Here is a 57,671-nt window from a genome sequence, read left to right as displayed (position 1 = left end):
GGTGGCCCAGAAGTCGCTGGTTTTTCCTGCGGGAGGTGAGGGGCTGCCGATGTTCTCGCTGGTGCGGCCACGGGAGACGCCGCCGTTGAAATCGAGGCTCGGGAAGAGCTGGCTGCGGGCAATCCCACGTGCCGCGTGGGCTTCGGTGATTCTTTCGAAGGCAATGGCGAGATCCCGGTTGGACTCGCGGGCGGTGGATATGAGCCGGTTGAGGGTCGGATCATTGAAGCGGGTCCACCATTCTTCAAGTGAAGATGAGCCGGAATTCAGGTCAGAGGTGAGCGATTGATGCCAAGCGTCCGGGGTGATCGTGGCCGGTGAGGTGTAATCGGTCCCAACGACCATGCAGCCGGGGATCAGAATGCTCATGGGGATGGCTAAAAACCGATGGATGCGCGATTTCAACGAAAGTGACGAGGTGCTGGGATCAGATTTTGTCATTGGGCGCCTGCAGGAACTTAGGATTGAGGTCGCCGGATGTCGAACCTTCTATCAAGGGTGGCGGGTGGAGCGCTTGACATGAGGGGATTGCGGACAAAGAAAGAGTCCATGAAAAGTATTCTTTCTGGATTGGCCGTGACGAGTGGCCTGGTGATGAGCGTGGCCGCCCAAGTGCCCCAGGCGTATGAAATTCCCCCGGTGCTTTCGGCATCGCAGATTCTTTCTGCTGATGAAATGCAAGGCCCGCACTTCCGGGTGCGGGATTCCGCTCCGAGTGATGGCTACATGACCCATTTCACGATCGACTCCGACTTTGGTGTTTTCGAGTGCGCAGGTGAGCGGCAGGTGGACCAGCGGATTCAGGAGATTGCTGCGATTGCGAAGCTCACTCAGGTCAGCCGGAGCGATCTTTTTGCTGAAGGGGTGAAACGTTCGGTGGAGGCACCCATCGATGCCGTGAAGAACATCGTGGAGGATCCGAAGGAATCGGTGAAACAGCTGCCGAAGACGGTCGGGCACTTTTTCAGCAAGGTCGGAAACTCGATCAGCAGCACGGCCAAGAAGGTCGGCAAAAAGAGTGAAGAATCGGACGGCGAGATGAGCAGTGAGGAGTGGGCTGCTGCGGGTCGTGGTGCGGGAAATGCGGCAAAAAGCGTGGCGGGCTATGACAAGGCGAAGCTTGATACCGCCCGTCAGCTTGGAGTGGATCCCTACTCCGACAACGAGCGTCTCCAGGAGGAGATGGACAAGGTGACCTGGGCCTTTTTTGCGGGAGGGCTGCCTTTGCGGATCGGCGCTTCGGTGGCATCCGGTGGTGCATCGATGGCTCTAACTGCGACGAAAACCGTGGGACTGCCGACGGAAATTTATGATGTGACTCCGAGCGAGCTGGCGCTGAGGGATCGCGATATGATGATTGCGATGGGGGTGCCGGCACCTACGATTGACACCGTGTTCATGAATCCGGCGCTGACGATTTCGCTTCGCCATGGAATTCTCACCACTTTGAACCAGATGCCTGGTGGACCGGGGCGTGTCGATGTGGTGACTGCGGTCGCGGCACTTGAAAAGCACGGTCAAGCCGACTTCTTTCTCACGGCGCTGAAACAGCTTGCGGCGCGTCACGCGACGGCGCCTTACCTTGAAGTGAAGCTTCTGGGTCGATTGCCAGGCGGTCTAACGGCCGACGAATATCTGGAGATCGCTGCGCCGGTTGACTATGTTTCCTGGACTCAGCAAGTGGCGGAGTTCGCCCGGCGCGATGACCTTACAGGTGCGAGAAAGCGGCTCTTGATCACCGGGAAGATGAGCGAAGCGGCGGCAGCGGGATTTGCCGACGCCAACTGGCAGGTGGTCTACACCAAGTGATAGGCAATCAGAAGGACACGCGGGCACCCGCGCCGATGATCATGCGGATGGCGCTGTCGTCGACGAAACCCTGGCCGGCGAGAAGTTGGGCGTTGAGTGAAACTTCACCGTGCTTTTGGAATTTGTAGCGGTAGAACGCTTCGATCACGCCCTGCCAGTTCTTATTGGCTTCGCCCCGTCCGATGCCGGCACCCAGGCCAATGTGATTGCGGGGGCAGATGTCGGTGATGGCACCGCTGACGAGAAGGAAACTTGCATCAGTCGCGCTACCGGAAGCCCAGGCGAGTCGGGTAAAGCCGGTGATCTCGTTCTCGCTGTCTGGCGGAGTGAGCGAGTATTCGTAGGTGATGCTCGTCCCCTGACCGCTGCCAAGAACGTTGTTAGGATCATCGGTTTCCACCGCGTCCGAGTGCCAGACTGCCATTTGCAAGCGCTGCAGTCCCTCGCTTTTCGGCCTGAATTCGTATCCAACTTGGGCGACCGTGAAGAGATCGCTCGAGTTGAAGGTGAAGTCCACCTGCTCGCTGCTGGCCGTTCCCTGGACCGTCGTCACACCGAATGCGAAGTCCCAAGCGTTCTCCGGATCCCAAGCAATGGTGAGTCCGGCACCGAGACGGGGGAAGGCGGCCGCGGGATGGGCGGAGAAAGCACGGTTTTGGAATGTCTCCTTTGCGCCTCCAACGCCTTGGCCATCAAACTGGGAATCGATGACCATTTGTCCGTAGCGGATCTCAATATTTTTGGAGGGGATCAGCTGGCTGAAATAGAAATCGGGGACCTCAAAACCGGCGTCGTTAAAGCCATCGACCACCCCCCAGGCAGCTCCGATTTCGCTACCCAGTGCCGAGGGGGCGGTGGGACCAATGGCGCTCCGGTAGCGGACGCGGGCATGGAAGGAGAGGGTTTCGTCGACGACGGGCAGGAGGATCGGTTTGCTGAGACGCAGGGTGAAATCGGTGCCGAGCGCGGTATCACCCCCATCGCTGCCAAAGGCCGTCATTCCCAGAACGTCGAGGCTCCCGCCGAGAGAGAGGCGGATGCGGTCCGCTAGCGAGTACTTGTCGGCATCGAGGGGGCTGTCCTCTTCGATCTCCGAGAGATTCTCTGCCTGCAAGCTCGCTGCGGTGAGCAGAACGATGAGAGCGGTGTGTTGGTGGAACGACATCAGGATAAGGGCATCCTATCGGGAATGCATGCGATAGGCAACGCTCGGAAGCGAAGGATGCGAGGAGTCTTCCTTACGGATCTTTCGAAGCAGAGAGATGATATTGCGCAAATCGTGCGAATTGCTGCGTGGATCCGACAGCAGGCTTCAAATCGAAAGCCATAAGAGGTTTTCTAGCAGGCGTGAGGGTGCTTCTTTTTGCAGCGGCTAGCCAGATCCTGCTGAGTTCGGGATTGGTGGCCTCGGATGGGGATTGGTGGAAGGGAATTCCGTGGGACTCAGGGGTGCTCGTCGATGATGCAGAGGGCAGATGGGTCCAGTCGCTCCAGGTTGGCGGCTACGCGCACTTTCAGTCGGCGTTTGTGGATGGAAGTTCGGGCGGCCGCGATTTCTGGTATGGACGTGATGCGGATTGGCGGCGGGTCCGTGCGACGGTCAAGGGACGGGCGCTGGGTGCGGTGGATTTCCTCGCCCATCTGAACATGGTGGAGGATGAGGGCCGGATTGGCGGCGGAGTGGAGGTGGACTACTTCTCGATCTTCCAAGCCTGGACCGAGCTCGATTTGTTGAAGCTGGTGGATCTGCCCGGCGTGGAATCCATGTCGGTGGCTTACGGAAAGAGAAAGCTGATCGAGTTGAACGAGGAGGTGGATACCTCGATCAACGCGATTCTAACAGTCGAGCGTTCCGCTCTGGCCAATCAAGTGGCACCGTTTCGTGCCGGAACGGGCATCACCGGGGCGTGGATCAAGGGTGGACGTGCCAAGGATCAGTTTTCGCTGGGGCTCTTCACCACCGACACGTCCGCGGAATTTGGCAACTGGGACGATGGCACGGTGCTGGTGAGCGGATGGCGACATGATTTCTCCGAATGCTGGGGAATGGATGAGGCGACGGTGGCCCTTGGAGCCGCTTGGCAGGATGTCGAGGGGCGGGAGGAACGGTATTCGGTCTGGGAATGGGTGGTGACGCCATGGATGCGTCTGGCCGACGACCGATGGGGCTTGAGGATGAGTGCAGCGCTGGGTAGCAACGAAGGGCCGGACTCCCTGTCCGGTGGAGCATTCTATGGCTTCGGAATCATGCCGTTTTGCTGGTTGATCGAGGGCCAGCTGCAAGGCGTGCTGCGTTACGAGATCATGGCTTCGGAGGCCCCGCGCGGGGTGGGCATGCCATCGCGTTATGCGCGGGAAGCAGGGCTGCCGGCGAACGAAGGCATTCCGCAACTGGCGCTCGGAGCCGGCGATTTTCATGAATCGCTCTATGCGGGTGTCGTGTGGACGATTATCCCCAAGCACATGACGATGCTCTTCGGCGCGGAGTGGGAGCGGATGAAATCCCGGGATCAGCGGATCTATGAGGGGCTAACCGCCTGGTTTTCGACGCGCCTGATTTTTTGAAAATCTTTCGTCAACGTTCTATCGGTAAGGATGGCCGAGAGCCGCGAGCAAGCGGTGCTGGGCGATGTTGTAATCGATCACGGAGTCGACTTCAGCCTGCTTCGCCTCGGCCAGGGTCTGGATGGAAGCGAGGGCTTCGATCGGCAGGCCTTGCGCTTCCTGAAGTCGGGCGGTGGTGAGCTCGTAGGACTTCTTCGCGTGACCAGCCGCCTGTCGTCCGATCGGGATGCGGGCGCGCTGGGCGTAGGTCTCGGCGCGGGCAGCGGCGACTTCGTTGGCGATGTTGTCGAGAGTGCGCGCCTCCTTGAGACGGGTGAGTTTCAGTTCGGCCTGTTGCTCCCGTGCTGCGGCGGCGTTGCCGAAGCCGAGGCCTTCGAGCTTCCAGTAGATCATCGCGGTGACTTCATCGCGGTCATCGCGGCGGCTCACGGAGCTTCCCTGACCGGCACCAAACTCGTAGTTCGAGTATCCGGCGGAAACGTTCGGCAGGAAGGGCTTGACCTTCTGCTCGGTGAGCCGGTTGCCAGCGGCGGCGACTTCGGCGAGCATCTGCGCGCTTTCTGGTCGGAACTTCAGCGCCGTGGCGACCATCCGGGCGACCGGTTCGTCAGGATCGACGAGCTCGGTCGCAGCGACGGACTTGTCGGTCGGGACCAGTGTTAGGGACGGCGGCAGATGAAGGATTCGTGCGAGTGCCGAGGAGCGGCGGATGAGGTTGGCTTCAGCGCGGGCGGTGTGTCCCTTGCGCAGCAGGTGGGTCGCCATCGCGCGTTCGGCATCGGCATCGAGCCCCTCACCGGCGGCGGCGAAGGCTTTGGTGGAATCGGCGAGCTGGCCGGCGGCACCCTCGAGCTCGCGGGCGAGCTGCAGGGAGGAGCGGGCGCGGACGAGTTCGTAGTAGGCGGCAGCCGCGTCGGCGAAGATCTGATGCTCCTGCGCCTGGGCGGCGGCCACGGCGGCGGCGCGGTCCTGACGAGCGGCGAGCGGCGAGAAGATCGCTCGGCTCAGCGGCAGATCGAGCGACAGCCCGGGGACGCCGGAAGCCGTGCCGAGACCACTGGAATCGCTCACCCGTTTGGTATTCACCGGCGTGCCGAGCGTGTCCTGGAGCAGCCCGTTCTGTTTGGCAAAGGAGGCACCGACAGCGAGGTCAGGGATCAGTGACAGCACCGCGCGGTCCGAGCGCGCGGCGGCGGCATTGGACTTCTCGATGGCGATGGCGAGATCGAGATTTCGACCGGCGGCGAGCTTGAGCGTGGTCTCTAGGTCGATCGGATAGGTGCCTTCGCTCGGCACGGGGGAGTGACCCTTTCCCGAGAACAGGGAGGCGGGCGCCTCCGGGTCGGTAGAGGTGGCGAAGTCGGTGCAGGAGGTCAGAGCTACGGTGAGTGCCGTAGTTGCAGTGAGGCAGATGAAACGCATGGGAGTGGTTGGGTTCGGTGTGGGTTTAGGCGGGCTGCGGGGCGGTCGGGCTTCGTTTCACGAGCGCAAAGACCGCGGGAACCAGGAACAGGGTCAGGACGGTGGAGACGATCATTCCGCCGATCACGGCGCGGGCGAGCGGGATCATCGCTTCGTTGCCCGGAAGCAGCTGGAAGGCGAAGGGCGCCATCGAGGCCACCAGGGTCAGTGAAGTCATCAGGATCGGACGGGCCCGCACCCGCGCGGCGGCGACGGCGGCGTCGACCGGTGACTTGCCGGAGTGGAGTTCCGAGTTGGCGAAGCCGACCAGCAGGATCGAGTTGTTGACCACCACGCCGATCAGCATCAGACAACCCATCAGCGATTGGATGTTGAGCGTGGTATTGGTGATGAACAGCGCGAGCACCGCACCGGCGAGTGCCAGCGGGACGGCCAGCAGGATGATCAGCGGATCGGTGATCGATTTGAACTGAGCCATCAGGATGAGGAACACCAGCACGGTCGCGATGATCAGACCGAGCCCGATTTCCTCCGAGCCTTCGCGCATCGTCAGCACCGGCCCCTGGAGGGAAACGGTGACGCCGTCGGGCAGCTCGATTTCGGCGAGCCGTTTTTCGACGTCCTTCACCACGGAGCCGAGGTCGCGGCCTTCGATGTTGACGTAGACGTTGTTCACGCGGCCGATATCGGCGTGGGCGATCTCGCCGGGAATCAGCACCCGCTTGAGCTCGGCGATGTGCGAGAGCGGGATCGTCGAGGGACCGCTTTCGGTTTCAATGCGCAGCGGCAGGTTGCGCAGTTCTTCGAGCGATTCAGCACGGTTGTCGCCGAGCTGCACGCCCATGAAGAAGTCCTTGCCGCTGGCCGGATCGATCCAGATGAGCTGCGTGTAGCCGGTGCTCGCGCCGTAGGCGGAAAGCACCGTCTTGGCGACATCGTCCTGGGAAAGCCCATAGCGCGCGGCCTTGAGTCGGTCGACCTTGATGTCGAGCTGTGGCAGGTCCTGCGCCTGGGCAAGCTGCACGTCGGCGGCGCCCGGCACGTCCTTGACGGCAGCGATGATCGTCTCGGCGGCCTGGCGTCCGATCTCAAGATCCTTCATCTTGATCTCAATGTCGATTGGAGCGGGCGAGCCTTCGTTGAGCGCGGCGTTGACGATGCCGCCGGTGACGAAAAGGAACTTCTCGTCGGGGAAGTCGGTCTTCCATTTGGCCCGCAGTTCCTCGACATAGGACATGGTGCCTCGCGAGCGACCTTCGCTTGTTAGATTGACGATGAGATAGGCGGTGTCGGGTCCGGCGTTCGAGCTGAGGATCGTCGAGAATCCCGCGCCTTTGCCAACCGGCAGGCCGATGTTGGCGATGATCGTCTCGATGTGCTTCTCGCCGATGGTTTCCTTGATGGAGCTCTCAAGACGTTTGACGACCTCCTCGGTGCGCTCGAGTTTCGAGCCCGGAATGGTCTTCAGTCGGACTTCGAAGGTGCCGGCATCGACATCGGGAAACAACTCACTGCCAAGCGTCGGCACCAGCAGGAAGCAGGCCGCTCCGGCCCCGACGATCGCGGCGACGCTGAGCAGGCCGCCACGGACGACCTTGCGCAGCAGTCTGGCGAAGCTGCCTTCGGGCACGGACTCGTCGAGCTCCTCACTCGATGGCACCGTGCCTTTCTCCTGCTTGCCGAGGAAGCGTGCGCAGAATGCCGGAGCCACCGTCATGGCAATGATATAGGATGCGGCGATGGTGATCACCGCGGCGAGCGAGAGAGGAATGAAGAGAAAGCGGATCATTCCTGTTAGGAAGATCGCGGGGACGAAGACGACCAGGGTAGTCAGCGTCCCGGCGAGCACCGGCAGCGAGACTTCCTCGGTGCCTTCGGTGGCGGCGGTGATCGCATCCTTACCCATGGCGCGGTGGCGGACGATGTTCTCCACGACCACGATCCCGGCATCGACGACGGTGCCGATCGCGAGAGCGAGACCGCCGAGGGTCATCACGTTGATCGTTTCCCCGGTGAAGTAGAAACCGAGGATGCCTGTTAGAAGCGCCAGCGGCAGCATGATCAGGATCGCGATGGCCGGGCGCAGACGGCGGAGGAAAAGGATGACCACACCGACGACCAGCAGCGCGCCGATGCCGACGGTGAGCTGGAGACCCGCGATGGCCTTGCGGATGTAGGCGGACTGGTCGCTGACGAGGTCGACCTGGACGGCTTCCGGAATCTCGCCGCGCTGCTTCATCGCAGGGATCTCCTTGGCGATGCCTTCACGCACGCGGTCGACGACTTGGATCGTATTCTCTCCCGGTTCGCGCAGAATCGGGACGTAGACGGATCGCACGCCATTGACGCGGACGATGTTGTACTGGAGCGCGGCGTCGGTGACGGTTTTTCCCAGGTCCTTGATCTGGATGAACTGGCCGTCGCGTTCGGCGACCACGACTTCATCGATGTCCTGCATGGTCTCCAGCGTATTGATCGGGTGGAGCTGGTAGTCGATCTGGCCGACCTGCATGGTGCCGCCGGCGAGCACGACGTTGGCATCGCGCAAGGCGTCGACCACATCGGTGAAGGCGAGGTTGTGGGCCTCGAGTTTCGCCGGGTCGATGTAGGTCATGACCTGCTTGAACTTTCCGCCGAATGGGTGGGGAATCTGGACGCCCTGAAGTCCGCCCATCTTGTTACGGACCGCATAGTAGCCGATCGTGTGCAGCTCCATTTCGTCGAGCCCTTCGCCGGAAATCGCGCCGAGCATGACGGGCAGGTTGGCCGGTTCACTGCGCAGCGTGAAGGGGAACTCGATGCCGGGCGGCAGGTGGAACATGTCGCTCAACTCGTAGTTGAAGATGTCGTTCATCGCCGTCGAGGGATCGGCCCCGGCGTTGAAGGTGACCTTGAGCATCGAGGCACCGGGAAGGGTGCGGGATTCAATTCGTTCGCGGTCGCCGGCGAGGGTCAGCGCGCGCTCCACACGCGAGGTTACGGAACCTTCCATCTCCTGGGTCGGGAGACCCGGATAGGAGAAGAAGCTCATGATGACGGGCTTCTTGAAATCGGGCAGGATGTCGGCGGGAATCCGCGGATAGACGGCCAGCCCGAGCAGGGCGAGGGCGAGCACGGCGGCGAGGACGGCGAAAGGATTTCGCAGGGCAAGACGGTTCATTCGAGTGCGTGGAAAGAAGGAAGGTTTCAGCGGGTTTCGACTTCGGCACCGTCGGCAAGACGTTCAATGCGGCCGGTGACGATGAGGTCGCCGCCCTTGAGTCCCTCGGTGACCTCGAGGGTGGAGCCTTCATCGAGACCGATGCTCACCGCTTGATGGCGGACGCGACCGTTCTCCACGAGGTAGACCATCGGACCATCGGCGGTGAGGCGCAGCGCGTCGGCGGGAATGACAGTGGCGTTCGCGCGTTCTTCGAGCGTGATCGTGGCTCGGCCAAAGAGGCCGGGCGGGATCTTGCCGTCGGCGTTCGGCAGGTCGAATTCGACCCTCATTCGCTGGGCCTTGCCATCGAGGGCGATGGCGGTGCGGGCGATGGTGGTTTCAAATTCACGACCGGGCAGCGCGTCGAAGGCAAGCGTCGCGGCGTCGCCGACATCGGCCCACACGGCATCGCGCTCGGGCAGGTGAAGGACCACGCGCAGCGTGTCGGTGCGGGCGATCCGGATCAGCGCGGAGCCATCGGCGCCCGCTTTGCCGGCGGCGGTGAAGAGGTCGCCGGGATCCAGCGAGCGCTCGGTGACGAGGCCGTCGAAGGGCGCCTTGATCGTCGCGTAATCGAGCATCGCCTGAGTCTCCGCGGTGCGGGCTTCGGCGGACTGGAGTTCGGCTTCGGCGGAATCCAGGTCGGCCTTGGCGGCTTCGAGCCTTTCGCGGACTTCGTCGCCGGCCTTCGAAGTGACGGTGCCGCTTTTCACCAGCGAGAAGACGCGATCGCTCTCGGCCTGGACGGCATTCAGTCGTGCCTGGACCGCATGGATATCGGTGGCGATCCGGCGGGCTTCGGCTTTCTGCGCGAGCAGACGTTGCTCGTAGTCCGGGACGGCGATGGTCGCGAGAGTCTGGCCTTTTTTCACACGATCCCCGATGTCGATGGAGACGCTGCGGACGTAGCCGGTGACCATCGAGCCGAGGTCGGCGACGTGCAGTGCTTCCGCGATGGCGGGCTGTGATGTCTGACGTGTTAGATCACGGGATTCGACAGGTGCGGTAGCGACGGGGCTAGCGGCGAGCGGGGTGGCGGCGAGAAGCCAGAGGGTGGATTTCATGAGCGTGTGAGTTTGGCGTCGAGCGAGAACGGGCCGGAGCCGGTGATGAGAAGAAAGAGGGAACCGAGGAGCATGGAGAGATCGGTGCGTGCCTCGTGGAGCATGCTGAGCAGGCCGTAGCGGGAAAGCGGGCGCAGCGAGAAGCCGCCGAATTCCTCGCCGATCAGGATCGGGAGTTTGGTGGTGTAGAGCGCGGTCAGCATGATCGCGATGAGCGGGATCGCGGCGAAGCGCGTGGCCAGTCCGAGCAGCAGCAGCGCGCCGCAGACGATCTCCATCGAGCCGACGAAAGGTCCGAGGATCTCCGGGGAAGGGATGCCGATCTTTTCAAAGCGACCGGCCCCGCGATCGTCGGCGTAGAGGAACTTCTGGATGCCTTCGGAGAGGAAGACGCCACCGACCATCACGCGGATGAGCAGCGTCGCCGCCGGGGCGTTTGAGCGCAGCGCGTTGCGGAAAGGCGAGGCTTTCGCTGCGGGTGTAGGGGCACTTTGACGGGGTGCTTCGTGATCGGTGGTGGGCATGGGTGGCGCGAGGTTCGAGCAGAGACTTGGTCTCGCCCGGACATTCCACCACCTCGGAAGTCTTAAGATTTATTCAGGAAGAAAAGTGAAAGAATCCTCCCGCCGCTCTCCTCACGCGACGGGCGGGAAAACGAAGCGGAACAGGCAGCCTTCGCCGGGGCTGCTCTCGAGTTCGATGCGACCGCCGATCCGTTCGACGGAGAGCTTGGCGATCGCCAGTCCGAGACCCGCGCCGCCTTCCGCTCGCGAGCGCGCCTGGTCGATCCGGTAGAATCGCTCGAAGACCTTGCTCTGATGCTCGGCGGCGATCCCCGGTCCCTGGTCCTTCACCTCGATGATCGCGTCGCCGTTTTCTTCAAGGCAGCGGACTTGGATCGTGCTGAGTTCCGGGCTGTAGCGGATCGCATTGTGAAGGATGTTCATCAGCGCATGGCGCAGCAGGATCTCGTCGGCGCTGACGCGAACATTGGGCCTGACTTCCAGTTCCATTCGCTGGTCTTTCTCCGTGGCGAGCACTTCCACGCTATCACAGACGGTGGCGGTGAGTTCGGAAAGGGAGATGGGCTTCAGGTCGACGGCGACGCGTCCGCTTTCCACCCGCGCGAACATCAGCATGGTATCGATCAGATCGTTGAGCCGTTGGGATTCCTCGAGCATGCTGCTGATCGTCTCGCGCTGCTTCTCAGGATCACCGGCTTCGCGCAGGGCGATCTCGCCGACGCTGCGCAAGGCTGTTAGAGGCGTGCGCAGTTCATGCGAAGCATCGGCCGTGAAGCGCTTGAGTGAATCGAAGGACGCCTCCAGGTTCTCCAGGGTCCGATTGAAAACGCTGGCGAGCTGGCCGAGCTCATCTTCAGGGTTCGGGTTCGGAAGGCGGCGGCTCAGCGAATCGGAAGTGATCAGCTGCGCCTGCTCGGTCATTGCTGTTAGAGGACGCAGCGTGCGCCCGGCCATCAGGTAGCCGCCGGCCGCGGCGAGCAGCACGGCGATGGGAAAGCCGAGGGCGAGGCCGATCATGATCTGGCGCAGCGTCTCATGCAGGCCGGACTGGTCACGGAAGACCCGCAAGGTGGTGCGCAGGCCGTCGATGTTCGCATTTCTCTGAAACACGCGCACCGGGATGCCCTCGGGCAGGACCAGGTTGTAGAAAGGCCGATCGGACTTCGGGCGCTTGCGGTAGGGCGGCTCGGAGATCGGAACTCCGTCGGCAGGCCAGTGGCTGAGCAGGCTCGTCTGCGCAGCCCAGACATCGAACCAGGTCTCGGCGTAGCCCGGGCTTTCCGGGCTGGCGGGACTTTCCTTCCGCCACTCCACCCGGTCCACGCCATCGGATTCGAGGTGGGCTTCGATCAGGCTCCAGTCGATCTTCATCTGGCGGTCCATCTCGAGCCGCAGCTGGCGCTCGATCAGCACGTAGACGATCGGGATCAGCCCGAGCATCACCACACTGGCCACGATCGAGAAGCTCGCGGTGAGCCGCAGCTTCAGCGAGCGGCGCCTCCACCAAGGGCTGGTGGAGGGGAGTTGGGGGTGAGCGTTGCTGCTAGGCATGTCGATGGCATTTCAGCGGGCGTTGTCGTTCGTGCTGCGGAGGACGAATCCCACACCGCGAACGGTTTGAACGAGTGGAGTATGACCTTCGGAGTCGATCTTTTTTCGGAGTCGGGCGAGATGGACATCGATGACATTGTCGAGCGGAGTTGACCGATTGGGTTCGCGCCAGACTTCGCGGGCCAGCATTTCTCGTGTCACGATCTGGCCGCTGAAGCGCATGAGGTAGGCGAGGAGATCGAACTCCTTGGGAGTGAGAATGACTTCGTCATTCGCGCGCCAAGCGCGACGTCCCTGAAGGTCGATCGCGAGGTCGGCGACATTCCGCTGCAGCACTTCTTCCCGCCCGCTTCGGCGCAGGAGTGCCCGTAGTCGAGCGAGAAGCTCTGCGAATGCGAAGGGCTTGACCAAATAGTCGTCGGCTCCGTTATCGAGGCCGAGGACTCGGTCGTCGATGTGGTCACGCGCGGTGAGCAGAAGAATCGGTGGTTTGGTGGCCTGGTCCTGAAGAGATTGAAGGATCGAAATTCCATCCTTTCCGGGTAGCATCCAGTCGAGCACCACAAGATCAAAGATTTCACTGCTGAGACGCTCGAACCCATCGTTTCCTGTAAGAGCGACGAAAGCCTCGTAGCCTTCCGCCTTCAAACCTGAGCGGATGGCCTGAGCGGTTTTGGCGTCGTCTTCGACGATCAGAATCTTCATGGAGGCGAGGTATACTTGCAGAAGTCGGGCAATCTGGCAGCAAAGGTGCTCTCCGAGCGCGCTTCATGATGATCGATGGGCGTTCGATGGGTGAGCTGATCCGAATTTTTTCACGATGTTCGGATTGCTTGATTGGCCTCGTGGATTTAGGCAAGTGACTGGGAATGAAGGGAGTTTCGAGTTTGTTATCGCCTCTGGGCTGTCTGATCGGAGGGGTTTTGAGCGCTCCGGGCAGTCTCCTGGCTGATGATGCCGGTGGATTGGAAGTGGATTGCAAGGATGTAGTGAGCTTGGCGATGCTGCACAAGGATGCCGAGGATCCTTGGATTCAGGAGTTCAAGCTTTCCGGTCGATTTCATTGGCAGGCCGCCTACCTGCAGGGGCGAGACGCGAACCATTACGAGTTCAGTGACGACTATACGGAAGTGCGCCGCTTCCGGCTCGGGGCGGGGTTGAAGTTCCTCAATTTCTTTTCCGCCAACGCGGGTGTGAATATGGTCGATGATGCGAGGAACAATCTCTTGCCTTGGCCCGGCGGGCGCAAACTCGGATGGGGCTACGAGGATTTCGATATCGCGGTGCTTTCATTTGACATCGGAAAGGCGTTTGGTGTCGAAGGGGTGGATGATCTGGCGATCAGCTACGGACGCCAGAAATTCAATTTCTCGCACGAGGGACACCGTTCGTCGAACAACCTGCCGACCGTGGAGAGATCGGCCGTATCCAACAAGGTGTATGGCGGTTATCGCCCCACAGGTTTGAGTATTGACGCGGCCAAGGGTGACTGGACGGCGACGCTTGGAATCTTCAGCACGGATGCTCGAACCCGGATTGGTGGGAATGTCGATTTTCTCGGAAGTTGGACGGAAGGAGTCGCCTACTACAGCAGCGTGAGCTACTCGGCGTGTAAGGAATGGGCATTCACCTGGGACGTTCTCTACAATGATGCCGATGTGCTGGGTGGAGAGGACAGCTTGTGGGGATACAAGTGGGCGACTTCGGTTTCTGGTGAGTATTCGGATGGTCGGTGGGGACTGATCGTGGATGGAATCTACGGCGACAACGGAGGTCCCTCAAGCGGGACGCTGCTTTCGAGGCGTCAGGGCGATTTCTGGGGTGTGGTCGTGATGCCTTACTACTGGATCGTCGAGGGCAGGCTACAGGGGGTGCTTCGTTATCAGTATCAGGGGTCGGAAAATGACCGGGGAAGCAGCGTGAACAGTCGATACATCAGAAGGGTCCATGGTCCGTCGGTGGATCTTTCAACGTATGTGGGGCGGGGCGATGCGATGCATTCCCTATATGCCGGGGTGACGACCCGGCTCTGTGGGAGCCATCTCAAAGTGCAATGTGGATTGGAATATGACTGGTTGAACATTCCAGGAGCTGGCGTCGACGGAGAGCTTTCGGCGTTCACCTACTGGTTCGGACTTCAGACGTTCTTTTAGGTCGGTTCGTTTTGTGACAAATGCGTCACAAAAGCTGCCTAGAGCGATCGGCTGGTTGTGACATCTTCGCCCCGTTCTCAGCCAATTCTTGGTGCGGAATCTTCACAAGACGCGAACAATGAACAAGTTGAACCGGGAATTTGATGGCTGGCGGATCTCTGGAATCCATTCAGGAAAGGTGACGAAATTGTTGATTTCGGCGATAGCGGCTCCGGCAGGCTTCGCGGGCACTCCCGCCCCTGAAATCCTTGAAGCGTCCGAGTCGGCATCGCTCTACGACAAGATTTGGGGGCTCGCGACACTTTACGAGAATGACGAGAATCCGGTCATTCAGAAGTTGGCTTTCACCGGGCGGTTTCAGTACGACTACGCGACCGTGCAGGGCGACGGTTCACTGGTTGGTGGCCCTTCGAAGGATTTGAGCTATGAGGATTTCAACACCCGGCGGTGGAGAATGGGACTGAAGGCGACGTTATTTGAAGACTTCACGCTTCATTCGGAAGCTGACTTCGATCCTGACATTGATCCGATGTATACCCGGTTGACCGATGCCTATGTGGGCTGGAGTCCGAACGAGGCCTTCGGATTGAAGGTGGGCAAGCAGGGGATGGGCTTCACGCTGGATGGCAAGACATCCTCAAAGGAGTTGCTCACGCTTGAGCGAAACGCGTTGTCGGGGAATCTTTGGTACACTTACGAATATCTCCCCGGGGTGAGCGTTGGAGGCAAGCAGGGGAACTGGCACTATCAGGTCGGTGGATACTCGCAGGGTGAAGCGGATAAGGAATTCGGCGAGTTCAATGCGGGTTCGACCTGGATGGCGTCGTTGGGATACGATCTCTCCGAGCAGCTCGGTTCCGAGAAAGCCATGTTGGCTTTGGACTACATGTATAACGAGACCACTCCCTCGCGGCCGGCGCTTTTCTCGAACCGCTCCTTTGGTCAAGTGATCTCACTCAACTTTGAATATGCGAAGGATTGCTACGGGCTTCGTACTGATCTGGCGCATGGTGATGGATTTCTTGGTCAACCTGATGTCTGGGGAGTGGTGGTCATGCCCTATTGGGACATCACGGACAAGCTGCAGGCAGTCTGTCGCTACACCTACATCGACGGTGACGGTCCGGACAGCGTGCGCTTCAATACCCAGTATGACAACGTTGCTCTGAATGGGGAGCGGGGGAATCAGTATCAGGAAGGCTATGTCGGACTGAACTACTATTTCTATGGGAACAAGCTGAAGATCCAGACGGGCCTCCAGTACATCGATATGCAGGATACCGCCAACAATGGTGGCGCCTTCAGAGGCTGGAACTGGACGACCGGGCTCCGCTTGAGTTGGTAAGCATCGGTCCGTTCCACCATCGAGAAGAATGCCGCCGAGTGACAACTTCGGCAACTATAAGGAGTCCGCTTGGTGACGTTGTCGTCACCAAGCCCTGTTGGTCAGACTAACCGCTTTATCCGTCCATCTAGCCCGTCTTGGACGTGGTCCCTGAATTCACACAAAAACAAACAACGCTAGGAAATCATGAATCGTCTCATTATCAGCATCCTCGCTGCCACCGCAGCTGTGGCAAGCGCCGCCGAATCACACATCGATGAAGCCCTTCCCACTTACGAGCCCGTCAGTGGTGTTTCCGGAAGCCTCTCATCGGTTGGTTCCGATACCCTGAACAATCTGATGACCCTGTGGGCGGAGGGTTTCAAGAAGGCCTATCCGAACGTCACCATTTCAATCGAAGGCAAGGGATCCTCCACGGCACCGCCAGCCCTCATGGAAGGCACGGCCCAGTTCGGTCCCATGAGCCGCCCCATGAAGGCCGAGGAGATTGACGCGTTTGAAAAGAAGTTCGGCTACAAGCCAACGGAAGTGAGAGTGGCAATTGATGCGCTCGCCGTTTTCGCTCACAAGGACAACCCGCTCAAGGGGCTCAGCATGGCGCAGGTTGACGGGATTTTCTCAAGCACCCGCAAGCGTGGTGGCGACGACATCACGGATTGGGGTCAGCTCGGAATGGATGCCTGGAAGGGCCGCCCGATCTCGCTTTACGGCCGCAATTCCGCATCCGGCACCTATGGATTCTTCCAGGAGAACGTGCTCGGCAAGGGTGACTTCAAGGCAACGGTGAAAGAGCAACCCGGTTCGTCGGCGGTGGTGCAGGGTGTTGGCGGTGATATCTATGCCCTCGGCTACTCAGGCATCGGCTACAAGACCTCGGGCGTGCGCACGCTGCCGCTTTCGAGCGAAGGTGGTGAGTTCTTTGATGCAACTTATGACAACGCGCTTTCGGGTGATTATCCACTGGCTCGCTTTCTCCTCGTCTACGTCAACAAGAAGCCGGGTGAAGCGCTTCCCGCCGCTCCGCTTCAGTTCCTGACCTATGTCCTTTCCAAGGAAGGCCAGACGATTGTTGAGAAGGATGGCTATTACCCCATGCCCGCCGAATTGGCGCAGGAAGTGGTGGATTCGCTTTCGAAGTAATTCGAGCCATTTGGAAGCCTGCCCGGACATCCCTCGACTCCGGAGCAGGCTTCATCTGCAGATCTTTTGTTGCCTCTGAATGAACTCAGCCAGTAATCAACCGACACCCGACCCGAAGCGTTTCGAGGTTTCCAAGGGAACCTTGTGGCTGGATCGCGTGATGACCCACTTGATCAGTGTGGGCGGCATGGTGGTGATCCTGGCGGTGTTCGGGATCTTTTTCTTCATCGTCAAGGAGATCATCCCTCTGTTCTCCGGCGCCAAGGTTGAGGCGGACAAAATGATGATTGTCCCCGCCGAGCGGCCGCTGCTGCTCGGGGTGGATGAATGGGGTGAGAGGCCCTTCCTCTATCATGGCGGCAGTGATGTCGTCTTCCTCGACCTGGAGAGCGGAGAGCGCGACGTCGTCGCCGTTCCGACGCTTGAAGGGGTTGAGGTTTCAGCGGCATCGTACGATGCGGTGCATCAACGGGTCTCCGTCGGGCTGCTGGATGGTCGTGTGGGTTCGTTCCGGGTCGATTACAAGACCGAGTTTTCAGAAGATGGGGAAAGAACGGTCATTCCTTCCGTGGTAACGGAGCCGTGGTTTGATACGGGAAGTGGTGAAGGTGCGGTGCGGCTTCTCGCCTATGGTGATGGCGATACGAAGAAGAGCATTCTCGTCGCCCGTGAGTCAGGAGTTTCGGTCATCCGGCTCGGACAAAAGAAGTCGCTCATCGGAAAGGCCAAGCTGACCCAGCTGGGGGCGGATGATCTGACTGAGGCGATTGGCGGTGAGGTGACGTCGATGGCGGCGTCCCAGAATGGCATGGCCTTGTTGGTCGGCACGAAAGACGGGAGGGTGCATTACTTCCTCATCGAAAGGGACGTGCCGGTGCTCAAGCAGAGTTTTGAGCCTTTTGCGGGGCGCGCGGTGGCACGGATGGATTATCTTTTCGGTGGGGTCTCGGTGGCGATGACGGCAGACGACGGGGAACAGCGGGTTTTCAGCCTGTTCCGTCCTGCGGGTTCGAGTGATCGGGTCTTCGGTCAGACGAAGACATTTGGAGACATTGGTGATGGCGTGCCGGTTTTTGCGCCGAGCCTGAGAAAGAAGAGCTTTCTCACGGGAGCCGGCGGTGAACTCTCAATCCGCCATCTCACATCGGGATCGACCCGTTGGTCCGGCGAGACGGAATTCGAAGCGGTTGCCGCCGCGATCGATGGCAAGACCGAGAATTTCTTCATTGCCGGTGCTGAGGGTCAGGTTCAGCGGTTTTCATTTGAAGACCACCACCCGGAGGCGGGAGTGAGGGCGTTCTTCGGAAAAGTCTGGTATGAGGGGGGATCGAAGCCTGTCTATCAATGGCAGTCGACAGGTGGGTCGGATGACTTCGAACCCAAACTTTCGCTCATTCCTCTCATCGTTGGCTCATTGAAGGGGACCTTCTATGCGCTGCTGTTTTCAGTTCCGATTGCCTTGCTGGCGGCGGTTTTCTCAGCGGCGTTCCTTCCTGCCCCGATGAAACGGGTGGTGAAGCCGGCGATGGAAATCATGGCCTCGTTGCCCTCCGTGGTGCTGGGCTTCCTTGCGGGGATCTGGCTGGCGCCGATTTTGGACGACAAGGTTCCTTCGATCATTCTGGTGTGTTTGTCGTTGCCGATTTCAGCCCTGCTGGTGGGCATCATCTGGAGTCGCCAACCGATGGCCATTCGCGGGCGGTTTGAAGGGGGGCGTGAGTGGATGGTGCTGCTTCCAGTGCTGCTGGGTGTCTCATGGCTGGCGTGGACGATGGGGCCGGTAATCGAGAAGATCTTCTTCGTCTACAAGGACCCGAACAGCGGGGAAACGATCGCGGATTTCCGTCTCTGGTGGCCTCAGGCAACCGGTTCATCCTACGACCAGCGGAACTCGCTCGTGGTCGGCTTTGCGATGGGATTCGCGGTGATTCCGGTGATTTTCACGATTGCTGAAGATGCCCTTTCGAATGTTCCCAAGACCCTAACAGCAGCAGCCTCCGCACTGGGGGCAAGCCGTTGGCAGGTGGTGCGCTCGATCATCATTCCGGTGGCATCTCCGGGGATCTTCTCGGCCCTGATGATCGGATTCGGCCGTGCGGTCGGAGAGACGATGATCGTGGTGATGGCGACGGGGAACACGCCCGTAACCGAGTGGAACATCTTTTCCGGAATGAGAACCCTCTCCGCGAACATCGCGGTTGAGCTTCCCGAGGCGGCACCGGGATCGACTCATTACCGAACCCTTTTCCTGGGCGCGCTGGTGCTCTTCATGCTGACATTCATCCTCAACAGCGTGGCCGAAGTCATGCGTCAGCGATTGAGGGAGAAAAACAAGCTCGTTTGATCTGATTCGATGGCTGATTCAACTCATAGTTTTGCAACGACCGGACGCTCCCGAAAAGGGGAGCCGCTGGTATGGCTTACCGCTGCCGGACTGGCGATCGGTGTGATCCTCACACTGAGCCTGCTGAGCCTGGTGGTGGTGAAGGGGATGGAAAGTTTCTGGCCGAAGCGATTGGTTATCGTTGATGTCGAGAAAGATGGCGTGCAGGAAAAAGTCGGCGGATACATCGCCCAAGAGCGCGAACGCCGCGACATGGCCGGTGTTTATCACGAGGAGATCCAGGTTTTTCGTGGCAATCGGGACCTCTACGGCGAGACTTTCGTCTATATTGACCGGGCGGACATCAAGGGGACAAGCGAGCCCGATGATCTGTTAGTGGTGGAGCGTCTCGAAGGAGGAAGCGCGATCGGGCGAGCCGTGGCGTTTGAGTTTGGAAACGGTGAGCGGCTTGAAGCAGGCACGGCCGATTTCATGGCACGTGTGGAAGCGGAGCTTGAGGCGAGCCGGAAGCTCCGCGATGAACTCGAAGGAATCGAGAAAGAGGAAATCGGTCGGAACAGCGAGCAGGTCAAGAAGCTCAAGAACGAAGAGCGACTCCATGGCGAGAATGAAGAGATCCTCGCGGAGCTGACCGAGCTCCAGACTAAGTATGCGAAGCTCGATGAGAAACGTCTCGAGATCCGCGAACGGTTGGAGGCAGACCATTTGGTGATGGAAACGGCGGATGGCAGGGAGCTGCGGGTTTCCTCCGGTGAACTCCTGCATGTTTTTGCGCCCAATAAGGTCGGAGTTTTCGGGCGGGCAGGGGAGATGCTTCGCAGGATATGGAGCTTCCTCAGCAGCAATCCACGTGAAGCCAATATGGAAGGCGGCGTTTACCCCGCGATCTTTGGAACGGTGGTGATGACCTTGGTGATGAGTCTGTTTGTGACCCCCTTCGGTGTGATTGCCGCGATCTACCTGCGGGAGTATGCAAAGCAGGGTCCGCTGGTCCAGGCGGTGAGGATCTCGGTCAACAACCTTGCCGGTGTGCCTTCGATCGTCTTCGGGGTCTTCGGCCTCGCATTCTTCATCTACTTTGTCGGCGGCGTGGTCGATGATTGGTTCTACTCAGACCTGGAAGAGCCCGTCTTCAAGAGCGGTGGCATCCTGTGGGCATCGCTGACCCTGGCTCTGCTGACGGTGCCGGTGGTGATCGTGGCGACCGAAGAAGCCCTTGCCGCCGTCCCGCGCGGGGTGCGTGAGGCCGCGCTCGCCTGCGGAGCATCGAAGTGGCAGACAATCCAACGGGTGGTGCTCCCCGCATCGGTTCCCGGTATTCTAACCGGTGTGATTCTTGCCATGGCTCGCGGAGCCGGTGAGGTCGCCCCGCTGATGCTGGTCGGCGTCGTCAAAAGTGCGCCCGATCTCCCGGTCGACTCCGTGGCGCCGTTTGTTCACGCCGAGCGACAGTTCATGCACCTGGGGTTCCATATTTATGACCTTGGCTTCCAGTCTCCCGACTCGGAGGCTGCCAAGCCGATGGTGTTTGCGACCACTTTGCTTCTGATCACCATTGTGGTGGTGATGAATCTCGCCGCCATCATGATCCGCAACCACCTGCGTAAAAAGTACGCCACCAGCAGTTTCTAATGCCACGGGAAGATTTCATCGCCATCGACAATTTCAGTTTCCACTACGGTGCGAAGCAGGCGCTCCATCGTATCAACATGGACATTCCTGAACGGAAGGTAACGGCTCTGATCGGACCATCCGGTTGTGGGAAGTCGACTTTGCTGCGGAACATGAACCGCATGAACGACCTGATTGAGGGAGTGCACCACGAAGGGGACATCCGCCTGAATGATCAGAGTCTGTATGACCCCCAAGTCGAGGTGATCTCCCTCCGCAAGCGGGTCGGAATGGTGTTCCAGAAGTACAATCCTTTTGCCAAGACGATCTATGAAAACGTTGTTTTCAGTTTGCGGGTCGCAGGCCGGAACAGGAAAAAGGAACTGGATGAAGTGGTCGAACGATCGCTGCGATCGGCGGCCCTTTGGGATGAAGTGAAGGATCGTCTTCACTCAAGTGCCTTCGGGCTTTCCGGCGGACAGCAGCAGCGTCTTTGCATTGCCCGGGCGATCGCAAACCAGCCCGAGATTCTTCTGATGGATGAGCCCTGTGCCGCCCTCGATCCCACCGCGACACTGAAGATCGAGCACTTGATCCGTGAGCTGAAGGAACAGTTCACGATCGTGATCGTGACCCACAACATGGAGCAGGCAACACGCTGCTCGGACCGGACGGCATTCCTCTACATGGGCCGTTTGATCGAGTATCGTCCGACACGCGACATTTTCGAGAACCCCCAGGAAAAGGAAACGGAGTCTTACATTTCCGGACGTTTCAGCTGATGCACGACATGGAAAAGAAGCAAACGAGCGTGGAGAAAACCCGCGCCGTCATCGAGGTCGAAGGCGTGGATTTCTGCTATGGGAGTTCCCGTGCCTTGAAGGGTATCGACCTGATCGTCCCTCCGCGGGAAATCGTGGCTTTCATCGGTCCGTCAGGTTGTGGAAAGTCGACTTTGCTGCGATGCTTCAATCGCATGAACGATCTGGTTCCGGGCGCAAAGGTCACGAAGGGAAAGATCCTGATAGACGGCACGGAGATTCATAGTCCGGACGTCGATCCCGTCGAGCTACGCCGCCGGGTGGGCATGGTGTTCCAGAAGAGCAATCCCTTCCCTCGCTCCATCTACGAGAACGTCGCCTATGGGCCACGCCTGACAGGGGTGGTCGAGAAATCGGAGATGGACGGAATCGTCGAGAAGGCGCTGCGTGGTTCGGCCCTCTGGGATGAGGTGAAAGATCGTCTGAACGAAAGTGCCTTCGGTCTTTCCGGTGGCCAGCAGCAGCGCCTATGCATCGCGCGCGCCATCGCAGTGAGTCCCGAGATCCTGCTGATGGACGAGCCTTGTTCGGCGCTTGATCCCATTGCCACCGCCAAGGTGGAGGAACTCATCCTTGAGCTCCGGAAGGAATTCACGATTGTGATCGTCACTCACAACATGCAGCAGGCGACTCGAGTTTCTGATAAAACCGCTTTCTTTTACCTGGGAGAGCTTGTCGAGTATGGCACGACATCCGCGATCTTCTCGAATCCGAAGAAACGCGAAACCGAAGACTACATCAGCGGCCGATTTGGCTGAAATCATCATTACGACCCATGCATCCGGAATCACCCCACATCATCCACGAGTTTGACGAGGCCATCAGCTATCTGCGCCGCGAGGTCATCAGTATGGCCGGTCAGACCCGCCTTAATCTCGAACGTGCGATCCATGCGCTGCTTGAGCGTGATCTGGATCGATGCAAGATCGTGATTGCGGATGATAGTGATGTCGATGAGTTGCAGCGGAGTATCGATTCGACCGGGATGGATATTCTCGTGCGCTTTCATCCCGTGGCAAGCGACCTGCGACTGGTGATCAGCTCGATGAAGGTGGCCGCCAATCTTGAGAGGATTTCCGACCATGCGGTGAACATCGCCAAGCGGGCAAAAAAGATGCTGAAACGCTCGGAGCTGAGTGAAGTGAAGCTCATTGAGCCGGTCTATGGCATTGCGGACAAGATTTTGCGCGACGCGGTTGCGGCCTACACGGACCGGAATAGTTCCCTGGGGGCCTCGTTGGTGGAGCGTGATAAGGAACTCGACCGACTTCACAAAAATGTGATTAGCACGCTGAGCGCCCAGCTGGAAGAGGGTGGTGAGCGAGCGGAGGATCTCCTCCACTTGATTTTTGTGGCTCGTTCCCTGGAACGCGTCGGAGACCTGTCCGTCAATATCGGCGAAGACGCAGTATTCCTGGGCTCGGCGCAGGATATCCGTCACGATCGAAGGCTGGCGGCGGAGATCGAAGTTGATGATGGCGATGATGATTAAGCAGGCGAAAATCAGGGATTTCTTGGGGAAGTAGTTTTGCTTTCCGGAAATCCCCCATTTGTCGGCATTTCCACAATTTGAACCTTGGCAGAAGGACGAAGACTGCTAGTTTCCGATGCAAATCTTGGAAAAAAAGCGTGGAGGTATTACTCGATCATTCGGTCCTCGTGCTCAATCGGTTCTGGCAACCGGTACAGACATGCTCGGCGCGTCGTGCATTGAAGTTGCTATTCCTTGGTCATGCCCAGGTCGTGCAGACTGATGGAGAGGATCCGTACCGGACTCATAGTCTCGAATCCTGGGTTGAGCATTCTTCAACGGCTCTCGTCGATGAACTGATTCACAGTGTCCGGATGGCTCTGAGGGTGCCGAGGATCATTGTATTATCACTCTATGATAAGATTCCTCGGATGGAGGTTCGCCTGACGCGACGGAATGTCTTTCTCCGCGACAAGTTCACCTGCCAATACTGTGCGAAGGTTTTTCAGGAGCCCGAGCTCAATCTCGATCACGTCATGCCCCGAGACAAGGGTGGGCCGACGACTTGGCATAATATCGTGACTTCATGTATCCGATGCAATACGCGGAAGGCAAACAAGTTGCCGCATGAGGCCAACATGTTTCCTTTGGTCAAACCTGTGATTCCGCGTTGGCGGCCGATGTATGGACTCAAGGACCGGGACAAACAGGATGACAGCTGGCGGCAGTTTCTCGATCCCGACCGGAAGTCGGTGAGGATGTCGGCATGAGCCGACCATCAGGGTTCATCGATCCGCAGGCGGTAGTTGTTGCGGGCCGGTGATGGGGAGGGAAAAACGGTGAAGGGCTGAAAAACGGTATGGATGATTCCAACCGTGTCGCCGGTGGTGGGGATCGGACTGCCGAGATTGCTCCAGTTGCTCAGGTTGGGGGAATATTCGGCTTGGTAAATGTAGCCTGGGTCGGTTGGAAAGCTGAGCACGGCTCCTTCACTGATGGTGAAGGCGGGCGGGGAAGCCGAGGTCGAGCCAGGAAGAAGGGTGAGACGGTAGGATCGGGAATCCGAAGGAGGATTCGGATCGGCAATGCTGTGCGGTGAGGGCGAGGCGGCGCCGATGGTGGAATGGCTGTTTCCGAGGGAAAACCAGTTGCTGGCATCATCGGAATACTCAGCCTGATAGACATTCCCGGGGGTCGTCGCGAAACTCATGACTTTGCCAAGGGCCAGACTCGGCGCGGGCGACTCAGGCTCCGGCTCAGCGTAGAGCGCCAAGGCTCCGGTCAGCCTCCATGCTTCCTTCTTGCCTGCCGGATTGGTGCCATTGCCAACGATGACATCGCCATCGGCTGATATGCCCTGCGCCGTTTCCAGCTTCCATCCACTCAGATCAATTCCAAGACCACTGATGAGTGTCGAGAGTTTGCGCAACCCGTTATCCGCGTCCCAGATGACCGCAGCACGGCCTGTCTCATCGTTCCCGAGGCCAACGGCGATCGTGCCATCCGCATTGACGTCATAGAGACGGCAGGCTTCGGCACCACCCGGAAGATCTCCGACGGACTGCATGCCGCTATCCGTCCAGATCACGCCGTGGTTGATGCTGGTGCCGGGAGTTCCGTAGCCGACGATGACGGCGCCATCATAGGAAGCGGCATAAGCGCTGGAATCGACCGGCCCTCCGGCAAGATCGCCGAGTCCGACCCGGCTCGTTGCGACGCTGTATTTGAAGGCCTGGGTTTGCTGACTTGTGATGATTTCGGGTGTTGTGTCGGTGGCGGGTGTTCCCGAATTGGCGGTACTTGAACCGACGACCATCAGTCCATTTCCGGAGATGCCATTGGCTTCGGATATTCCACCGAGGTTTCCCGATGCGACCACACCGAGATTGAGCATGGTAGGACTGCCTCCGGAGGTCCAAAGAAAGCCACGAAAGCCGGCACTCGACGAGCTTTGGCCAACGATCCGGAGACCATCGTCCGAGATGTCACGGCCTTCTGAGTACTGAAATGATCCGCCCGACAGCGTTCCGATATTGCTCAAGCCGCTACCCTCGACCCAGCGAACCGCGCGATTCGACGACGCGCCGAGGCCAAAGGCTGCGTAGCCGGTTGCGATCTTTCCGTCGGCCGACAAGCCGCTAAGCGTTGATGCCGGGGAGGTGAGGGGGAGAAAGCCGACCTTGAGCATTCCCCCGGGTTCCGTCCAACGATAGCCCTCCGTATCGACATTCGGGAGTGACGAACTGCTGGTCGATGAGCTGTTGCCACTGACGCTGCTGCCATCGGCCGAGACTCCCGTGGCGACGGAGCGGACATTTCCCCCGGGAAGGTCGCCAAGCCCGCTGAATTGCGGACTGCTGGTTGCTCCGGAAATCTGGCCGGAAATGGTCGAAAAGAGTAGGGAAAGTGACAGAATGTCCAATGGTTTCATAATGCACCGTGATTCAGGCGCCGGGAAACTGGCACTGCTTCCCGGCTTTGTCAGGCGGGAAATCTCCGCCACCATGGTGAGATTCCCGACCCTACGACTCCGACCGGGGGGAACGTCGGAACCGTATGCTAGCTGAAAACAAGCGCACCTCGATAAGATCATCCGAGGGCTTGGGGCCAGCTGAGCCGGGATTTGAAATCATTTCAGGGTGATTTCGATTCGTCAAGAAAGCTCTGCGGAATGGAAAGTCACTGAGTTTCCAGCATTTCGCCCTGAATGAAGCAGAATGGGCGCTGCAGATGGTCTAATTTCCGAAACCTGTCGGGAAAATGATGTTCATGAGCAGGGTGAGGAAAAAGTTGAAGACCAGCAGGGCGAGTGCGGAGTAAACCATGGCCCGCGTGGTGCTACGGCCAACACCGACGGCGCCATTGCTGGCGCTGAGGCCCTGGTGGCAGGAGACAATGACGATGAGAAACCCGAAGACCGTTCCTTTGGTGAGCGCAATGATGATGTCGGAGAGGTCGGTGTGGAGATGGACCTGGTTCATCCAGTAGGCTGCGTTGACCTCGAAGGTGACGGTGCCAACCAGGAGCGATGAGATGATGCCGAAGGCTATCGATTCCGCGATAAGCAGAGGCATGGCGATGAACATGGCGACGAGCCGCGGGCTGACGAGGTAGTCGATGGGATGCACCCCCACCGAGCGCAGCGCATCAATTTGTTCGGTTACTTTCATGGTGCCGATCTCTGCGGCCATGGCCGCCCCGACGCGGCCTGCAAGCATCAATGCGGTGATCGACGGTCCGAGTTCGCGCATCATGGCGACACTCACCAGCGCGCCCGCACCGGTTTCCATGCCGAGCTCGCTGAACTGAAAGAGCGACTGGGCGGCGAGGACGGCTCCGGTGAAAGCCCCGGTGACGATGACGACGGGTTGGGAGCGATAGCCGATTTCGACGACCTGTTCGAACATCAGACGGTGCCGCCTTTTCCCATTCAGGATGGACTCCATCACCATGCTGATGAGCAAGCCGAGCTTGCCCAGGTAGGAGATGAAGGCGAGGAAAGGACGCCCGATGACAGCGAACATCTGCACTCCGCGAAGCCTAGCTGGCGGCCGGGGCTTTGACCAGAACGATGCAGGCATGGGAGACGGGACGCTCTCAAAAGGACGGTGAAGGAATCATGTCCCTTCCGTGGACCCATGAGGGAAATGCATGGGTTCCGGAAGCTTGAGATTTCAGAATGGCATGATTCGTGATGCCTTTCAGGGTGGTGCCTTCATGGTGAAGGCGACTGAAAAGCAATATGAAATCATGAAAACGGTCTACGACTTCGCGAAACACATCGAGACGCAGAATACCCACCTGAAAGAGCACACCAAAGTGGTCTTACAGCAACGTTACCAGCATCTCATCCGCTTGCATCCCGACCTGCATCGAGCGGAACTCCACATGTTTGCGAAACGAGGTGAATCCGAAGTCCACTTGATCGTGCATGATTCGAAGCATCGGCTTCTCGAAGCCCATGCAAAAGGTCGTCACCTCGACCAGTCAATCTACCGCTGCTTCGAAAGGGCCGAGCGTCAGCTGGCGAAGCCGAAGCATCTCCGGAAGGTGGCTTAGCTGAAAAAGTTTCCTCGCACAAAAGGATGGTTGGAGACGGTCGGGACGCGAGTCCCGGCCGTCTTTCATTCTGGCGCCACGGTCGACCATCTTATTCCGTTAGAGGAATGAGTCTAACAGGTCCTAGCAGTCCGGAGTTGCCCGGAGGATCATTGCTCTCTGGAGCGGGCTGGGGAAGGTTGGTAACTTCGATGGCGAGGGTGTTGGTGCCGGTCTTAAGAAATCTGGAAACGTCAAGCAGGTGGGGAGGGGCGTAGCTGGTTCCGGCTTCGTTTCCATTGATCGTGACGCGAGCGGTGTGGGCGACTTCTCCGAGATCGAGCAGCCACTTGCCGTCTTGGGGCACTTCGATCCCGATGCTGTATCGGGCAGTTCCCTGAAAGCGGTCGACTCGGGGGTCGTCGAGGGTCGTCCAGGAGCCGAGCAGCGGGGATTCGTATTCGTCGGGAAGTTCGGGGCCACCACTGATGAATGCGACATTCCAGGTGCCGGCGATGGAACGCGGATAGGCGCTGGGAGAGAGCTCAAACCAGTCGGGCCCCTCGGCTTCGCGCTCCCTGAAGGTGCGAAGGATGCGTGATTCGCCGGGTTCGAGCGTCAGTTGCACTTCGAAGCGATCATTGCGGACCCGGCTGGGGGCAATGCCGCTGCGCCTGAGGAAGCGGGGATCCATGAGGACGGCGGAGATCGCCGGAGTGGAGAGCGGAATCCACGCGTCGACGCGCTGCTTCGAGCGATTGACGATGAAGTAGTGGCTGCCTTCGTTGTGGCTGCGGCGGACGAAACGGAGGCCGTGGGAAGCCATGGCTTCGGGGACGACGCCCAGCTCGGTGAGGATCTCGATCGGGTCCTCACCTTCGCGGATCTGAGACTCCGGAATGTTCTGAAAGGTGGTGAAGAGCGTGCCGCGGCGGATGTCAGGCATCGGAAAGCCCGGGACATCGCGCGGCCAGTCACCGATGACCGTGAGGGTCGCCCCCTGGAGCGTGAGTTCGAGGAGGTGCTTGGCCGTGATCTCCGAGAGTTGTCGTACTTCGGGAAGGATCAGGGTTTTATAGGCCATCCCTCCGAGGATGATACGGCCGTGGCTGACGGTGGCGTTCTGGATCAGCAGGTCGGAAGCATAGTCACAGGAAATGCCATGCTCGATGAGCGCGCGAGCCGTGCGGTGGAAGGCCGTGGGGAGAAACCATTCGGTCTGTTTGGCGGGATCGCTCGGGATGCCGCCGCGCTCACTGGAGAGGTCGTGGGTCGGATAGTAGAGCAGGACGTCAGGGTCGGGAGCACCCGCCTGAAGGATGCTCTGGCAACGGGCGATGTAGTCAGTGAACGACTGGATGTTTTCCCAACGACCCGAACCCGGACCTAGTGGCGTGATCGGTAGAGTCGTCGGCGAGGCGATCTGGTGCGACTCGTCGGGCAAGCTGCTGACGATTCCGTCCAGAACCAGCAGATTCGCTCCGCTGAGCCACAGAAGGTCGACCGCGCGCTTCATTTCCGCAGGAGTTGTTAGAGCGGGATCCCTGGGCGAATGGAAAACGGTGGCAGCGATGAGGGGCTTGGCGTGGAGGTGGGCCGCCGAGGCGGCGAATGTCAGGAGCGGCAGGTCGTCGTCGCTTGGAAGGCCCTCGATCAGCATGCCGGGAATATCAGGAACGCCATGGAGATCGATGGGATTGCCGGTGATTCCATTGATGTGGGTTCTGCTGAGCGATCCCTGATCGTTGGCCCATTTGTGCCAGGTGATGAGTGTGTCGCGGCGCAGGTCGGCGAGGGTTTCGCGGTAGTCGGTGACGACGCGTTCGACCGTTCCCGCTTCGGCGTCGCCATAAAGTGCGGGGAGCTGGGTGCGCAGGTCGTAGCCGCGCCGATGCTGGAAGGCGCCGACGAGCGCGCTTGTCCAGTCCGCTTGCTGCTCAAAGGTCTCGAGGGTGGAGGAGCGCGGGAAGCCGGCGTCGGATTCGAGGAAGGCGTCGGCAAAGTAGGCGAGGGCGTTGGCGGTGGCAGTGGTTGAAAAGTAGTCGGGGTAATTCTTCGCCTCGCGGCCGATGCCGTAGATTCTCCAAGTCCCGGGTGGGGCGTCCCAGTGGAGCTGGTGGGTTTCAAGGTCGATGAAGGGAAGTAGATCGACGGGTGGACCGTGCTTTGGCCAGGCGCCAAGGCAGTCGACACCGCCGGCAGGAACCTCCAGATCGAGTGGGCCGCCCTGAGTGGTGGCAATGATCGGTACGGACTGAATGGCCAGTTCGAAAGGCGGAATGGGAGGAAGGTTGGCGCTGCTCGGGCCGTTGTTAGAGAGATCTAGCTTTAGGCCGAGTCGATCGGCGGTTTTGGTGGCGGCCGAGAAGCGATCGATCCAGGCTGGGGAGAGCCACTCGAGGTTGGTGGCGGTGCGATTTCGAAGGGGAGGAGCTGGTCGGATTTCGACTCCTCCGAAACCGGCTGCGGCGATCTGTTCGAGTTCATGATGGGGATCGGCCTCCGGCGAGAGATCAGCGGGCCACCACCATCGGACGATGGGACGATGGTTCTGCATGGCATCCGGCCACTCGGCATCGTGCGCCATGAGAGGAGCGGCGAGAAGGAGTGGGAGAACAAGGATGCGGAACACGGTGGTGTTTTCGGCAATAATGGCCGCGGCGGCTAGTATTCTGTTTGGGTAATGCCGCTGAGATCGGGATTTATCGGGAGAAGTTCCGAGGGGATGGCGAATGGCTAAGAGGATGGCGTGGTGGGGCGTTTGCCTTATGTGAGCTGGGTGTTGAATTTTTGGCGAGCCATCGGGCTCGCAGGAGGACTCCTGCTGGCGGGGTGCCGGCATGAGGAGGTGGCGGAGCGGGAGCCGGTGGACATCCATGGAGGAAGACTCGAAGGATTGGTGAAGTCGTACGGAGCTCCGAGCCTGGATCTGCGTGATGGAGGGTTGCTTGAAGTTCTGCGGAGGGGGGACGGTTGGAAAACCTACGATCAGGGGCGGTTTCATGCATCCTGCCCGGATCACGACAAATTGATCGATAGCTTTCAGGAAATCCGTGAGCGTTGTCGACGTGAGGGATTCGAAGAAAGGCTCTTAATCTCGGCTCCGGCGGAGATTCCGTTTCGGGAGATTCGTGAGTTGCTTCGGATCGCCGCAAAGTCGGGGATCTGTGATATCGAGTTTCTGGTCGATCAAGGGACCGGGCCATCGAGGCCAGCGGGCTTTCATTTGAGCCTCGCGTGGGGGGTGGGCTGTTGGGGGCCTCCCAACATTGAGCCCGTATTCATCGTCGTGGATGCGGATGAAAAGGTGTCGGTGGGATTAGGGGCCGCTCGAGATGTGCTCGATCGGGACAGGGAGGACCGGACGTTGACGAATCTCGACCAGAGGCTTTCGGCCTACAAAATGGCAATGGAGGCGACGTCGAGTGTCGGATCGGTGGAAATCCATGTCGCCCCAGGCGCATCCTACCAACGGATGATCGATGTGCTCGCCTGTGTGGCGTGGAACCGGATCGATAGGGTGAACTTCACCGATCTGGAGGACCGTCAGGAAACGACCTGTGCGAGGGGGTGCGATTTGAAGCTGAACCTCGTGCCGATCACCACTCCACGCGCGCCCTCGGGAATGGGGCCGCTGGGTTTGGCTCCAAAGGAGGGTGAGCTGCCCGCGCCGCCCTTCGATCCGGACTTCGATTGAAGATTCGGCCTTGCCCATTGATTCGGGAATCCTAAGCATTGCCTCAGCAATGACTTCAGACGCCGATGAACCCAATTCCCTGCGGGGAATGTATAAGGAATTTTTCCTCGATTACGCATCGTACGTGATCCTCGAGCGCGCCGTGCCGCACTTGCATGATGGCCTGAAACCGGTGCAGCGGCGGATTCTGCACTCGATGAAGGAGCTCGATGACGGTCGCTACAACAAGGTGGCAAACCTGATCGGGAACACGATGAAGTATCACCCCCACGGTGATGCGGCGATCGGCGCCGCGACGGTGAACATGGGTCAGAAGGATCTGCTGATCGATTGCCAGGGAAACTGGGGCAACACGCTGACGGGTGACAATGCGGCAGCTCCCCGATACATCGAGGCCCGTCTGACCAAGTTTGCGCTGGAGGTGACATTCAATCCGAAGACGACCGAATGGACGCCAAGTTACGACGGTCGGAACAAGGAGCCGGTGGTGCTCCCTTCGAAATTCCCGGTGCTCCTGGCGCAAGGAGTCGAGGGCATTGCCGTGGGGCTTGCCTGCAAGATGCTGCCCCACAATTTCATCGAGATCATCGATGGCTGCATTGCGGCACTGAGAAATCAGTCGTTCGAGCTGCTGCCGGATTTCCCCACCGGGGGTATCATGGATGCCAGCGATTACCGTGATGGGCTGCGTGGCGGCAAGGTGCGGGTGCGTGCGCGGATGCACGTCGAGAAAAAGAACCTCATCCGCATCACCGAGATTCCCTTCGGAACGACGACCGGGAACCTGATGGATTCCATCGTGGCGGCCGGCGACAAGGGAAAGATCAAGATTTCCCGGATCGAGGACAACACGGCGGACAAGGCGGACATCCTGGTGCATCTGCCATCGGGGGTGGATGCGGAGACGAGTCGCGATGCGCTGTTTGCCTTCACCGACTGCGAGCTGAGCATCTCGCCAAATGCCTGCGTGATTGCCGACGGCAAACCGCAGTTCATGGGAGTGACGGAGATTCTCAAACGGAGTGCGAATCAGACTCGTGAGCTGTTAGGCAAGGAACTCGAAATCAAGCTCGGAGAACTCAACGAGAAATGGCACTTCAGTTCGCTCGAAAAGATCTTCATCGAGAATCGCATCTACCGCGACATCGAGGAGTGCGAAACTTGGGAGGCGGTGCTGAAGGCGATCGATGATGGCTTGAAGCCTTTCAAGAAGCTGCTCAAGCGCGAGGTGACCGAGGAGGACCTGGTGCGACTCACCGAGATTCGGATCAAGCGGATATCCAAGTTCAACAAGTTCAAGGCTGACGAGGAGATCAAGGGCTTGGAGAAGGAGATTGAAGAGACCGAAAAGAACATTCGGAACCTCACCCGTTTCACAATTCGCTGGTTTGAGGAATTGAAGAAGAACTTCGGCAAAGGTCGCGAGCGTCGGACGGAAATTTCTTCCTTTGAAAAGGTGGACCGGACGCAGGTGGTTGCGGCGACCGAGACGCTGTATCTCGATGAGAAGAATGGCTTTGCCGGTTACGGACTGAAGAAGGAGACCGCGATCGAGAAGTGTTCGACGCTGGATGACGTCATTGCCTTCACGGCGGACGGCAAGGTCAAGGTGATGAAGATCGCGGACAAGGTGTTCGTGGGGCAGCGACCGATCCGGGTGGCGATCTTCCGCAAGGACGAGGATCTCATTTACTCGATGATCTATCGCGACGGAAAAGACGGGCCTTTGTTGGCGAAGCGATTCCGGATTGGGGGCGTCACGCGGGATAAGGAATACGACCTGACCAAGGGCAAAAAGAACTCACGGATCTTCTACTTTGCGGTGCACAAGGATGAGGCATCGAGCAACGACCAGATGCTGATCGTGCATTTGAAGCCGGCGCTGCGACTCCGGAATGTGAGTCGTCCATTCCACTTTGCCGAAGTCGGAATCAAGTCGCGCGGCAGCGGCGGCAACATCGTCACCAAGCTTCCGGCCGAGCGCATTGCCCGGGCTCCGAAGGATCTCGACCTGGAATGATGGCGAGGGAGACCGCTTGGCAGGACGGGCTTGAGATCGCAGACTTCGACCATGGAAATCACTCCGATTGCTCGAGTCAGAACTTGCTTCGGTGAGAAATTTGCGGTGCCGCGACAGCCGGGGCTTTGTCCCTCAGCCTGGGGCGAGCTGATTTTTGAAAAGGATTTTCGCCACAAGGAAGCGGTGCGGGGGTTGGAGGGGTTCTCCCATATCTGGTTGATTTTCCATTTTCATCAGACGGCGGATCGCGGCTGGTCGCCGACCGTGAGGCCGCCACGACTCGGAGGAAACCAACGCGTCGGCGTGTTTGCGAGTCGTTCGACATTTCGGCCAAATGGGATGGGTCTGTCGCTCGTCCGTCTCGAGAGCGTTGACCTCGAACGCGAAGATGGACCGGTTCTGAAGTTGGGCGGCATTGATCTGGTTGATGGAACGCCGATTTTCGATGTGAAACCCTATTTGCCCTACGCCGAGGCATTGGGAAGCGCGACCGGCGGATATGCCGATGAGCTTCCGCCGCGCTTGGAAGTGAGGGGAGAAGATAAACTCGTGAGCCTTTCTGAGCGCGATCAGGCCGTCATCAAGGAAGCCCTCTCGCTCGACCCACGTCCCGCCGCCGGGCGCGATGAAGCGGGTAGGGAGCATGGCGTGCTGATGTGCGGGGCCAACATCCGCTTCCGGGTGGTCGAGGGATGCTGCCATATCAGCGGAATCGAGCCGCTCGGCCTTCGGGATTGAAAACTTAAGATTTCCGTATTAGTTTGCCCTCGTGATGCCAATACGCCCAACCCTTTACGGTACTAGCTTGGTGGCTTTGTTTCTTTTTGCCTCCTGCAAGGAGCGAGGAGAAGTGGAGCGGGAGAGCCTCTCGGTGGCGGGTTACGAGGTGACTCAGGAAGCCTTCTTCAGAGCGGCGGAGAGCGATGACGTGCGGGCGATGAAAACGATGATCGACGCGGGTCTGGCGCTTGACTCGATGGATGAACGGGGGAGGACGGCGCTTCATGCGGCGGCGGGATCGGGTGCCATTCAGTCGATTGATTTCATGCTCGATCGAGAAATGGACGTCAATGTCAGGGACGCCAATGGCCGCACTCCGCTGATGGAGGCGGTGATGGAGTCGACGCCTGAAACCGTCCGTTATCTGCTCCGGCAAGGGGCTGATCCATCGCTCAAGGATGATGAAAAATTCAAGCCGCTGATGCTCGCGGTACGCGATAGCCGTAAGAGCATGGTTCCGGAACTGGCACCCTATGTGAGAGAGGATCTCGATGATGCCCTGCTTGCGGCGGCCATCCTGGGGCAGGCTGAAGTGATCGATGAGTTGACGAACTTTGGTGCGAGCATCTATGCGCGGATTGATGATGGGCGCACTCCCTTGATGCTGGCGGCTCAGAACGGTCACCCGGAGGCGGTGGAAATGCTTTTGGAGATTGGGGCAAACCGCTTTGCCATGGATCAGAAAGGTCGGACGGCCAAGGATCTGGCGGAGGAATCCGGGCACGAGATGGTCTCAATGCGACTCGCCGAAGGGCCCCAGGAAGGGGATTTTGAACTCAGCGAACCGGTTGAGCTCGGAATGGAAATGGCGGCAGAGGTCGAAAAACATCTGGTGGATGAAGCTTCTGAACTGGCCTCGAACGAGACACCGGATCAGGAAGCGGATCAGGAAGCGGATCCCCGCGAGACAGCAGCTGATGGTGAGAGCTCTGGTGAGATGGCAGCCCATCAGAATGGTTCGACTTCCGGCGTGGGATCGGCGGATGCGGATCAAGGGACACCATGGAACCAGCCGCTGCCCGGACAAGGTGAAGGTGCCGTTGGTAGGCTGCCTCAAGCGAAGAAGGCACCGGAATTTCTCGATGGAGTCGTCCTTGAAGGAGATGCTGTTAGTAACAGCGAACGCCCGGCGGCCGTTGCCGAAAATGCGCTGCCTGAGCCATCGCCGTCTCCAATCATCATGCGTTCCTACCGTCAGCGCGAGCTTCCGCTGATCGTCGAGTCTGCGGACAAGGGAGTGGCCTCGGTTCGAATGGTTGGGGGGGAGACTCAGAAGGTCAGCGAGGGGACCACGATTCCGGGAACCACTCTGCAAGTGATCAAGGTGCATCGCAAAATGCAGAGCGGCAAAGAGAACTTCGGGAACCCGGTCGAGGTATCCGTGGTCGAGATCAAGGATAGCCGCACCGGCATGTCACGGGACCTGGTTGCAGAGCTTCCAGCCCTGGCTCATGACCCTGTCGCCCTCGTGGAAGATTCGTCGAGCGGACGCTATTATGTGGCCCGCGCCGGTCAGCGATTCAAGACTGCCGACGGAACGGACTACCTGGTCGCTGATGTGAGACCCAATCAGGTGGTGATCGAAAACGTGCAGACGCGTGCAACCACCACCATCCCGCTGCGCGGACCGCGTGGCTGATCCCTTTTTCCATGGACGAAACGACAACGCTCAATCCCGGTTCTCCGGTTCGACAGTTTTCCATCCTGCTTCAGAATCGAGCCGGGGCGCTCGCCTCGCTGGTGAAGTTGCTGAGAAACAACACGATCGAAGTCGTGGGCATCAGTGTGCAGGATTCCCGGGATGCAACCGTGGCGCGACTGGTGGTTACTGACCCGGATACCACCGAGCAGATTTTCATGGAAAAGGGGATTCCTTTCACAAGTTGCGAGCTGCTGGTGATTTCGCTCAAGGAAGCAGGACCGGAATTGTTGCCGGTGCTCGATACCCTGATGATTGCGGAAACGAATATCGACTTCGCCTACGGCCTGCTGCCCTCGCAGAATGGGCGCGCGATGCTCGCGATGCACGTGGAAGACTATGACTTCGCGGTCTCGGTGATGAACCAAGCAGGCTTCAAGCTCATCTATCAGGAAGACCTGAGCCGCTGATCGGAGTCAGCGGCTCTTCGCTTTCTGAGAAGTTGTCACTCGGAGCGGGAGAGCTTGCTCAATCCACGTTGCAGGAGTTCTCCGTCGACCTGGGTCGATACCACTTCGTCGAGGTAGACCTTGAAGTTTTCCTCGTCGAACTCGATTGAGTGCAGTCCGTCGCCGGGGACATCGTCAAATGCTGCGATGAGCGACTTCATGTCACGCACCGGCTTGCCGTTCACCTCGGTGACAATGAGGTTTCGGAGAGGTTCGTATCCCACGGTGGCCGGGGTGGCGATGACTCCTGCGAGGAAAACGACGCGCTCGTAGCGATCCTCGTATTTGTCGGGATTCTCAAGCACGTCGAGAAGATTGAGGGGCGCACGCGACTCCCACTCGTCGCCGAAGGACTCCAACAAGGGGCGAGTGAGCTCCTGGAAGATGAAGCCTCCCTTGACGAGGAAATTGGGGGCCTTGCCGAAGAGGTAGCCGGGAACCAATTCGTTCTGCCGATCGCGACGCTCAAGTTCGACGTTGAGTTCCAGGGTTTCGCCATCCCGGAGGATGCCCAGCGTGACGCTTTCGCCCGCGCCCTTCGCGCCACGAACCAGATGGCTCCAGTAGGTGCGGCCGTAGATGGGGTGCTCGAAGTAGCCCATGCGGTCGATGTCGTGACCATCGACGACGGTGATGACGTCGCCTTTTTTGAGCTCGGCAGCTTCCGCAGCACTGCCTTTCCGCACTTTGGCGATGTAGAGGCCTCCGACGTCATCGGAAAGCTTCAGCCAAGAGCGGAAGCCCGCATCCTCGGTGCGTGCGGTGGAGACACCGAGTGAAGGGAAGCCCTGATAGTCGCCATCCGCGGCATCTTCCAGGAACCGGGAAAGAATCTCGGTGCCGGTGATGTCGCTGATCTGATCCTTGGAGTTATAGCTTGTTAGAAGCCCCGCAAGTTTGCCGTCGTGCAGCGCCGGCACGGAAAAGCTGCTAGCGGCACTCTGCATCGACGCTTTCACCTCGTAGGTCAGGAAATACTCACCGGGCAGGAAGTTGGCGACAATGTCGATGCTCTGAACCGGCCCACGGGTGACGAGAAGAGTGCCGTTTTCCTCGACCTGAATGGCTTCGACGCTGTCTCCGAGTCCGAAGGGCTCGGCGATCTCAAGCGGCACCAGGCCTTCGGAAAAGGAGGCGTCCGCTTCAGGGTCATCAAGACCGATCAAGGCGAGATTCGCTTCATAGTCGACCGCAATGACCTTGCCTTGAGCGAGCTTCTTTCCATCGATGGATTCCAGCTCGATCATGGTTGCATCGGCGACCATCTCAGAGGTGGTAATGAACTGGCCATCTCCGACAACCGCGGCAAGCGAGCGTCGCTTGCGTGGTGGCTGCTTCTCCCAGGGTTGCCCTGGATTCCACTTTTGGCGGGTGGAGTTGATGCGGATGACCGACTGCTTGGGATCGGCGGGGGTGGCTGCGGGCTCGGCGATCTTGTCCGGCTCGGATACCTGAGCTTTGGAGGCTTGTTCGCATGATGAGAGAACCAGGACCGAGAGGGCGGTGAGAAGGATGCAGTGACGCATGGTCGAAAAATTTTTGGCTGGGGCTGGAAAGCAGGGATCTCAGTCTTCGAGATTGGAGAGGTGGTCGATGGCGTAGATCCGCTGGATCCGCTCGTTGGCTTCGGCGACTTTTCCGGTCGGAATGATCAGGGGTCTCGAGCCACCGAAGAGCTCGATGACGTGAAACTCGGGCGGCGTCTCCGCATTGAGGAGTTGGTTGGCCTGCTTGAGGTTGGTCACCTTGACGCCGTTGATCGTGTCCACGGCGAGTCCCGTGAATCCAGTCATCTGGCTGTTGATCGGATCGCTCTCGATTCGTGTGAGCACCACAATGTCTTCGCGTTCGGTAAAGATCCCCTTGGGCAGGTAGTCTTGATAGAGACGGCGGACATTGATGTCGGAAAAGCTCTTGGTCGCGAAGAGATTGGTGTCGAGCGGTTGAAACACGAGACCCGCGTAAACGATGTAGCGCGGCTTCTTTTCATACTGGATGGCATACATCCGGTTCTGGGGAAGGGTTTTGAGCTCGACGTCCTGATCGTGCCAGGTGCCTTCCGAAAGGTAACGGAGCAGGACTTTATCGCCGGCAAATTTGCGCTCGACGATCTCATTGAGATCCACTTTCGCTCCATCGATGAGGATCTGTCCGGCACTGTCGATGGCGTTGCCATCGATGGAGAAGAGGATGTCGCCGGGCTTGAGGATTCCGTCGCAGGAACCATGGGGAATGACATTGGTCACGAGCACGCCCACGCCGTTTCTCGGGAGCTGGAGGGCTCGGCGCATCGCATCGTTGTAGAGCGGAAAGGTGGAGACGGCGAGGTCGACGTAGTGATCATAGCTGCCGTCCTCGATGTCCTTGAGGAAGCGGCGGACGACGGGTGTGGGAATGATGTAGCCGGTATTGTCGGCTTCGCGGAGCCCCTGGAAGGCCACGCCGACGACTTTGCCGTTCTGCACCACCGGTCCACCGGAGTTGCCGGGGTTGATAGCGGCATCAATCTGAATGATCAGGTGCTGGTCTGCACGCGAGTGGGAATAGGCCGAGAAATCAATCCGGGAGACCACCCCGCGGGTGACCGAAAGACGTTCACCACCGATGGGGTAGCCGATGACTCGGACCTGACTCTCGAGTTCCGGAACACCGTCGATTTCAAATACGGGGAAGTTTTCGAAGTCGGTGAAGTCTTCGACCGACAGCAGCGCGAGGTCGCAGTCGTGGGCGATGAATTCGACTTTGGCCGGGTACTTGACCGGGCTGCCGTGAATCGTGATGAGCAGGCGTCGGGAATTCGAGACGACGTGGGCGTTGGTCAGGAAGCGGTTTTTGCCGACCAGGAAGCCGGTGCCGATTCCTCCGCCGTAGCGCCCGCTGTTCCATGGCGTGGCATAGTCCGGGACCTGCACCGCCGATTCGATCCGCACGACGGAGCGATAGATATCTGATGGAGTCCCGGCCGGAGTATCGGGAATCGCCGTCTGGGCAGCGAGGGGGAGAAACAGCAGGGCCGAAAGTAGGGCGAAGAGACGCGCAAGCATTGGCGCGAGGCTACGAGGGAATCTCGCCGGTGCAAGACGAATGGCGAGGGTGACGAAATCAGAAGCCCGCCTCAGACATTGAAGCGGAACTCGATCACATCGCCATCCTTGACGACATACTCCTTGCCTTCGATGCGCAGCTTTCCTGCCTCCCGTGCGGCGGCCTTGTTGCCACCGGCGACGAGGTCATCGTAGTGGACGACTTCAGCGGCGATGAAGCCACGCTCGAAGTCGGTGTGGATGACGCCGGCAGCGGCAGGAGCTTTGTCGCCCTCGACAATGGTCCAGGCGCGCGTTTCCTGGACACCGGTGGTCAGATAGGTGCGCAGACCGAGAAGGTGATAGACGCCTTTGATCAAGGTGGAGACTCCGGAATCGCTGACTCCCATGTCGGCGAGAAACTCGGCCGCTTCTTCGGGTTCCAGATCGATGAGCTCTTCTTCGATGTTGGCGGAAATGACGACGGCTTCGGCGCCATGGGCTTCGGCGGCATAGGCACGAACTTTGGAGACGAGGGGATGGGAGTCGGGGTCCTTCTGTGCTTCACCCAGATCGCCTTCGTTGACGTTGCAGGCGTAAATGGTGCGCTTGGAGGAGAGCAGGAAAAATTCCTTCAGCAGTAGGCGCTCGTCGTCGCTCAGATCGATCAGGATCGCAGGGATGCCTTCGTTCAGTTTCGGAAGCAGTTTGTCGATGAGTTCGACTTCAGCCTTCGATTCCTTGTCTCCGCTTTTGGCTTTCTTGTCGCGCGATTGACGGCGCTTCTCCAGTGCGGCGATGTCGGCAAGAATCAATTCGGAGTTGATGATTTCGATGTCGCGGACCGGGTCAACGGATCCGAGCTCGTGAATGATGTCGTCGTTTTCGAAACAACGGACGACCTGCACGATCGCATCGGTCTCACGAATGTTGGCGAGGAACTTGTTGCCGAGACCGGCACCTTCGGAAGCACCCTCGACAAGACCGGCGATGTCGACGAACTCGATCGCGGTGGGCACCAGCTTTTTGGAGCCGGAGATCTTCGAGAGCACGGCGAGTCGCTCGTCCGGCACGGTGACGACACCGACATTCGGGTCGATCGTGCAGAAGGGATAGTTGGCGGCCTCCGCATTGCGTGTGCGGGTAACAGCATTGAAGAGGGTCGATTTCCCGACGTTTGGCAGTCCTACGATTCCGGCCTTAAGCATGGCGGCCGAGGCTTAGGGGAGAGGGCGCTGGGGAGCGAGAAAATTCCCGGTGCTTTAAGAAAGAATCCTTCGAACGAAATCCGCCTGCCGATCGTGACAGGCATCGACGGCGGGTGGCGGGGTGCCGATCGGCATTCTTTCGTCCCGCCGAGTGCCCGGCAAATGCCGCAGCGAGCGATCCCGAAGATTCGTGCAGGCAAACGAGCGTAGGTTCGGGGCGCATCGTCGCCAAAAATCACTCAAGGGGTGGCAGCAAGCCGCCGTCCATGGCTCCGCTGTCGTCGGGGAGGGCAGGTTCCTTGAAATTGATGGGACCGAGGAAGCTCCAGAAGCTATTCTGTTTTTGCTGGTAGGCAATCGCCTGGTCTTCGCCTGAAGGGAGTTCCTTGAGTTCGTCTTCGCGCGCTTCCACAACCGGCACCCGGGGACCGAAGGGGGACATGGTGAACTCGGCGACTTTCCCGAATCCGCTGCCAATGCCGCTGCCGACTTTTCCGAATCCTGCGCCGACTTTTTCCATGCCCGCGGTGGTTCCTGTCTTCACCGAGTCCATCGGGCCGCACGAGGCCATGAGAATCGTGGCACCAAGTGTGGTGATGCCTTTCAGTGTGGGGAGGAGCACTTTCATAAGGTAAATCAGATGCTGTGCCGTGGTCGCACAAGATCGTTCCGCGGTCGCTGGAATGGCAGATAACTAGCCAAGATTTTCTCAGAGGTCAACTGGCTTGGCGGCCTGTTAGGAGCCGATTTTCGTCCTTAAGATATCCGTAATGTCTCCCCTCAGTTCGTGCCCAAGGGACGGAGCACAAGGAAGTTGCGGACCGGTTTGTTCCAGAAGGGGCGATCAAAGTAGGGGCCGTTCGAGACGGAGGAGGACGCCCAGATTTCCGAGGATCGGCCACCGTCGAGATTGAGGACGGTGTCCAGGCTGACCGGGCCGATCGATTGACCGGCGAGCGCAGCTGCCAGCGAACGCAATGAGCAGGCACCCGTGCGCGCGATGATCCAACCGTTCACTCCATCGGAAGCCACAAAGCAGCGGGCGGACGACTGTTTTTCAGAAAGCCCGCCGACAGCGCGATCATGCTCGACGAGGAAGGGCCCGGATTGGAGGGCCTGGTTGCCTCCCGTGAAGCGCTCGCGCCGAACCAGTTCCATGCTTCCGCCTTTGCTGAGAACAAAGAATCCGGCACCGAGGGAGGACGCGCGATTGAGGATTCCCGTGCTATCTCCATCGGCGATCAGCTTGCCTAGCGGCGTTCCTTCAGGAGTGAAAAAGCCGGCATTGATGGCCGCGATCGCCTTCGTTGCCTGACCGGCCGCCCGGCAGTCCGGCCACTTGGATCCGGGACCGCCCGGCTGATCGACCACGGCGAGGTAGTGGGTGCGGGAATCGAAGGCGATGGCGTCAATGGCGATGCCGTCCAGCTGGGTGCGGATCAAGGCGGGCGAGGAGACGGGACCCGGGGGCTGTATCGGTGCCGGGCTGGCGGCTTGAGCGACTTCGGCTTTCTGAATGTCGACCTGAGCGGATGATTCGGTTCTCGCGGGTGCTTGAAGATTGCTCGGCGATTGGGGGGATGGTGCGGAACAGGAAACGATGGCCAGCGGAAGGAGGAAAAGGAGGAGTCGCATCATGTCGGTAGCGGAACGAGAGGGGACGATTCGTGCAAATCCTTCACGCCTGCTTTCGGGCGACGGCGAGCAGCGTTTGAAAGTGAGGGGGCTCCGCTTCCCGATCAACGATGGCGGTTTCAATCTGAACGAAGCCCGCATTTTCGAGCATCGAGGCCAGCTCACCCTCGCCAAACCCCAGCCAGGTGTCGGCGTAGAGCTCGCGGGCTTGTTCGAAGTTGTGTTGAACGAGATCGAGAATGATCAGCCGCGCGCCAGGCTTGAGGGCGCGGTAGGCAGCGGCGACGGCCTTATCCGGATGAGCCGCGTGGTGAAGCGCCTGACTCAGCACAGCCAGATCGATCGAGGCGTCGTCAAGCGGCGGCTTTTCCAGATCGCCGAGCCGGTATTCAAGGTTGCTGAGGCCGTTCTTTTTCGCGAGCTCGGAGCCGAACTCGACCATTTTTGGGGAGAGATCGACGGCGATCACCTTCTCGGCGCGTTGAGCCAGAAGCTGGGAGAGCGTGCCTTCTCCGGCTCCAAGATCGGCGACCGTGCCGCTGGCCATCACTTTAATAAGCGCCTCGGCGAGTCCTTTCCACGAACGGCCCGGGACATAGTCCCGACCGAACTTCCCTGCGAGTTCGTCGAAATAGCCCCGGGCGAGATCCTGACGCTTGCGTTGGAGGTGGCGAAGCGCGGTGGCATCCTTGGCGACTTCCGGAATCTCCGCCGCCGCCTTCTCAGCCAGTGCGGCAAGCTCGGGGGCCATGAAGGAACGGTAGATGTTGTTCTTTCCACTCCGTTCATCGCTGACCAGACCCTCGGTCTTGAGCTGGGATAGTTGGGTGGAAATACGGCTTTGACCCATCCCGAGCAGCTCCTGGAGGTCGGCCACACTGAGCGACTCCTGCTCGAGTAACAGCAGGATTCGCAGGCGGGTCGGATCGGCCAGAAGCTTCAGGGATTTCAGCATTGACGGCATGCAGGGACTAATACATCAACGCATCACGATTTGACGATACGAAAAACGAAACACCTATGAGTTCCTACATTTTCTCCTCCGAGTCCGTCGGCGAAGGTCACCCAGACAAGGTCTGTGACACCATTTCCGACGCCATCCTTGACGCCTGCCTTGCGGTTGATCCGCAGTCGCGCGTTGCTTGTGAAACCTTCGTGAAGTCAAACGTCGTCGTGATCGGCGGTGAAGTGACGATTCCCAAGATCGGCCAGAAATCGATCGGCACGGTGATCGATCTCGACACCGTGATTCGCAAGGCGATCGAAGGCATTGGTTACACGAACGACGATGACGTCTTCCACGCCGACAAGGTTTTCATCAACAACTACCTCACGACGCAGTCTCCTGACATCGCTCAGGGAGTGGACGCGAAGAAGGCTGAAGGCAAGAAGCATGCCGAGCAGGGAGCAGGCGATCAGGGCATCATGTTCGGTTACGCTTGTGATGAAACTCCCGAGCTCATGCCGGCACCCATCATGTATGCGCACCGTCTGGGTCGCGAGCTCACACGCATTCGCAAAGCGGGAAAAGTGAAGTGGCTCCGTCCCGACGCGAAAACCCAGGTGTCCGTCGAATACGTCGACGGCAAGCCAACCCGCATCGTCAACGTCGTGATCTCCACCCAGCACGCCGCTGGTACGCCACACGCCGACATTGAGACCTTCTGCATCGAGAAGGTGATCAAGAAGGTGCTTCCCAAGGGAATGCTCGATTCCCGCACCGAGTTCCTGATCAACCCGACCGGCAACTTCGTCATCGGTGGTCCTCAGGGTGACTCCGGTCTAACAGGACGCAAGATCATCGTCGACACCTACGGTGGCACCGGCCGTCATGGTGGTGGCGCTTTCTCCGGAAAGGATCCTTCGAAGGTCGACCGCTCCGCCGCCTACATGGGTCGCTGGGTTGCCAAAAACATCGTCGCCGCAGGTCTTGCCAAGAAGGTTGAGATTCAGTTTGCCTACGCGATTGGTCACCCGCTTCCGGTCAGCGTGCACGTCGATACTTTCGGAACGGGAACCCTTTCCGACGAGAAGATCCTCGGCGCGGTCCTGAAGGTGTTCTCCTTCAAGCCAGCGGACATCGTCAAGCAGCTGAAGCTTCTCCGTCCGATCTACTCGGCATCCACCAACTACGGTCACTTCGGCAAGGAAGACTGCAATCTTCCATGGGAAGAAACCAACAAGGCTGCAGCCCTCAAAAAGGCTGCTAAATAGCGGCAGACGGAAGACTCTAAGACAGAAGACGAAAGATTTGAGTTGAGATGGCGATGCACAATTTCGAGGAACTTGAAGTTTGGAAACGCAGCTCCAGGCTGGCGGTTTCCGTGCTCGAATTGATCGATCCTGTGAAGCTCTACGCACTCCGTGATCAGATGGCCAGAAGCTGTATTTCTGTGCCATCGAACATCGCGGAGGGAGCGGAGCGAGATAGCGATCGCGAGTTTCGACGCTTTCTTGCCATCGCCAAAGGTTCCGCCGGCGAACTTCGGACTCAGCTCTACGTCGGGCAGCGGGCCGGTGTCTTTACCTCAGAAACAGCCACACCCCTGATCCAGGAAGCTCGCGAAATCTCCTCAATGATCGAAGGCCTCCGCAAATCCCTGCGAGGGCCCGGATTCATGGGACTCTTCCTCAGCTTCTTCTAATTCAAGTCTTCAGTCTAAAGTCTTCTGTCTTGAGGCCCATTAAAATCAATACACATCCAAACTAGTAAAATATCATGTCTACTCTAACCGAACCAACCACCCAGGACTACAAGGTCCGCGACATCGGCCTGGCCGACTTCGGTCGCAAGGAAATCGAAATCGCCGAGCACGAGATGCCCGGTCTGATGGCGACCCGTGCCAAGTATGGCCCGGAAAAGCCACTTCAGGGAGTCCGCATCATGGGCTCGCTACACATGACGATTCAGACCGCCGTGCTGATCGAAACGCTGGTCGAGCTCGGTGCCGAAGTGCGCTGGGTGTCCTGCAACATCTTCTCAACCCAGGACCACGCCGCCGCGGCCATCGCCGCCTCGGGTGTGCCGGTCTTCGCCTGGAAGGGCGAGACGCTCGAGGAATACTGGTGGTGCACCTGGAAGGCCCTCGTCAATCCTGACGGCCTCGGTCCGGAACTGATCGTCGACGACGGTGGTGATGCAACTCTCCTGATCCACAAGGGATACGAAATGGAGAACGGTTCCGACTGGGTCAATGGTCCGGCCGGAAGCACCGAAGAGCAGGTCATCAAGGATCTTCTCAAGAAAATCGGCAAGGAGCAGCCAGGTATCTTCGCCAAGATCGTGAAGGACTGGAAGGGCGTTTCGGAAGAAACCACCACCGGGGTCCACCGTCTCTATCAGATGGCCAAGGCCGGCACGCTGCTCGTTCCTGCGATCAACGTGAACGACTCGGTCACCAAGTCGAAGTTCGACAATCTCTACGGCTGCCGCGAGTCACTCGTCGACGGCATCAAGCGCGCCACCGACGTCATGATTTCCGGAAAAGTCGGAGTCGTCTGCGGTTACGGCGATGTCGGCAAGGGCTGCGCCCAGGCACTCCGCGCCCAAGGTGCGCAGGTGGTCGTGACGGAAGTCGACCCGATCTGCGCGCTCCAAGCCGCCATGGAAGGATTCCGCGTGCTGACCATCGAAGACACACTCGGCTGGGGTGACATCTACGTGACCACGACCGGCAACTTCGACATCATCCGTCTCGAGCACATGGAGAAGATGAAGGATCAGGCGATCGTCTGTAACATCGGTCACTTCGACAACGAAATCCAGATCGACAAGCTCGACAAGGCAGCCGGTGTGGTGAAAACCAACATCAAGCCGCAGGTCGACAAATACAGCTTCCCGACCGGCAACAGCATCTACATGCTCGCCGAAGGTCGTCTCGTGAACCTCGGCTGCGCCACCGGCCACCCGAGCTTCGTGATGTCGAACAGCTTCACCAACCAGACGCTCGCGCAGATCGATCTGTGGAAGAACAAGGACAGCTACAAGGCCGGAGAAGTGAAAGTGCTTCCGAAGCATCTCGACGAAGAAGTCGCACGCCTCCACCTTGAGAAGGTCGGTGCCAAGCTGACCAAACTGACGCAGGAGCAGGCCGACTACATCAGCGTGCCGGTCGAAGGCCCTTACAAGCCTGAGCACTACCGCTACTGAAGCCTTCAGAGAAACAGTTTCCAAGACCCTGTCGGCTGCGGCCGGCAGGGTCTTTTTTTTGCTACGATGTCTACCGTAGCACAAAGTAGGTCGCCCCCGCGCAGCCGCCGAGTCCGAGGATCATGGAAACGACAATTCCCGCAGTGAAGATCCGGTAGGAGGGGAGGAGTCCCCAGAACCAGCGGAAGTGGGAGAAGCAAGCGGCGGCAAGATACGTAACCGCCATCGAGCGGGCGGCGTCGCCCTTGATGGTCATGTCGGAGTTTCGGTTTCCAAACCAGATCGCCTCCTGATCGATCCAAGCTCTGGCGGCAAAGCCACTTTTTCTGGAAAAGTTGCGCGGAAATTCATGTCCTATGCTTGACGTTGCAGAACTTGTAAGCTGTGATCTTGCCAACAATGGAGAAGATATCTTGGGACGATTTGGAGCCGGGTTGTTCCCTTGGGTTCGTGGCGTTTGATGCTCCTGGAAGCAGAAGTGGGCGAATTATGGGAAAGGTTTTGGTATCATCCCTTCTTCGTAGCATGTTTCTTGGATCGATCCATGTTTTCCGGAACAGTCCCCAGCCATTGTTTCCGGTGGAGCGGGTTGGGTTGGAAGAGGTCGAAGTGGATCCTGGTTTTGACCTTTCCAAGGAGGAATTTGTTCAGTCCGCATCGATCAGATGGAGGTTCAAGATGACAGAAGCGATGGCGAATTCTAATCGGCACCAGTGGGCCGTTATCAGTGACATGGATGTGGTGCCGCTTCGGAATTGGGATCACCTGTTTGAGAACAGAGTGGAGGATGTGCTTGTCAACAAGGACTGTGAGGGACGACTGGATCCGGGCTTGATAGCCGTACGGGGCGATCGGCTTTCGGAATTTGCGGCGGAATGGAGTGCTGCCAGCTCCACCGTAGGTTTTTCAGAGAATCAGCGAATTGATGCGTTAGCTCTGGAACAGCTTCTGAGCTCGGACTCTTGGAAAGCGGGTTCATTTGAGCGAGGTGAGGTGGTGAGGCCTTTCGATGAAGGAGCCAATCTTCTCCATTGCGTTGATGCAGCGGCAGTGCATTTGGCTGGTGGAACGCTGAAGGCAAAAGCCAAGTTGGCCTTTGCTCTTCATATGATGTGGGTATACGGGGATGAAAATGGAATGTTCCTTGATATGCTTGAAAGTTGAGTGGAAATCCCTGTTCATCTTGCGCCTATTTGCTGCTTGTTTGATTCACTGGAATGAACTTCGAGAAACAGTTTCCGCTCCGCTTTTTCCTGAATTTTGGTCGCCGTGGCGATATAGGAAGGTTTCGTCTCCATCTTCCGGCGGAGGAGGTTCCGGCTCCCAGATCATGATTGCACTTGTCGCAAAGGCGGGTTTGTTTTCAGTAGTGGACTAGTGCTTCGGGAGACGTTGTGAGGAAACTTAACGGACAAGATTCTGTGAAAGACAAGTATTTGGTCGTGAAAGGCAAGGCAGGGATGGGGAATCGTCTTTTGTATTTGGCCTATTCAGTCGTGTACGCAATTGCGAGCCAGCGTGCTCTCCACATTGACTGGAGAGATGAGGTTTATTCTGATGATGGTGTGGACGCGTTCGAGGCCCTATTCGCACTCAAGGGGATCGAGATTAACAAGTTTGCTCTCCAGTCAATTGGAGACTTGGAGGTTTACCCTGAAGTATGGAGTGGAAATCTGGACATGTCGGTTGGAGAGCTATCCAGCTGTCTGAAGGAAGTCTTGGACTGCAGGTGGCGAGTTCGAGAGAACATAATGCGAGGAAGTGAGGATTTCGATGTGATGACGTCGGTGCCGGTCAGGGTAAAGTGGGGGTACAATTCCCACATCAACAATTTGCCCACTCCGGTCAAAATGGAACTGTTTGGGACTACATGCCCCAAGGTGATCCTACGATGGTTTTTCGGTGAGGTTTTGGTTCCGTGTGAAGAGGTCAGGAATCGAGTGGACACATTTTCTGAGCGGTATGGAGAGCTGATTGGTGTCCATGTGAGGCACAGTGACAAAAAGTCGGGGCAACCGGTGGAGCAGTGTTTTGAGCGAATCGATGAACTGAATTCCCTCAATCAAATTTTTCTGGCGACAGACAATGTTGAGGTCTTGGAGGAATTTGAGAGGCGCTATGGGGGTCGAATCGTGACGACAAGTAAGTGGTATCCCGAAGCAGGTCGATCAGCACACAAGAATGAAACATGTCCTGATCGATTAGAGAATGCACGTGAAGCGCTTGTAGATATTTACCTGCTGGCCAAGTGTGAGACTTTTCTTCGACAAGCGGGATCGACCTTTGGGGACATCTGTGATCACATTGCTGGGAGGGACAGCCCGGCTTGGAACAAGTAGAAGGTAGAGCACGAGCTCTGGAAGCTGGAGGCGAAAGGGGGGCTACTTTTCGTTGCGGTGGAGGTTGAGCTTTTCGATCTTGTGGTCAGGGGACAGGCCGGCAGCGAAAAACGATGGGGATACGTACATTTGCGCAGCGAGGGTCCCGTCGATCTCGTGGGGTTTGCCGGTAAGCCTATCAAAGTTTGTTTTCAAGGACCAACAAATCTCCTTGTTGTTGGTTTGGCTGTCAAATGGGAAGCCTTTCATGGCCAAAACGGTACCGATATAGCATTCCTCAGGCCGTTCGACTTCAACGAATAGTTCGGTAAAGTCGTCCTCGGCTAACGTTTTGGCTGCTTCTCGATCCAAGAGCAGTGCGGCAGGATGGAACTGCCAGCAGCGTGGTGGGATCCATGGATTGCCGTTGAGTGACACGAAGAATCGCGGATTCGAATCTCGTTTCTTCGCCAAGGAGGTTCTCAAAATCCTGCTTCGTGGATCCAGCCGAAGGAGTCTAGAAAGAGAGGAAAATGGTTTGATGGGGACGGAGTCGCCAGGGAGGAACACGAAGTGTGTATTGTTGGGATCAATCAGTGCTGCTTTCAGGAGGTTTAGACGGATTCTCAAGTCCCCAATACAATTCCCGGGCGTAGGAATCTGGACGCCATTTAGTTCGGGGCCAAGTTCCCGGTTGTTGGTTTCGCCAGATGCGACATAGATGGAGCATTCGTCCCTTGCATCCGAAATCCATGAATTCCAGGCTGCGGGGAATGCGGGTGGGGACTCTGACACCAGGAGAATAGCGACCTTGATGGGGGGAGGTGTATCGGAGTGGTGATGTACGGGTTCCTGAAAGTTCCAGCGAGGCGCTCCGTTTTCTGGAGGTTCATGAGATAGGATAATGTTGCCCAGTCCAGAGTAGCGTGTTCCTCCAAACATCTCAGCAGCGACGCCTGTTAGGCATCGTGCTCCTGCGAGCTGGTCGCCGTCGATATCGTAGTTTGAGTATTTGCGGTCCAATAAATTTGAGAGGCCGACGGATTGCCAAGCCAAGTTCGGGAAGGCAGCGTAGGTTGGAATATTTGCCTGCAATTGAGCAATTTGGCGGTCAGAGGAAAGGCGTTCCCGAGTTTGTTCGAGTGGGCCGGGATGGAGAGCGGAGAGGAGTTGTCGGAAATAGGGTCTTCGCACCCCGAAGGCATGATTGTCCACGGTATGTTTGCATCGCACGAGGCCTTTGGATACTCCGATGGGTGGGATTGCGTGCTGGCCGCCAAGAAAAAGCATACCCCAATCGTCCGGGAGGTCGATTTGCTCAAGCAACTGGTGGAAGTTGGGATGAAGAACGATGTCGTCTTCGAAGATGAACACGGATTCGGCACCTGAGAGGAGCGCATGTCGAATGATGAGTCTTTTTGTCAGTGAGCAGGCGTACTTGCCTTTGGTGCGGTAGCCTCTGGAGTGTTTTACCCACCGGGCGTCAATGGCCGCGAAACGTTCGACCATCAGCTCCACACTCTCGAACTGAAACTCCGCCTCGCAGCGCCGATCCTGTCGGCGTCCAAGGTTCATGTAGTAGCGAAGGGGGAATGTTTCAGAGAATTTCATCGATCACTTTAGGGTCTGTGGGCCATTGTCGGAGAACAAATCAATTTTCCAACATTTTTCCTAGTGAAGTGTGACCTTGGATGTATCGTCAATCAACGTCATCAAGATGATTAATGACTCCTCTCCAACGACCATGGATGCGAATTTGAGGATAGATACTGGCTCGATGGGAGGAGAGACTGAGGAGAGCCGTTCATCTCTTTGTTTGCATTGGGTGATTGGGGGGGAAGGGACGGGGCATCATGCCCTGCGTCATGCATTTGATCGATATTTGAAACGACCGGATGTATTGGACAAAGGGCCGCACTATCCGCTTTGGGTGAGAATGTGGGATGCCCATCTACCAAGGTTGCCGCGAAAGGCGATTCAGGGAGCCTTTCGCTCGCTGGTGGCCCAGTATTGTGCTTCGGGTGTGCGAGCGATTTTCGAGGATACGTCGTTCCCCTACGGCGGAGTGGGTAATGTTTGGTCACGGTTTGCTTCCCCCAAGTCGAGGCGGGGCCCCTTGCGGCGACCGGACATTGCGGAGATGCTTCGATTGCTGGAGGGTCTTCCGATGAAGATCCTTGTGCTTCACCGGTCACCGATTTTGACGGTGAACAGCACGTTAAGTAGAGGTTTTTCTTCGGATCTTCAATTTGAGGCGGAACTGGCGGAGACCACGCATCAATACATCGCGGAGCAAGTCGGTTCCCTTCCCGAGTCCAGTTACAGGACCTTGGCATTTGAACGGCTTGTGGAGGATCCGTTGACCTGCCTTAAGGCCCTTGCCCAGTGGTGGGAGATTGACGAGACCCATGCGGCGGAGGGAGCGGAGAAGATCAGGAAACCTACGAGCCTTAATGAGGTTTCCGAGGATCGGCTCAGGTTTCTGGAACAGTATTTCTCCGAAGAGAAGCGCCTGCGTTGGGATTCCGTTTATCAGAACAACTCCCTTGTGTCGTAATGAGACTTTTACCTCATGCTCCGAAACCTGGACTCTTCAGCCAGATTAACTTTGTGATTACGCAAATCGACAGGCTGGGGCACGCCGACTTTTATGTCGATTGGAGGAAGGATGGGAGCGGTCGAGAAGGGACAATTTATGGACCGCCTGACGGGAGTAATCTCTTCGATTCATTGTTTTTTCAAGACGAGAGGCACCGGGAATCGGACAACGTTGTGTGTCGGTGGCCTCACAATCGCTATACCGGCAGTCATGCGGATCAGCTTTATCTCAGGGAAGATGGGTGGAGGTGGGATCTTCACGAATGTTGGCAGAAGTTGAGAGTGTTGCCTTCGATTTGTGAAGCGGTGGACGAGTTTTGTGGAGATTGGGAGGAGCCCGTGACGGCTGTTCATATCCGGAACTTAAGGATTGGGGCGGAATGCGCTGGGAAAGCAGCGCCCACTTTGGAGGAATACACGGAAGCGGCATCCCGCCACCGAGGGAGGCTCTATCTCGCGACTGACAACGTGGAAGCCGTTGAGCGTTTCAAATCCCGCTTTGGTGATCGAGTGATGGTTCGGGCAATTGGGCGATCCGATGGCATGAAGCAGGAGTACCACAAGAGTCGGGTTCAAACGGTGGAAGATGCCGTGAACTGTTTGGTGGACGCCCTTATCATGTCTCGATGCCAGCATCTGATTCATTCGGTTTCAAACATTGCCACTGCGGCGCTCTACATTCATCCGGAAATGTCTCATACCTATCTGCGACTGGGGAGGAAGCATGAGTTCGGGGGGGCAGAGCCCAATCCCCACCGAGTATCGATCCGGAAGATGGTCCGAGTATCTGAGGCGGACAACCTTTGTTACTTCTTTGCCCAAGATTGGAGTGATTGGGTATTACTCTACCCTAATCAAGTGTTGAAGAGAGCGGGCTCCACGGCGGCTGCCAAGTACCGGACCGAGGTCGATGGCTCCATGGCCGTAAAATGGAGTGATGGACTGGAGGAGCACTTTGTGCCCACTCAACTGAAGCACATCAAGAACAGGCCTGAGTCCTTGTTTTATCGTTTGGATGCGCAACGGAGGATCATTGTCTATTTGAAGGGGGGACTTGGTAGCCAGCTGTTTACCTATGCTTTTGGCATGGCCTTGGCTAAGGCGGTAGGTGGGGAGCTTCATGCAGTGCATGAGGGTTTGGATGGGGTGTTTGGTCTTGCGCCGTTTGGAGTTTCGCGGATGGGGAATCCACCCAGGAGAAAGTCAGAGATTGTGTGGCATGAGCGCTACGAAGAGGGTGTGCAAGAAGAGATCTTTGCCGAATTGAGGGAGTGCCCGGACGATCCCGTTTGGTTGGAGGGGGACTTTCAGGATGAGCGATTCTTTTTGTCTGTTTCGGCTGACATTAGGGAAAAGTTTTACAAACCACAGGCGATACCGGGGTTACGGAACTGCGGGCCGAGGGTGGCGGTTCATATGTCGCTTGAGGAAGGGCTGGAAGGTCCAAGTGGCGAACCGATAAACGTCGACAATTATCTGGGGGCTATGGACCGGATGCGTGAGGAGTTCGATAGGCCGGTGTTTGTGGTTTTTTCGGATCGCCCTGAGTTGTGCAGGCGGATGTTTGGCGGGCGAGCGGATGTGGAGGTCTTGCTGGAGTTGTCAGAAATGGACTCCTTCTCGAAGCTGCAGTCCTGTGAGGGGGCTATTGTTGGGGATAGTGCTGTAGGTTGGTGGGCGGCTTGGTTGAGTGGAGTGGATAGGGTGGTTTTTGCGGAAACATCATTAATCTCAAACTGTTCAATTTGACCTGTCCGACGGGAGGGAAAGTTTGCAATGTTGGCAGGAGCTGGACTAAGGCAGATCTCGGGCACCTAGTGCGCCGTCTTCAAACCTGATTTTCGCGCATATCACCTTCCATCTGAGGTTTCACATCTTGCCCTGCTTAATCAAACCAAACGTCCCATCAAGGCGCCCGCGCAGGCAGATGCAGCCCATACTTCCCAATATCCGCTCCGACTGGGAACTTCCGGGCGAACCATGATCCACTCTCAAGGATCTTCTCCATCATCTCCATGGTGATCTTCTCATACTCCGTGGGTCGCCCGGCATCCTTCTCCCAATGCGACCACGTCACAGGGTTGTTGGTGCTCCAGTCATCGACCGGATATCCCAGAAGACAGAGTACTGTAGAAAAATACGCCTCATCCGGAATCTCCATTCGTTCAAAGACTTCCGTGTAATCCGCCCTCGCCACCCAATTCGCGGCGATCCGGTCGAGCAACCACCACTGGGACTGAAAGCGCCAGCAGTCGTTGGGAACCTCCGGCAATGCGGTAGCCCGGCTTACCTGTCGTTGGCCGGTTTCGCTGAGTGTCCTGCTTTTGAACCTCGGCTTCGGATTCCAATCCAGCTCGCGGAGAATTTCCGGCAGTGGGCGTACCGGCACACAGCTCTCGGAGAGAAGGACGAAATGCGTCATGCTTTCGTCCTCAAGCGCTTCCCGTAGCATCGCCAGGGTCGCCTGCACTAGCGAGATCGATCCCCATTCCGTTTCAAAATGCTCATCGATCACGCTGCCATCAAGAAAGCCACTCTCAACCGCCTGAGGATCCTTCGGGTGGCTGAAAACCCTGACTCTCTCCGGCGCAGCCGCTACATAGCCCTCCCAAACTCGGGGTAGATTCACATCACCCCGGGTCAGGAACATCAGCGCAAGCTTTGAGTCCCCTTCTTTGCGGACATATCTGTCCCCGCGCCCATACATCCGCTCCCAAGTGCGCTCGATCAGATCGTGCAGTTGCTTTTGGGTGCCTCCCTTCTCGTAGGAGGAATATTTCATCCCCGCCAGGTCCGAATCCTCGACCGCCTGCCAAGCCAGATTAGGGAAACAGGCGTAGCTCGGGATCTCATCTGCCAGCGCCGCCAAATATCGATCCGAGGCCCTCGGATGCCCGGGATCAGGCTTTCCATGAGCATCCATCGCTCGAAGTACCTGATCGTAATAGCGGGAATGGATCGCCACTGCGTGGTTATCCACCACTCCATGTTTCTTGATCCGAACCAGCCCGGGTGCCGCAGGCTCTGGCTCCAGATGATGGGCGCAACCAAGATACAGAATCCCCCAATCCTCCGGTAGCTCCATCATCTCCAGAAGACCCAGTAGGTTGGGATGGAGCACGCAATCGTCCTCAAGCAGTAATACCGCCTCCGCCCCCCGCTGCCGCGCCCGCCGCACCGCCAACCTTTTCGTCAGCGCCAAAGCGTAGCGACCTCCTGACTCGTAGCCCCTCACTAGTGGGGAAAATGCAGTCAATCTCTGGATGCTTGGAGCGGGCGGCTCCCCGACGAATAGGTTTACATCCCCGTCACTGGCCTCCTCCTTCCCTTTCTCTAGCGACATCCGCTCCACAAAACGCGCATCCACCGCCGGGAATCTCTCCGCCGTGATCCCGGTTTGCAAAAGCTTCCGTTCAAATTCCCCTCGACGATCCCCCCGGCGTCCCAAATTGATCCAGAATCGCTCTGGAAACGTCTTCTCAAAATCCATGACAACCAATGTTATTACAATTTCTCACCACCAAGCGGTCCAAAATCCTGACGGCCTATGGAAACAAGAACAAAAACCACGGAACACTCAAAATACACAGAATTCCAGACTGATTGAAGAAACCTCTCATCTGGCCCAGAGCACAACCCCACAGGTCCCCAACCCCATCAATTTTCCGTGTATTCGGTGAATTCCGAGGTTCATCAATTCCCCCTCGACGACTCAAGCATGTCGAAAAACAAGCCATCCCTGTCTCCATACACCGCCATCATGTGAAAGGCGAAGGCTGACTTCTGCTTCATCTCCGGCTAGGTCCACCAAAATGCATCACCGCCGCATTGGCCAAATCCTCGACTGTCACCCCCGGATCCCCAGCTCGGAGCACCTCCCCTCGCTCGAACTCGGCCACAGCGAACTTCCCGGAGCTAACCACACCATTCAATTCCAACACCTCAACCATATCCAAATATTCGCCCAGACGCTCACCACTCACTGCCACAAAACCCGGATCGTAGCCTATCCCGGACCGAGCCACCAGAAGCTCGCCCTCATCAATTAGTAAATGATCAAGATTTCTCAGCGCCAAGCAATCGGCATCTGCGAGAACGACCCAGCTCGCTGGTCTGGAGTTCTCCCTCGCAAACTGGTGAAGTCTCGCCCTTCCGGCAACCCTCAAATCCGAATCCCCGCCACCCATTATCTCCGCCCGCGTTTGCAATTCCACCTCCCCCAAGCCCTCCCTCGGGACGGGAAAAAATGCCTCCGGAAAACTCCGTCCGATCGCGATCTCTCCATCCCTCAACAACGAAGCCGCCCACAGCTTCCAGCTAGCCCTCCACTGCCTAGATGCCTTCACTTCGAGGGCTACACTTAGAATTTGAGCGTCCATCGTTAATTTGAGCGAATTTCAGCACAAGCCATCCCTAGCTGTAGCGAATTGTGAGTCGGAAGAAAAATTGGCTTGCCAACTTTATTCGGGAGTATTTCATACGCTCCAGCATGAACACATCTAATTTCCTACCGCCCCCCGTTCGTTTAAGTCAAGCGTTTGATGGAGTTGCTGGTGGTGGAGTGACCAGAAGGCTGTTTATTAAAAGAACCGGCGGGGCGACAGTTGCCAGCATAGGAGCTTGGAACCTCTCCACAACCTCAGCTACTGCTGCCGACGAATCAGACGGTAGCTGGCTGATCAAATTAGACAGCTCAAATCCAGGAGACGGCGCAAACCAAGCGACCCAAGGTGCCAAGTCGAAATATGGATGGAATTGGAAGTCAGCGCTAGTTACGATCAACGGGTCTCAACACCTACTAACAACCAGATGGCAATGCACTCCAAACCCAAAGCATCCGACCGATCTAGTGGGCACCAAAAAAGAAGCTTGGGATTTCGGAATCACTTTCCTTGCCCAAGTGCGATCAAACCCAGGAGCAATACCTGTGAACTTTCCCTCAAACGGTCAAGAAGACTACATGGTTTATGGAGGACAGTATTACGGAACCCTCGTGGCTGACGCGGGATTTTCAGGACAAGCGGGTAGCAGTGGCACAGTGACACTCCAAGAGACCCTAGTTCCCTTCCATTTCCCGAATGGAACAGAAATACAGCAGTGTAAGATCTCTCACAACCCCGTTGACGATCACGAGGAGTTTTACGCGAATAGTACGGAGCAGTATAAATTAATCCTCGCTGTTCGCTCAAATCCAGTAAATGGAGACCAAGCATCCTCTCACTCTTATCAGGCTGTCATAGTAGCGGGAATAATCAAAGAAATGCTACCTGTTTCACCAAGTAGTTTCAAAATAAGCTATACTCCCCCTACCCAAATTTCGATTGATGTTAACGTAACGGCCCCTCCGGGCGAAGGAACAACCGTTAAGATAACTGAAATAACAACCAGTATGGGCCTGGGATTTGTAGCGATTAAAGACTAATGCGTACCCGACTAAAATCACAACGGAATACCATTCCTGCTTACGGGCTTTTTAGGCCAATTATGAAATCCTACAACGTCTTCTTACTCATCGCTGCATTCTGTTTGTGTGCCTGCAATAAGCATGACATTCCGAAACATGACGCCGAATTAAATAACGGTAATGATACATTACGTGATAAAAAGTCGAAGCTAATCAGCGATAGTAGCGCAGGACCAAGGATTTCACTCTCGCGATCCGAACTTGCTGATGAGGAAAGGACGGCAGATATATTGAAAACTGCCACCACCGAGGAGCTGATCGCAATTTTCCAAAATTTAAATTACAAAGATCCTAAAAAGGCTTGCGAGCTAATATTAAGCCTCCCATTTAGCAAGCAAAAGATTCTACTTCGTGCATCAGTCTCTGAATTGGCAAAAATTGACCCTTTGGAGGCATTTGAAATTACTAATTCATTAGGAGCTGGAAACCTAAGAAAGGAGTGCATGTGGTCTGTAGGTCGGGAGTTCAGCTCAGACGACTTTGTCAAAATTGGACCCAACCTTGCTCAGCTCTATCCTGAAGATATTGTAAGCTTAGTGCATGCACTTAACGCATCTACCGTTCAGGAAAACGAAAAAATAGTCCGAACGCTGGAATCCAGTGATATTCGAGGTGAAGCATTGACAACCGCAAGAACAAGATTTGCTTATTCCCTTGGGGCCTCAGACTTGACCGACCCCAACACAAAAGTAGTTAGAAACCTGAATGCGCTTGAAAAGGAGGCATTTGTAAACGGAATGATATCGAATAGCCCAGACGCAGCCTTGCGGAGTGCGCTCAAGTTTTCCGAGAATGATCCAAGTTTTCTGAAAGAAGTAAAAGGGCAATTGATTGCATCCCTCTTCGAGGAAAATGGACCAGCTGACACAATTTCACACATTGCAAGTATGCAGAAATTTGAAGGGCAGGGATTTCTTATATCCTCTGCTTTTGAGGCATGGATTTCCGAGGAACCCGGCTCTGCCTCTAAGAGTATTCGTGAAATGAAAGGAGGCGACAGTAGAACACTCGGAATAAAAGCAATAATTGAATTTTGTAGGCGTTCAGGAGACAAGGCTTCAGAATTGGAATGGAAGGCCATTTTAGAGAACCCTTAGCAGCCTGTTGAAAACCCGGAATCGCGGAGAGCTGGATGAGATTCCGGGTGGGACGGCTTCGAAACTTGGTACAAAAAGATGCTAGGCAAACAGTGGTTTGACGGGGCAAAACAATTTTGGTAGGAAGCTCGCAACATCATGAAAACCAAGGAGGAAGCAAGTGATTGGTCGAAAAGGCAGGTCTCCCGACAGCTCCGATTCCGGGCGGATTTCGGCGGGGGAAGCAAAAAAAGATGCCAGGCAAACAGTGGTTTGCGACCGAACGGTTGATTTGTAATGTAAGACTCGATTTTCTTAAATCCCGCGTTTAAATAATAGCATGAGCGAGCAAAAAAGAGCTAGATCCGAATGGCACTGTTTTAAGCGAGAGACCGGGGTTTTCCTCGATGAGGGAGGTCCCGGTATTCCGCTCTCGGAGCCGTCAGATAGCTGAAGGGTTTCGGCCGTTTCTTCTTGGCTCTGGGTTCACGACG

The 57,671-nt window shown here is 57.7% G+C and carries 47 protein-coding genes (1 of these 47 running past the window's edge); 26 read left to right on the top strand and 21 right to left on the bottom strand.

What is annotated here, in order from left to right; all coding sequences use genetic code 11:
* A protein-coding gene (locus ACFQY0_RS19685) for an efflux transporter outer membrane subunit (protein WP_379716217.1) crosses the window boundary here: on the bottom strand, nt 1-369 show its start. Its footprint begins 1,044 nt before the window's first position; the window shows 369 of its 1,413 coding nt (coding positions 1-369); the start codon lies at nt 367-369; its stop codon lies beyond the left edge, outside the window.
* Between the two features lie 180 nt (nt 370-549).
* Between ACFQY0_RS19685 and ACFQY0_RS19680 the strand changes: the two genes are divergently transcribed.
* Nucleotides 550-1,809: a hypothetical protein gene (locus ACFQY0_RS19680; RefSeq protein WP_379716214.1), complete on the top strand. Its 1,260-nt coding sequence runs from the start codon at nt 550-552 to the stop codon at nt 1,807-1,809.
* Nucleotides 1,810-1,816: 7 nt separating this feature from the next.
* Here the strand turns inward: ACFQY0_RS19680 and ACFQY0_RS19675 are convergent, their stop codons facing one another.
* Nucleotides 1,817-2,974, bottom strand: a complete 1,158-nt coding sequence (locus ACFQY0_RS19675) for a hypothetical protein (RefSeq protein WP_379716212.1) — start codon at nt 2,972-2,974, stop codon at nt 1,817-1,819.
* A 128-nt stretch (nt 2,975-3,102) separates the two neighbouring features.
* Here ACFQY0_RS19675 and ACFQY0_RS19670 point away from each other — a divergent pair, with 128 nt between their 5' ends.
* On the top strand, nt 3,103-4,374 hold the full coding sequence (locus ACFQY0_RS19670; protein ID WP_379716209.1) for a hypothetical protein: 1,272 nt from the start codon (nt 3,103-3,105) through the stop codon (nt 4,372-4,374).
* 18 nt (nt 4,375-4,392) lie between these two features.
* Here the strand turns inward: ACFQY0_RS19670 and ACFQY0_RS19665 are convergent, their stop codons facing one another.
* The 6 genes from ACFQY0_RS19665 to ACFQY0_RS19640 form a co-directional block, all read right to left on the bottom strand.
* Nucleotides 4,393-5,796 (bottom strand): TolC family protein, encoded by a 1,404-nt coding sequence (locus tag ACFQY0_RS19665; protein WP_379716206.1) that lies wholly within the window; start codon nt 5,794-5,796, stop codon nt 4,393-4,395.
* A gap of 25 nt (nt 5,797-5,821) precedes the next feature.
* Complete coding sequence (locus tag ACFQY0_RS19660; protein ID WP_379716203.1) at nt 5,822-8,956, bottom strand: efflux RND transporter permease subunit; 3,135 nt, start codon at nt 8,954-8,956, stop codon at nt 5,822-5,824.
* Nucleotides 8,957-8,982: 26 nt separating this feature from the next.
* Complete coding sequence (locus tag ACFQY0_RS19655; protein ID WP_379716200.1) at nt 8,983-10,062, bottom strand: efflux RND transporter periplasmic adaptor subunit; 1,080 nt, start codon at nt 10,060-10,062, stop codon at nt 8,983-8,985.
* Nucleotides 10,059-10,586, bottom strand: coding sequence for a DoxX family protein (locus ACFQY0_RS19650; RefSeq protein ID WP_379716197.1), 528 nt, complete (start codon nt 10,584-10,586; stop codon nt 10,059-10,061). The genes ACFQY0_RS19655 and ACFQY0_RS19650 overlap by 4 nt, the downstream gene beginning before the upstream one ends.
* A 111-nt stretch (nt 10,587-10,697) precedes the next feature.
* Nucleotides 10,698-12,137, bottom strand: coding sequence for a sensor histidine kinase (locus ACFQY0_RS19645; RefSeq protein WP_379716194.1), 1,440 nt, complete (start codon nt 12,135-12,137; stop codon nt 10,698-10,700).
* Nucleotides 12,138-12,149: 12 nt separating this feature from the next.
* Complete coding sequence (locus ACFQY0_RS19640) at nt 12,150-12,842, bottom strand: response regulator transcription factor (RefSeq protein WP_379716191.1); 693 nt, start codon at nt 12,840-12,842, stop codon at nt 12,150-12,152.
* Nucleotides 12,843-13,024: 182 nt separating this feature from the next.
* Between ACFQY0_RS19640 and ACFQY0_RS19635 the strand changes: the two genes are divergently transcribed.
* From ACFQY0_RS19635 to ACFQY0_RS19595, 9 genes are all read left to right on the top strand, one after another.
* Nucleotides 13,025-14,290 carry a porin gene (locus ACFQY0_RS19635; RefSeq protein ID WP_379716188.1) on the top strand — a complete coding sequence of 422 codons (1,266 nt, stop codon included), beginning with the start codon at nt 13,025-13,027 and terminating at the stop codon, nt 14,288-14,290.
* A 118-nt stretch (nt 14,291-14,408) separates the two neighbouring features.
* Nucleotides 14,409-15,635 carry a porin gene (locus tag ACFQY0_RS19630; protein WP_379716185.1) on the top strand — a complete coding sequence of 409 codons (1,227 nt, stop codon included), beginning with the start codon at nt 14,409-14,411 and terminating at the stop codon, nt 15,633-15,635.
* Between the two features lie 186 nt (nt 15,636-15,821).
* Nucleotides 15,822-16,775, top strand: coding sequence for a PstS family phosphate ABC transporter substrate-binding protein (locus tag ACFQY0_RS19625; protein ID WP_379716182.1), 954 nt, complete (start codon nt 15,822-15,824; stop codon nt 16,773-16,775).
* 79 nt (nt 16,776-16,854) lie between these two features.
* Nucleotides 16,855-19,119 (top strand): ABC transporter permease subunit, encoded by a 2,265-nt coding sequence (locus tag ACFQY0_RS19620; RefSeq protein ID WP_379716179.1) that lies wholly within the window; start codon nt 16,855-16,857, stop codon nt 19,117-19,119.
* A gap of 9 nt (nt 19,120-19,128) precedes the next feature.
* Nucleotides 19,129-20,751, top strand: a complete 1,623-nt coding sequence (gene pstA, locus ACFQY0_RS19615; RefSeq protein ID WP_379716176.1) for a phosphate ABC transporter permease PstA — start codon at nt 19,129-19,131, stop codon at nt 20,749-20,751.
* Nucleotides 20,751-21,512 (top strand): phosphate ABC transporter ATP-binding protein PstB, encoded by a 762-nt coding sequence (gene pstB, locus ACFQY0_RS19610; RefSeq protein WP_379716173.1) that lies wholly within the window; start codon nt 20,751-20,753, stop codon nt 21,510-21,512. Before pstA ends, pstB (ACFQY0_RS19610) begins: the two co-directional genes overlap by 1 nt.
* Entirely contained in the window at nt 21,512-22,309 is a 798-nt protein-coding gene (pstB, locus tag ACFQY0_RS19605) for a phosphate ABC transporter ATP-binding protein PstB (protein WP_379716170.1), read from the top strand. The genes pstB (ACFQY0_RS19610) and pstB (ACFQY0_RS19605) overlap by 1 nt, the downstream gene beginning before the upstream one ends.
* A gap of 17 nt (nt 22,310-22,326) precedes the next feature.
* Nucleotides 22,327-23,043 (top strand): phosphate signaling complex protein PhoU, encoded by a 717-nt coding sequence (phoU, locus tag ACFQY0_RS19600; protein ID WP_379716167.1) that lies wholly within the window; start codon nt 22,327-22,329, stop codon nt 23,041-23,043.
* 410 nt (nt 23,044-23,453) lie between these two features.
* Entirely contained in the window at nt 23,454-23,792 is a 339-nt protein-coding gene (locus ACFQY0_RS19595) for an HNH endonuclease (RefSeq protein WP_379716164.1), read from the top strand.
* Nucleotides 23,793-23,800: 8 nt separating this feature from the next.
* Here the strand turns inward: ACFQY0_RS19595 and ACFQY0_RS19590 are convergent, their stop codons facing one another.
* Together ACFQY0_RS19590 and ACFQY0_RS19585 are read right to left on the bottom strand one after the other, a co-directional pair.
* A complete protein-coding gene (locus ACFQY0_RS19590) occupies nt 23,801-25,453 on the bottom strand; it encodes a hypothetical protein (protein ID WP_379716161.1) in 1,653 nt (550 codons plus the stop codon).
* Between the two features lie 304 nt (nt 25,454-25,757).
* Complete coding sequence (locus tag ACFQY0_RS19585; protein WP_379716229.1) at nt 25,758-26,546, bottom strand: MlaE family ABC transporter permease; 789 nt, start codon at nt 26,544-26,546, stop codon at nt 25,758-25,760.
* Nucleotides 26,547-26,706: 160 nt separating this feature from the next.
* On the opposite strand from ACFQY0_RS19585, the gene ACFQY0_RS19580 reads away from it, so the two are divergent.
* Entirely contained in the window at nt 26,707-27,081 is a 375-nt protein-coding gene (locus ACFQY0_RS19580) for a hypothetical protein (RefSeq protein WP_379716158.1), read from the top strand.
* 91 nt (nt 27,082-27,172) lie between these two features.
* On the opposite strand, the gene ACFQY0_RS19575 is transcribed toward ACFQY0_RS19580, so the two are convergent.
* Nucleotides 27,173-29,692, bottom strand: a complete 2,520-nt coding sequence (locus ACFQY0_RS19575) for a glycosyl hydrolase (protein WP_379716155.1) — start codon at nt 29,690-29,692, stop codon at nt 27,173-27,175.
* A gap of 150 nt (nt 29,693-29,842) precedes the next feature.
* Here ACFQY0_RS19575 and ACFQY0_RS19570 point away from each other — a divergent pair, with 150 nt between their 5' ends.
* The 5 genes from ACFQY0_RS19570 to ACFQY0_RS19550 are packed head-to-tail and all read left to right on the top strand — an operon-like array spanning nt 29,843 to nt 35,666.
* A complete protein-coding gene (locus ACFQY0_RS19570; RefSeq protein WP_379716152.1) occupies nt 29,843-30,757 on the top strand; it encodes a hypothetical protein in 915 nt (304 codons plus the stop codon).
* A 49-nt stretch (nt 30,758-30,806) separates the two neighbouring features.
* The gene (locus ACFQY0_RS19565) at nt 30,807-32,777 is read left to right on the top strand and encodes a DNA gyrase/topoisomerase IV subunit A (RefSeq protein ID WP_379716149.1); all 1,971 of its coding nucleotides are present in this window, start codon (nt 30,807-30,809) and stop codon (nt 32,775-32,777) included.
* A 51-nt stretch (nt 32,778-32,828) separates the two neighbouring features.
* Nucleotides 32,829-33,515 carry a tRNA (N6-threonylcarbamoyladenosine(37)-N6)-methyltransferase TrmO gene (gene tsaA, locus ACFQY0_RS19560; RefSeq protein WP_379716146.1) on the top strand — a complete coding sequence of 229 codons (687 nt, stop codon included), beginning with the start codon at nt 32,829-32,831 and terminating at the stop codon, nt 33,513-33,515.
* Between the two features lie 34 nt (nt 33,516-33,549).
* Nucleotides 33,550-35,196 (top strand): ankyrin repeat domain-containing protein, encoded by a 1,647-nt coding sequence (locus ACFQY0_RS19555; RefSeq protein ID WP_379716226.1) that lies wholly within the window; start codon nt 33,550-33,552, stop codon nt 35,194-35,196.
* An 11-nt stretch (nt 35,197-35,207) separates the two neighbouring features.
* Nucleotides 35,208-35,666 (top strand): acetolactate synthase, encoded by a 459-nt coding sequence (locus tag ACFQY0_RS19550; RefSeq protein ID WP_379716143.1) that lies wholly within the window; start codon nt 35,208-35,210, stop codon nt 35,664-35,666.
* A 35-nt stretch (nt 35,667-35,701) separates the two neighbouring features.
* Here the strand turns inward: ACFQY0_RS19550 and ACFQY0_RS19545 are convergent, their stop codons facing one another.
* From ACFQY0_RS19545 to ACFQY0_RS19520, 6 genes are all read right to left on the bottom strand, one after another.
* Nucleotides 35,702-37,231 (bottom strand): PDZ domain-containing protein, encoded by a 1,530-nt coding sequence (locus tag ACFQY0_RS19545; protein WP_379716140.1) that lies wholly within the window; start codon nt 37,229-37,231, stop codon nt 35,702-35,704.
* Nucleotides 37,232-37,270: 39 nt separating this feature from the next.
* Nucleotides 37,271-38,749 (bottom strand): S1C family serine protease, encoded by a 1,479-nt coding sequence (locus ACFQY0_RS19540; protein ID WP_379716137.1) that lies wholly within the window; start codon nt 38,747-38,749, stop codon nt 37,271-37,273.
* Between the two features lie 71 nt (nt 38,750-38,820).
* The gene (gene ychF / locus ACFQY0_RS19535; protein WP_379716134.1) at nt 38,821-39,936 is read right to left on the bottom strand and encodes a redox-regulated ATPase YchF; all 1,116 of its coding nucleotides are present in this window, start codon (nt 39,934-39,936) and stop codon (nt 38,821-38,823) included.
* A 235-nt stretch (nt 39,937-40,171) separates the two neighbouring features.
* Nucleotides 40,172-40,564 (bottom strand): hypothetical protein, encoded by a 393-nt coding sequence (locus ACFQY0_RS19530; RefSeq protein WP_379716131.1) that lies wholly within the window; start codon nt 40,562-40,564, stop codon nt 40,172-40,174.
* 152 nt (nt 40,565-40,716) lie between these two features.
* Nucleotides 40,717-41,574, bottom strand: coding sequence for a phosphodiester glycosidase family protein (locus ACFQY0_RS19525; RefSeq protein ID WP_379716128.1), 858 nt, complete (start codon nt 41,572-41,574; stop codon nt 40,717-40,719).
* Between the two features lie 40 nt (nt 41,575-41,614).
* The gene (locus ACFQY0_RS19520) at nt 41,615-42,535 is read right to left on the bottom strand and encodes an ArsR/SmtB family transcription factor (protein WP_379716125.1); all 921 of its coding nucleotides are present in this window, start codon (nt 42,533-42,535) and stop codon (nt 41,615-41,617) included.
* A gap of 56 nt (nt 42,536-42,591) precedes the next feature.
* Here ACFQY0_RS19520 and metK point away from each other — a divergent pair, with 56 nt between their 5' ends.
* From metK to ahcY, 3 genes are all read left to right on the top strand, one after another.
* Nucleotides 42,592-43,785: a methionine adenosyltransferase gene (gene metK / locus ACFQY0_RS19515; protein WP_379716122.1), complete on the top strand. Its 1,194-nt coding sequence runs from the start codon at nt 42,592-42,594 to the stop codon at nt 43,783-43,785.
* Between the two features lie 53 nt (nt 43,786-43,838).
* Nucleotides 43,839-44,216 (top strand): four helix bundle protein, encoded by a 378-nt coding sequence (locus tag ACFQY0_RS19510; protein WP_379716119.1) that lies wholly within the window; start codon nt 43,839-43,841, stop codon nt 44,214-44,216.
* A 74-nt stretch (nt 44,217-44,290) separates the two neighbouring features.
* Complete coding sequence (ahcY, locus tag ACFQY0_RS19505) at nt 44,291-45,721, top strand: adenosylhomocysteinase (protein ID WP_379716116.1); 1,431 nt, start codon at nt 44,291-44,293, stop codon at nt 45,719-45,721.
* 70 nt (nt 45,722-45,791) lie between these two features.
* Here ahcY and ACFQY0_RS19500 read toward each other — a convergent pair whose 3' ends face one another.
* Complete coding sequence (locus ACFQY0_RS19500; protein ID WP_379716113.1) at nt 45,792-45,977, bottom strand: hypothetical protein; 186 nt, start codon at nt 45,975-45,977, stop codon at nt 45,792-45,794.
* 269 nt (nt 45,978-46,246) lie between these two features.
* Here ACFQY0_RS19500 and ACFQY0_RS19495 point away from each other — a divergent pair, with 269 nt between their 5' ends.
* On the top strand, nt 46,247-46,885 hold the full coding sequence (locus tag ACFQY0_RS19495; protein WP_379716110.1) for a hypothetical protein: 639 nt from the start codon (nt 46,247-46,249) through the stop codon (nt 46,883-46,885).
* A gap of 257 nt (nt 46,886-47,142) precedes the next feature.
* Nucleotides 47,143-48,060, top strand: coding sequence for a nodulation protein NodZ (locus ACFQY0_RS19490; RefSeq protein ID WP_379716107.1), 918 nt, complete (start codon nt 47,143-47,145; stop codon nt 48,058-48,060).
* 42 nt (nt 48,061-48,102) lie between these two features.
* On the opposite strand, the gene ACFQY0_RS19485 is transcribed toward ACFQY0_RS19490, so the two are convergent.
* Nucleotides 48,103-49,650: a glycosyltransferase family 25 protein gene (locus tag ACFQY0_RS19485; protein WP_379716104.1), complete on the bottom strand. Its 1,548-nt coding sequence runs from the start codon at nt 49,648-49,650 to the stop codon at nt 48,103-48,105.
* Nucleotides 49,651-49,720: 70 nt separating this feature from the next.
* On the opposite strand from ACFQY0_RS19485, the gene ACFQY0_RS19480 reads away from it, so the two are divergent.
* Both ACFQY0_RS19480 and ACFQY0_RS19475 read left to right on the top strand, forming a co-directional pair.
* Nucleotides 49,721-50,596 (top strand): hypothetical protein, encoded by an 876-nt coding sequence (locus ACFQY0_RS19480; protein WP_379716101.1) that lies wholly within the window; start codon nt 49,721-49,723, stop codon nt 50,594-50,596.
* Between the two features lie 509 nt (nt 50,597-51,105).
* Nucleotides 51,106-52,386 carry an alpha-1,2-fucosyltransferase gene (locus ACFQY0_RS19475; protein ID WP_379716099.1) on the top strand — a complete coding sequence of 427 codons (1,281 nt, stop codon included), beginning with the start codon at nt 51,106-51,108 and terminating at the stop codon, nt 52,384-52,386.
* Between the two features lie 157 nt (nt 52,387-52,543).
* Here ACFQY0_RS19475 and ACFQY0_RS19470 read toward each other — a convergent pair whose 3' ends face one another.
* Together ACFQY0_RS19470 and ACFQY0_RS19465 are read right to left on the bottom strand one after the other, a co-directional pair.
* Nucleotides 52,544-53,872, bottom strand: a complete 1,329-nt coding sequence (locus ACFQY0_RS19470; RefSeq protein ID WP_379716096.1) for a beta-1,6-N-acetylglucosaminyltransferase — start codon at nt 53,870-53,872, stop codon at nt 52,544-52,546.
* A 553-nt stretch (nt 53,873-54,425) separates the two neighbouring features.
* Entirely contained in the window at nt 54,426-55,016 is a 591-nt protein-coding gene (locus ACFQY0_RS19465) for a hypothetical protein (protein ID WP_379716093.1), read from the bottom strand.
* 110 nt (nt 55,017-55,126) lie between these two features.
* On the opposite strand from ACFQY0_RS19465, the gene ACFQY0_RS19460 reads away from it, so the two are divergent.
* Nucleotides 55,127-56,059: a hypothetical protein gene (locus ACFQY0_RS19460; protein ID WP_379716090.1), complete on the top strand. Its 933-nt coding sequence runs from the start codon at nt 55,127-55,129 to the stop codon at nt 56,057-56,059.
* 62 nt (nt 56,060-56,121) lie between these two features.
* A complete protein-coding gene (locus tag ACFQY0_RS19455; RefSeq protein ID WP_379716087.1) occupies nt 56,122-57,198 on the top strand; it encodes a hypothetical protein in 1,077 nt (358 codons plus the stop codon).
* The last annotated feature ends 473 nt before the right edge of the window (nt 57,199-57,671 follow it).

Origin of the sequence: Haloferula chungangensis (genome assembly GCF_042664875.1) — a bacterium.
GTDB classification, from domain to species: Bacteria; Verrucomicrobiota; Verrucomicrobiia; order Verrucomicrobiales; family Akkermansiaceae; genus Haloferula; species Haloferula chungangensis.
The sequence above is the reverse complement of the archived record's forward strand: the minus strand, read 5'-3'. Positions and strand labels throughout refer to the sequence as shown.

What these genes read in the sequence shown, in the direction of transcription:
- ACFQY0_RS19565 (WP_379716149.1), top strand. Translation starts at nt 30,807, where the DNA reads ATGACTTCAGACGCCGATGAACCCAATTCCCTGCGGGGAATGTATAAG.
- ACFQY0_RS19580 (WP_379716158.1), top strand. Translation starts at nt 26,707, where the DNA reads ATGATTCGTGATGCCTTTCAGGGTGGTGCCTTCATGGTGAAGGCGACT.
- ACFQY0_RS19655 (WP_379716200.1), bottom strand. Translation starts at nt 10,062, where the DNA reads ATGAAATCCACCCTCTGGCTTCTCGCCGCCACCCCGCTCGCCGCTAGC.
- ACFQY0_RS19510 (WP_379716119.1), top strand. Translation starts at nt 43,839, where the DNA reads ATGCACAATTTCGAGGAACTTGAAGTTTGGAAACGCAGCTCCAGGCTG.
- ACFQY0_RS19455 (WP_379716087.1), top strand. Translation starts at nt 56,122, where the DNA reads ATGAAATCCTACAACGTCTTCTTACTCATCGCTGCATTCTGTTTGTGT.
- ychF (WP_379716134.1), bottom strand. Translation starts at nt 39,936, where the DNA reads ATGCTTAAGGCCGGAATCGTAGGACTGCCAAACGTCGGGAAATCGACC.
- ahcY (WP_379716116.1), top strand. Translation starts at nt 44,291, where the DNA reads ATGTCTACTCTAACCGAACCAACCACCCAGGACTACAAGGTCCGCGAC.
- ACFQY0_RS19525 (WP_379716128.1), bottom strand. Translation starts at nt 41,574, where the DNA reads ATGATGCGACTCCTCCTTTTCCTCCTTCCGCTGGCCATCGTTTCCTGT.
- ACFQY0_RS19500 (WP_379716113.1), bottom strand. Translation starts at nt 45,977, where the DNA reads ATGACCATCAAGGGCGACGCCGCCCGCTCGATGGCGGTTACGTATCTT.
- ACFQY0_RS19495 (WP_379716110.1), top strand. Translation starts at nt 46,247, where the DNA reads ATGTTTCTTGGATCGATCCATGTTTTCCGGAACAGTCCCCAGCCATTG.
- ACFQY0_RS19520 (WP_379716125.1), bottom strand. Translation starts at nt 42,535, where the DNA reads ATGCCGTCAATGCTGAAATCCCTGAAGCTTCTGGCCGATCCGACCCGC.
- ACFQY0_RS19485 (WP_379716104.1), bottom strand. Translation starts at nt 49,650, where the DNA reads ATGAAATTCTCTGAAACATTCCCCCTTCGCTACTACATGAACCTTGGA.
- ACFQY0_RS19650 (WP_379716197.1), bottom strand. Translation starts at nt 10,586, where the DNA reads ATGCCCACCACCGATCACGAAGCACCCCGTCAAAGTGCCCCTACACCC.
- ACFQY0_RS19545 (WP_379716140.1), bottom strand. Translation starts at nt 37,231, where the DNA reads ATGCGTCACTGCATCCTTCTCACCGCCCTCTCGGTCCTGGTTCTCTCA.
- ACFQY0_RS19555 (WP_379716226.1), top strand. Translation starts at nt 33,550, where the DNA reads ATGCCAATACGCCCAACCCTTTACGGTACTAGCTTGGTGGCTTTGTTT.
- ACFQY0_RS19640 (WP_379716191.1), bottom strand. Translation starts at nt 12,842, where the DNA reads ATGAAGATTCTGATCGTCGAAGACGACGCCAAAACCGCTCAGGCCATC.
- ACFQY0_RS19540 (WP_379716137.1), bottom strand. Translation starts at nt 38,749, where the DNA reads ATGCTTGCGCGTCTCTTCGCCCTACTTTCGGCCCTGCTGTTTCTCCCC.
- ACFQY0_RS19460 (WP_379716090.1), top strand. Translation starts at nt 55,127, where the DNA reads ATGAACACATCTAATTTCCTACCGCCCCCCGTTCGTTTAAGTCAAGCG.
- ACFQY0_RS19550 (WP_379716143.1), top strand. Translation starts at nt 35,208, where the DNA reads ATGGACGAAACGACAACGCTCAATCCCGGTTCTCCGGTTCGACAGTTT.
- pstB (WP_379716170.1), top strand. Translation starts at nt 21,512, where the DNA reads ATGCACGACATGGAAAAGAAGCAAACGAGCGTGGAGAAAACCCGCGCC.
- ACFQY0_RS19680 (WP_379716214.1), top strand. Translation starts at nt 550, where the DNA reads ATGAAAAGTATTCTTTCTGGATTGGCCGTGACGAGTGGCCTGGTGATG.
- ACFQY0_RS19585 (WP_379716229.1), bottom strand. Translation starts at nt 26,546, where the DNA reads ATGTTCGCTGTCATCGGGCGTCCTTTCCTCGCCTTCATCTCCTACCTG.
- ACFQY0_RS19645 (WP_379716194.1), bottom strand. Translation starts at nt 12,137, where the DNA reads ATGCCTAGCAGCAACGCTCACCCCCAACTCCCCTCCACCAGCCCTTGG.
- ACFQY0_RS19625 (WP_379716182.1), top strand. Translation starts at nt 15,822, where the DNA reads ATGAATCGTCTCATTATCAGCATCCTCGCTGCCACCGCAGCTGTGGCA.
- pstA (WP_379716176.1), top strand. Translation starts at nt 19,129, where the DNA reads ATGGCTGATTCAACTCATAGTTTTGCAACGACCGGACGCTCCCGAAAA.
- pstB (WP_379716173.1), top strand. Translation starts at nt 20,751, where the DNA reads ATGCCACGGGAAGATTTCATCGCCATCGACAATTTCAGTTTCCACTAC.
- ACFQY0_RS19465 (WP_379716093.1), bottom strand. Translation starts at nt 55,016, where the DNA reads ATGGACGCTCAAATTCTAAGTGTAGCCCTCGAAGTGAAGGCATCTAGG.
- ACFQY0_RS19620 (WP_379716179.1), top strand. Translation starts at nt 16,855, where the DNA reads ATGAACTCAGCCAGTAATCAACCGACACCCGACCCGAAGCGTTTCGAG.
- ACFQY0_RS19595 (WP_379716164.1), top strand. Translation starts at nt 23,454, where the DNA reads ATGGAGGTTCGCCTGACGCGACGGAATGTCTTTCTCCGCGACAAGTTC.
- phoU (WP_379716167.1), top strand. Translation starts at nt 22,327, where the DNA reads ATGCATCCGGAATCACCCCACATCATCCACGAGTTTGACGAGGCCATC.
- ACFQY0_RS19675 (WP_379716212.1), bottom strand. Translation starts at nt 2,974, where the DNA reads ATGTCGTTCCACCAACACACCGCTCTCATCGTTCTGCTCACCGCAGCG.
- ACFQY0_RS19665 (WP_379716206.1), bottom strand. Translation starts at nt 5,796, where the DNA reads ATGCGTTTCATCTGCCTCACTGCAACTACGGCACTCACCGTAGCTCTG.
- ACFQY0_RS19630 (WP_379716185.1), top strand. Translation starts at nt 14,409, where the DNA reads ATGAACAAGTTGAACCGGGAATTTGATGGCTGGCGGATCTCTGGAATC.
- ACFQY0_RS19530 (WP_379716131.1), bottom strand. Translation starts at nt 40,564, where the DNA reads ATGAAAGTGCTCCTCCCCACACTGAAAGGCATCACCACACTTGGTGCC.
- tsaA (WP_379716146.1), top strand. Translation starts at nt 32,829, where the DNA reads ATGGAAATCACTCCGATTGCTCGAGTCAGAACTTGCTTCGGTGAGAAA.
- ACFQY0_RS19590 (WP_379716161.1), bottom strand. Translation starts at nt 25,453, where the DNA reads ATGAAACCATTGGACATTCTGTCACTTTCCCTACTCTTTTCGACCATT.
- ACFQY0_RS19660 (WP_379716203.1), bottom strand. Translation starts at nt 8,956, where the DNA reads ATGAACCGTCTTGCCCTGCGAAATCCTTTCGCCGTCCTCGCCGCCGTG.
- metK (WP_379716122.1), top strand. Translation starts at nt 42,592, where the DNA reads ATGAGTTCCTACATTTTCTCCTCCGAGTCCGTCGGCGAAGGTCACCCA.